The organism is Comamonas sp. MYb396, from assembly GCF_037479555.1.
In the GTDB taxonomy this organism is placed as follows: Bacteria; Pseudomonadota; Gammaproteobacteria; order Burkholderiales; family Burkholderiaceae_C; genus Comamonas.
The window spans coordinates 786,734-844,404 of sequence record NZ_JBBGYU010000001.1 but is presented as its reverse complement, the minus strand read 5'-3'; the positions used below and the strand labels follow the sequence as shown (position 1 = coordinate 844,404).

The following is a 57,671-nucleotide window of genomic DNA, read 5'->3' as shown; positions in this document are numbered from 1 at the left end:
CAAGGTAGGCAGCGAGACGGTGAGCTCGGCCACCTTCTACGACAGCTTCTTTGACCTGATCAAGTCCTACCTGCGCCAGGACGATGAACTGCGCCAGCAAAGCCTGACCGGCGACGAAGAATTCGTCGAGTAATACGGCGCTGTGGCCTGGTCACCAGGTCGCTCAAGCCGCAACAGAAAAGCCCGCCATCGTGAAGATGACGGGCTTGTTTTTTGTCCGTGGCCCGTAGACTGGCCACGCAGGCTCTTGCAACTTAGGGCATCGCGGACAGCAGACCCATCATGCCGTTCTGGTCCAGCGGCTTGCCATTGGCTTGCAGCTTGCCGTCAGTCCATTGCAGCTCGCTGGCCACACGGTCCTTGTTGTCCACCAACAGGCCCGCTTGCACGAGGCCCGCCAGGCGCGCATCCACATCCTGCTGCACGGCGCTGTCGATCTGCTTGGCATCGATGTCGTCCGCGCCTTCGTTCTCCAGCAGATAGGCTTCGCGCACCTTGCTGGCGTAGAGCGACTGCAGCACGGGCTTGGGCATGTCCAGGCGCAGCAGCGCCTTGAAGTCGGTCATGGGATTGAGCGGCTTGCCGGCATCACCCTGGTAGGCCAGCGATGCTGCCACCTCGGCCGTGCCTTCGGCGGTGCGCCAGCTGATGCGCTTGACTTCCAGCTCGGGCTTGCGTGCCAGCAGCTGCTGCATGCCCTGCATCAGCAGCATCTGCATGGCCTGCGGATCGCCCTGGATCTTCTGCGACTCCTTGGTGAACTGGTTCAGCCAGCCGGCATCGAGGTTGTGCAGGCCCAGGTCCATCACCATGTCGTCGATCTTGTGGTCCTTTTGCACAAAGGATTTGATCGACGCGTTGATCGTGGTGTTGACCACTTCGCCTTGCAACTGGGTGTCGGCCACCATTTTCAGGTCGGCGAGCTCAGCGGGGCTGTCACCGTTTTTGGGGCTGACCTTGAGGCTGGCAAGCGCCCACTCGATGCTGCCCACCATGAACTCCTGGCCCGTGGGCTGGTGCATGTCAAAGCGCATGGTGTTGCCACTCATCAGCATCTCGGAGGCCTGGCCGTCGTCTTCTTCACCGGGCTTGCTTTGCACCAGCAGGCTGGGCATCGATGCATCGCCCTTGATGCGGCTGAAATCGGAAGACATCTCGAAGTCCGACTTGAAGCCGCCAAAGGCGAGCTTGTCCGCGCCAAATTCGCCATTGAACGCCGGCGATGTCACCTCGTTCTGGGTGCTCTTGGACCAGCCCACCTTGCTCTTCCAGACCAGAGGCGCCTTGTCCTTGAAGGCCACCACCCACTCGGGCGGTGCATCGGGGTTGATCGCAAAGGTGGAGACGATTTCTGCCAGGTGCGCAATCGGCAGCGGGCCGTGGCTGATGGCGTGCTGGGCGGTGAACTGCAGCTTTTCTTCACCGGTGTCCACCGTCCACAGCGTTTGCGCGGTCGACGAGAAAATGCCCTTCTGGTAGTCCTGCACCTGCACCAGCAGCGGCGGCTTGCTCCACTCCTTGGCGGCGGTCGCAAAACCTTGCTCGATGTTGTTGCCTACCAGGTAGCCTGTGGTGGCGCCGCCTGCGGCCAGCACGGCCACGGCTGCGGCAATGCCGATGCCTAGTTTTTTCATGTGTTTTCCCCTCTGTGGTTTGAAACCGGATGGACGCAGCTTGTGGTGTGCTTGGGTGCCGCGCCTTGCGTGGAGCCCGCATTGTAGAGGGCGGGCTGCAAAATCAGCAATGCGGTGCCCAGGCGCTATGTGACCAGGTGTAGCAGGCTTTTTAGGGTTGGCTGCGGACAGCCTGTACATGGCAGGCAGGCATAAAAACGGGCCGCAAGCGGCCCGTGGGTTGGCAAGCAGCGGGGGCGCTTACTGGCCCATGACAATGCCTTCGCGGCGCGGATCGGCACCGCCAAACCACCAGGATTTTCCATGCGCCTCGCCGCGCGAGATCGCCTGCAGGCCGCTGGTCAGGTTTTGCTCTTTCACCTCGGCGCCACGGGCCTGCAAGGCCTGCACGGTGGCGGCGGGGAAGCGCTTTTCTTCCAGCACGGTGGGGCCGTTGAGGCTGCCAAAATTGGGCAGGTTGATGGCCTGCTGCGGCATCAGGCCCCAGTTGAGCATGCCGTACAAGGTCTTGGTGGTGTAGTGGATGATCCAGGCGCCGCCGGGGCTGCCGGCGCTGATCACCAGGCGGTCGGTGGCCTTGTCGAACACCAGGGTGGGCGCCATCGACGAGCGCGGGCGCTTGCCGGGCTCGACCCGGTTGGCGATGGGCTGGCCCTGTGCATCACGCGGCGCGAGGCTGAAATCGGTCAGCTCGTTGTTCAGCAAAAAGCCGCCAGCCAGGCCGCGACCGGTGTTGACCATCTGGCGCGAGCCAAACTGGTCTTCGATCGTTGTGGTCATCGCAATCGCATTGCCGTAGCGGTCCACGATGCTGATATGGCTGGTGCCGTATTCCTGCTGGTAGGGCTGGCTGGCGTAAGCCATCTGCACGCTGCCTGGCCGCCCGGGTTGGGCTTGCTGCAGGCTGCGCGCGCCAATCAGGCGGGCGCGCTGGGCCAGGTAATCGGGCCTAAGCATGCTCGACCAATCCCCTGCCGGCGCGCCGACAAAGGCCGGGTCGGCCACATACTGGTTGCGGTCGGCAAAGGCCAGGCGCGAGGCCTCGGCATAGAGGTGCAGCCAGTCGGCGCTGGGCAGGCCGTCGGCACCCAGACCCATTTGCCCCGCCGGGGTGTTGGCCAGGATGCCCAGGATTTGCGCCACCGCAATGCCGCCCGAGCTGGGCGGTGGAAAGCCGCACAGGCGGTAGCTGCGGGTGGAAGCCGGTTGGCTGGCAGGGGCACCCGCAGCGCTGGGCGAATAATCGCTGCACAGCGCCTGGCGCTTGAGCGGCTGGTAGGCGGCCAGATCAGCCAGGCTGAGCTTGCCGGGGTTGCTGGCATGGCCTTGCACCTTGCGCACGATGGCCTCGGCCACAGGGCCTTCGAGCAGGGCCTTGGAGCCGTGCTGGGCGATGCCCTGCAACACGGCGGCGTATTCGGGGTTCTTCAGCAGATGGCCCACGGGCCAGGGCTTGCCATGGGCATCGAGAAAGTAGCCGCTGGCGACCGGATCCTGGCCCAGGAATTTCTCCTGGGCAGTGAGCGCGTTCAGACGCGCACTGACCTTGAAGCCATCGGTGGCCAGGCGGATGGCCGGCTCGAACAAGCTGGCCCAGGGCAGTTTGCCGTGCTCCTTGTGCGCCATCTCCAGCATGCGGATGGCGCCGGGCACGCCCACCGAGCGGCCGCCCACCACCGCATCATGAAAGGCCATGGGCTTGCCGTCACGCATGAACAGGTTCTCGTCAGCGGCCATCGGCGCCACCTCGCGGCCGTCATAGGCCTCGACCTGGCTGCCTTGGGCATGCAGCAAAAAGGCGCCACCACCGATGCCGCTCGATTGCGGCTCGACCAGGCCCAGCACCAGTTGCACGGCAATGGCCGCATCGATGGCCGAGCCGCCCGCTTGCAGCACCTGGTAGCCGGCATCGGTGGCCAAAGGGTTGGCAGCGGCTACCGCGTATTGCTCGGTGGCCCAGCCGGGTTTGTCGGTCCAGCCGGAGCTGCCTTCGGGCTGGTCAGACGCAGCGGGGGGCTGGTACTGCAGCTTGGGCTGGCTGCTGCAGGCGGCCAGCAAGGCCGCCGTAGCGACTGCTGCCAGAGACAGCGACCAGCGGCTGGCCGTGGCGCGGGAAGGCGGCAGATGCGGGCGGCGGGTGCGGGACCCCGGGGACAGTCGTGGCATGGCGATCTCCTTGTTGTGGCGGCAATGTCTGGCATGCTAACCGCTTTGCCGCGACAGGCGTAGCGGACAGTGCCGCAAGGGCGTTGCAGAATGTTGGGCGCTCGGATTAAGAGATCGCAGCCAGGATCAAGCCCATTGCGGCCCCGCCACCTGGTCCTCCACCACAAAGCGGGCCAAGGTGTGGGCGGCACTGTCCGCATACTGCGGCTGGTTGACCACGCGCAGCTGGGTGGTCCAAAGCTTGGGGGTGATGTCGCACAGCCCATAGCCGCGCTCATCGCAGCGGGCGAGCAGCACATGGGGGTTGCGGGCCACGATGGCATCGACCCGGGCCTGGGTGGTGCCGGAGTGCGAGCTGATCGAGGTGCCACAGAATTCGCTGGCCAGCACGCGTTCTGGAGTAGCGCTCTCCGGAGCCTGGATGCGGCAGACATAGTTCTGGTGGATGTCGCCGCCCAGCAGCACGGTGTTGCGCAGCTGCGCTTGCTCCATAGCGCGCAGCAGCCGCTGGCGGGCGGCGGGGTAGCCATCCCAGGTATCGGCGCTGGTGCGGCCGTTGGGAAAGTGGCGAGGCGCAAACAGGGTTTGCTGGCAGATGATGCTCCAGCGCCGGCTCCCGGGCATAGCCGCGCTGTTGCCAGCCAGCTGCGCTGCCAGCCAGCGCTCCTGGCTCCAGCCCAGAAAGCTGCGGCTGTTGCGCGCCAGGTCGGGGCATTCTGCCCCCTTGACGGAGGCCGGGCTTTTTTCGGTGACTGCGCGGCAGGCCTGGGCATCGCGGTACTGGCGTGCATCCAGCACCCACATCGCGGCCAAGGCGCCCCAGCTTTGTTGGCGGTAGAGCGGCGTGTGGATCGGGGGCAGGGCCAGGCCACCCTGTTTGCAGGCGACTGAGGCGCGCAGCGGCATGTTCTCGTAAAACGCCTGGTAGGCGGCCATGCGCTTGGCGACAAAGGCCTGGACCTGGCCCACGCCATCGTCGCCGACATAGTTGTCTTCAACCTCATGGTCGTCCCAGGTCACCAGCCAGGGGCAGTGCGCATGCATGGCCTGCAGGTCCGGGTCGCTCTTGTGCAGCGCATAGCGGTCGCGGTAGTCCTGTAGGGTGACCGCGTGGGCCAGCGGATGCAGGCGCGCGAGCTGGCTGCGCTGTTGCTTGGCAGCGGATGCGGGCGTGGCGTACTCGTAGATGTAGTCGCCCAGAAAGACCACCAGGTCAGGATCGTCCTCGCGTGCATGGCGCCATGCGGCGTAGTAGCCATGCTCCCAGCGCTGGCAGGAGGCATAGACCAGGCGCAGCCGGGCCACCGCCGCACCGGCGGCCGGCGCGGTGCGGGTGCGGCCTATGGCACTGGTCTGGCCCTGGCAGTGAAAGCGGTAGTAGTACCAGCGGTCGGCCTCCAGGCCCTGGGCCAGCACATGCACGCTGTGGCCGCCCTCTGGGCTGGCCATGGCCTCGCCCTGGCGCAGGATCTGGTGGAACTGCGCATCCTGGGCCAGCTCCCAGTGCACTTCCACGGGGCGCAGCAAGGGCGTGCTGGCGCTGGGCAGCAGCCGCGTCCACAGCACCACGCTGCTGGCATCGGGCTCGCCACTGGCAACGCCCAGGCCAAACAGCTGCTCCGAGACCGGCCAGGGGGCCATGGCCAGAGGCGAATCGCTGCCTGCCTGCGCGATGGCTGGCAACTGGGCGGCCAGGCCCAGGGCGCCCAGACCTTGCAGCCATTGGCGCCGGTTGGGGTGCTGGGCCAGGGTTGGGGCCAGATCCTGGTTCAGATTTTGAAGCAGGTCTTGGTCCAGGGGGCCGGGTAGGGGGTGTTGCGGCATGGTGCGACGGGGTGAATCGCTCAGCATAGCGCTGGTGCAGATCCGCAGTGTGCCGCACAGCTACCTCTGCGACAGCGGGCAACGTGGGGAACGTGGGCCATGGCAGGGCATAAAAAAACGCCCCACAGGGAGCGTTCGTTGGGCTGGCTGCCAACTGCCAGCGGCAGATGGGCCATCCGGGTGGTTCAGCCGGCGCTTTATTCGTCGTTGTTCTTGGGGCTGGCGGTCGAGGTCAGGATGTTGCTGGGGTCGTCCACCGATTCGCGCAAGGCCTTGCCTGGCTTGAAGTGGGTGACGCGCTTGGCGGGCACCTGCACGGCTTCGCCGCTGCGTGGGTTGCGGCCCAGGCGGGGTTGGCGGTGGGTGATGGTGAAGCTGCCAAAGCCACGGATCTCGATGCGTTGTCCGCGTACCAGCGAGTCTTCGATGGCCTCCAGAATCGTTTTGACGGCCTGCTCCGCATCCCGCTGCGTCAGCTGGTGGAATCGAGCGGCAAGCTCTTCAATCAGATCGGATCGGGTCATACGAATGTGGAATCTTCGTGAATCAAATAGTCAAAGCGTTGGTGGGCGCACTGGGCGCCCACCTTGTCTGCAAGCTACCGACTATACCAAGACGGGCAAGGCATGGGTCGGTAGCGGAGCCGTCAATTACTTGTCGGCGTCCAGCTTGGCGCGCAACAGTGCGCCCAGGCTGGTGGTACCAGCATTTTCCTTGGACGATTGCTGCGACAGCGAAGCCATGGTTTCTTGCTGTTCAGCGTGGTCCTTCTGCTTGATAGACAGGGAGATGCTGCGGCTCTTGCGATCCACATTGGTCACCACGGCGGTAACTTCATCACCTTCCTTGAGCACCGAACGTGCGTCTTCCACGCGGTCCACCGAGATTTCGGAAGCACGCAGGTAGCCGACGATGTCGTCGCCCAGGTCGATTTCAGCGCCCTTGGCATCCACAGACTTGACCTTGCCGGTCACGATCTGGCCCTTGTCGTTCACGGTAGCGAACGTGGTGAATGCATCGCTGTCGAGCTGCTTGATGCCCAACGAGATACGCTCACGGTCCACGTCCACGGCCAGCACGATGGCTTCCACTTCCTGGCCCTTCTTGTAGTTACGAACCGCGGCTTCGCCGGTTTCGTTCCACGACAGGTCAGACAGGTGAACCAGACCGTCGATGCCCGAGGCCAGGCCCACGAACACGCCGAAGTCGGTGATCGACTTGATCGGGCCCTTCACGCGGTCACCACGCTTGGTGTTCTGCGCGAATTCTTGCCATGGGTTGGCCTTGCACTGCTTCATGCCCAGGGAGATACGACGCTTGTCTTCGTCGATTTCCAGAACCATGACTTCGACTTCGTCGCCCAGGGTCACGAGCTTGGAAGGAGCAACGTTCTTGTTGGTCCAGTCCATTTCGGACACGTGCACCAGACCTTCGATGCCTGGTTCCAGTTCCACGAACGCGCCGTAGTCGGCAATGTTGGTGACCTTGCCGAACAGGCGGGTGCTCGATGGATAACGGCGCGACACGCCCATCCATGGATCGTCGCCCATTTGCTTCAGACCCAGCGAGACACGGTTCTTTTCGGTGTCGAACTTCAGGATCTTGGCGGTGATTTCCTGGCCAGCGGTCACCACTTCGGATGGGTGACGCACGCGGCGCCATGCCATGTCGGTGATGTGCAGCAGGCCGTCGATACCGCCCAGGTCCACGAACGCACCGTATTCGGTGATGTTCTTGACCACGCCTTGAACGATGGAGCCTTCCTTGAGGGTTTCCATCAGCTTGGCGCGCTCTTCGCCCATCGAGGCTTCCACCACAGCGCGGCGGCTCAGGACCACGTTGTTGCGCTTGCGGTCGAGCTTGATGACCTTGAATTCCAGGGTCTTGTTTTCGTAAGGGGTCAGGTCCTTGATCGGACGGGTGTCGATCAGCGAGCCTGGCAGGAAGGCACGGATGCCGTTGACCAGAACGGTCAGGCCGCCCTTGACCTTGCCGGAGGTGGTGCCGGTCACGAATTCGCCCGATTCCAGCGCCTTTTCCAGGGCCAGCCAGGAAGCCAGACGCTTGGCGGTGTCGCGCGACAGAATGGTGTCGCCGTAGCCGTTTTCGATGGAACCGATGGCCACGGACACGAAGTCACCCACTTGGACTTCGATTTCGCCCTGGTCGTTCTTGAATTCGTCGATTGGCACATAGGCTTCGGACTTCAGGCCGGCGTTCACCACCACGAAGTTGTGCTCAACGCGCACGACTTCAGCAGTGATCACTTCGCCAGGACGCATTTCGGTGCGTGTCAACGACTCTTCAAAAAGGGCGGCAAAAGATTCAGACATGTATTTCCTTAGACACGGGCAGGTTTCCGGCAGCACTATTGCTGACGTTTTTATGGCTGGCCGTGCAGGTTGTGTGGTTGTGACACCACGGGGTTCAAAGTTAAACAACCCGGCAACCCATGGCGGTTAGATCCACCAGTAGAAGGTTGCAGGGGCGGGTAACACCGCCGCCAAAGGCAGGAGAAGGGGCGCGCTGGGCGCCTCAGGCCTGTTCTTTGCCAAACGGCTGTCGCTTTTCCCACCAGGACAGCACCTGAGCGACCGCGTTGTCCACGCTCATCTCGGAGTTGTCCAGCAAGAATGCATCCTGCGCTGCATGCAAGGGGGCGGTGGCGCGGTTCATGTCGCGCGCGTCCCGCGCCTCAAGGTCAGCACGAAGGTCGGCTATTGTAGCCGGTATTCCTTTTTCAATCAACTGTTTATGGCGGCGCTCGGCGCGCTTGGCGGCGCTGGCCGTCAGATAGACCTTCAGAGGGGCGAGCGGGAAAATCACCGTGCCCATGTCGCGGCCATCAGCGACCAGGCCGGGCAGCTGGCGAAAATCATGCTGGGCCTGCACCAGCGCCTGGCGCACGGCGGGCAGCGCCGAGACCAGGGAGGCGTTCATGCCCGCTTCTTCGCTGCGGATGGCCAGGCTGATGTCCTCGCCATCGAGCCGCACGCCATGGTCCGCGCCGAACTGGATGTCCATCTGCGCAATCAGCGCGGCAATCTGGCTGGCATGCTCGGCATCGATCGGGATGCCGGCGCGGGTGGCGGCCAGGCCGGTGATGCGGTAGAGCGCGCCCGAGTCGAGCAGGTGGTAGCCCAACTGCTCGGCCACGGCCGAGGCCACGGTGCCCTTGCCCGAGGCGGTGGGTCCATCAATGCAGATCACCGGAATCGAGCCGGGCACGGCGCGCACGGCCGAGAACATGGCCTCGAAGTAGCCGGGGAAGGTCTTGGCCACGCACTTGGGGTCTTCAATGCGCACCGGCAGGCCGGCGGGGTTGAAGGCGGCCAGCGAGAAGCACATCGCTACGCGGTGGTCGTCATAGGTGTGGATGCTGGCGGGCCTCCAGGCCTCGCGGTTCGCGGGCGGGGTGATGGTCAGGTAGTCCGCGCCTTCCACCACCACAGCGCCGAGCTTGCGCAGCTCGATGGCCATCGCGGTCAGGCGGTCGGTTTCCTTGACGCGCCAGCTGGCGATATTGCGCAAGGTGGTGGTGCCATTGGCGTAGAGCGCCATCGCGGCCAGGGTCATCGCTGCGTCGGGGATGTGGTTGCAGTCCATGTCGATGGCCTGCAGCGGCCAGGCGCCCCGGCGGATCTCCAGCCAGTTGGGGCCGCTGGTGATGGCCGCGCCCATCGCGCGTGCGGCATCGACAAAGCGGATATCGCCCTGGATCGACTGCGCGCCCACGCCCACAACCTTGACGACCCGGTCCACGCTGGAGGTGCCGCCTTGCGCATTGGGCCGGCTGCCCTTGCTGGCGGCAATGGCGCCCAGCGCGATGAAGTAGCTGGCCGACGAGGCATCGGCCTCGACATGGATCTCGTGCGGCGACTGGTAGCGGCTGCCGGCCAGCACGGTAAAGCGTTGCCACTGCTCGTTCTTGATGGCAATGCCAAAGCGCTTGAGCAGCTCCAGCGTGATATGGATATAGGGCTTGGAGATCAGCTCGCCCGCCACTTCGATGACGATGTCCTGGCGCGTGGCGACCAAGGGCAGGGCCATCAGCAGGGCGGTCAGGAACTGGCTGGAGACATCGCCGCGCACGGTGATGGGCGTGTTCAGCTGCAGCTGCGCGACCGTCACGGGCTGGATGCGCAGCGGCGGAAAGCCCTCGTTGCCCAGGTAGTCGATCTGGCAGCCCAGCTGGCGCAGCGCATCGACCAGGTCACCGATGGGGCGCTCGTGCATGCGCGGCACACCGCTCATCTCGAACTGGCCGCCGAGCAAAGCCAGCGCAGCGGTCAGCGGCCGCATGGCCGTGCCGGCATTGCCCAGGAACAGCGCGGTGCTGCGGGCGGCCAGCGCGGGCGCCAACTGGCCGGCAATGCCGGTGATGTGGTAGCTGTTGAGGTGGGCCGGGTCGGTGCTGCGCACCACGGCGCAGCCCAGTTGCTCCAGCGCACGCAGCATCACCTGGGTGTCGTCGGAGTCGAGCAGGTCATGGATGGTGGTGGTGCCCGCGCTCAGCGCGGCCAGCAGTAGCACGCGGTTGGAGATGCTCTTGGAGCCGGGCAGCTGCACTTCACCATGGGCGCTTTGCAAGGCGGGGATATCGAGAAATGCAGTGGAGAACATGGCGGGGCTCTGCTGTGGGGTGGTTGCGCCAGGCCTGCTGCGCAGGCGGCGCGGTGGTCGCAAACGAAGGTGGCGCTGCCCGTTATCAGGTAGCGCCACTGGCTATTATCGGTCCACCGGCTGGGCCAGTGCTGGCACTGCGCCGATCAAGCGGTGGTTTTGTGCTTGGACAGCGACTCTGGCGTGTAGAGCTTGCCCTGCTTCCACTGCGCGCGGGTGCCGCTGGCCTCGCGCAGCAGCTGCTCGAGCGCGGGCTGGTCGTCGCTCAGCAACGCGGCCTCGTAGCTGCCCAGCATGTGCTGCAGCGACTGGATCTGCTTGAGGATCTCGCTGCGGTTGGCCAGGAAGATATCGCGCCACATCTGCGGCTCGGCCGCGGCAATGCGGGTGAAATCGCGAAAGCCGGGGCCGGCGAGCGACAGCATGCGGTGTGCGCCGTCTTGCGACAGCAGCGAGTTCATATAGGCCATGGCCACCAGGTGCGGCGCGTGGCTGCTGGCGGCCAATGCGGCATCGTGCTGCTCGGGCGCCATGCTGGTCACATGGGTGCCAATGGCCTTCCAGATGGCCTCGGCCTGGCGCAGCTGGGCGACCTTGGTCAGCTCAGTCGGGGTGAGCACCACCTGGGCATCGCGGTAGAGGTTGACGTCGGCGTGGTCCACACCAAAGACTTCCTTGCCGGTGATCGGGTGGGCCGGCACAAAGCAGCCAAAGCGGTCGCGCAGCGCGCGGCGCGCGGCAGCCACCACATCCATCTTGGTCGAGCCCACATCCATCACCAGGGTGTCGGGGTTGATCAGGTGCTTGATGTTGGCCAGGGTCGACTCGGTCGAGGCGACGGGGATAGCCAGCAGCACCAGATCGGCGCCCGAGACGGCCTGCAGGGCCGAGCTGGCTTCTTCGTCGATGACGCCCATCTGGCGCGCGCGGCTGGTGGTGGATGGCGACTTGCTGTAGCCGACAATGCGTTTGACCAGCCCCGCCCGTTTGGCTGCAAGGGCAAATGAGCCGCCCATCAGCCCGCAGCCGATCAGCGCCATATGTTCAAACTTTTTCACCGATTCAACTCCCGACAGGGTAGGCGCCGAGCACCTTGTAGAACGCACACAGCGCACGCAGCTCATCCAGGGCCTTGGCCACATGGGGCTGCGACGGGTGGCCGTCCAGGTCAATATAGAAATAGTATTCCCACTGGCCGGTGCGGGCCGGGCGGGATTCGAAGCGCGTCATCGACACGCCATGCTTGCTCAGCGGCATCAGCAGCTCATGCACGGCACCGGGCCGGTTGGGCACCGAGACGACCAGGCTGGTGCAGTCCTTGCCACTGGGCTCGGGCGTGGCCAGCGTGTGGGGCAGGCAGATGATCGCAAAGCGCGTGCGGTTGTAGGCGTCATCCTGGATGGCATGGCTGATGATGTGCAGGCCGTACTGCTGGGCCGCACGCTCGCCGGCGATGCCGGCCATGTTCGGGTGCAGGGCCGCCAGGCGCGCGCCTTCGGCATTGCTCTCGACCGGGCGGCGCTCGGCATGGGGCAGGTGCTTGGACAGCCAGCCCTGGCACTGCGCCAGCGCCTGGGGATGCGCGGCCACGACCTCGATGCCTTCGAGCGAGTTGGTCGTGCGCATCAGGTTGTGGCGGATCAGCAGGCTCACCTCGCCCACCACATGGCAGGGCGTGTGCAGGAACATGTCCAGCGAGCGCGTGACCACGCCTTCGTTCGAGTTCTCCACGCCGACGACGCCAAACTGGGCGCTGCCCGCAGCGGTGGAATGGAAGACCTCTTCAAAACTGTTGCAGTACTTGATGTCGGCAGCGCCGCCAAAGTACTGGATGGCCGCTTCTTCGCAGAAGGTGCCGGCCGGGCCCAGGATGGCTACGCGCTGGGGCGATTCCAGCGCCAGGCAGGCGGACATGATCTCGCGCCAGATGGCCGAGACATGGGCGGCCTTCAAGGGGCCAGGGTTGGCGTTTTCAATCTTCTGGATGACCTGGGCGACCCGGTCTGGGCGGAAGAAGGGCGTGCCTTCGCGCTTTTTCAGCTCGCCCACCCGTTCGGCAACCAGGGCGCGCTGGTTCAGCAAGGTCAGCAGCTGCGTGTCGAGATTGTCAATCTGGACACGCAGTGCGGCGAGTTCGGGGGACGCTTGGGGTGAAGTGCTCATGGTGGCCTGGGTGTGCGATGCGGGCAGCTCCCGGGGAGACTGCCAGCCAGTAAGAATAACGTAAGAGTGTTTCCCGGGCAAAACCGGGGCGTTGCTGATCAGCCCTGTTTTTCAAAACTTTGCATATAGTCCACCAGCGCCTGCACGCCTGCCAGCGGCATGGCGTTGTAGATGCTGGCGCGCATGCCGCCGACCGACTTGTGGCCCTTGAGCTGCAGCAGACCACGCGCCTTGGCGCCATCCAGAAATGCCTGGTTGCGTGACTCATCCTTGAGGAAGAAGGGCACATTCATGCGCGAGCGGCAGTCGCGCGCCACGCGGTTCTCGTAGAGCTGCGAGCCATCGATGGCCTGGTAGAGCAGCTCGGCCTTGGCGCTGTTGCGCGCTTCCAGCGCGGCAACGCCGCTTGCCGCACCTTCTTGCTGGCGCAAGATCCATTCAAAGGTCAGGCCGGCAATGTAGATGCCCCAGGTGGGAGGCGTGTTGTACATCGACTGGTTGTCGGCCACCAGGCGGTAGTTGAAGGCGCTGGGGCACATGGCCATTGCGTGGCCGAGCAGGTCGTCGCGCACGACGACCAGGGTCAGGCCGGCGGGGCCCAGGTTCTTCTGCGCGCCGCCAAAGGCCAGGCCCACGCGGCTCCAGTCCACCTTGCGCGATGCCACATGCGACGAGAAATCGATCACCAGCGGCGCCTGGCAGCCCAGGCTGGCCAGGTCGGGCAGCTGCTGGAACTCCACGCCATTGATGGTCTCGTTGCTGCAGATGTGCACATAGCGCGCATCGGCACGCAGCTTCCAACTGGCAGGATCGGGGATATGGGTAAAGCCCTGGGCTTCGTCGGTGGCGGCAACTGCGGCGTTGCAGAACTTGGCCGCTTCCTTGGTGGACTTCTGGCTCCAGCTGCCGGTCACGACGAAATCGACCGCGCCGCCTTGCGACAGGTTCAGCGGCACGATGGCGTTCTCCGCCAGGCCGCCGCCTTGCATGAACAGGATGTGGAAGTTGGCGGGTACGGCCAGCAGTTGGCGGAAGTCGGCTTCGGCCTTCTCGCAGATCGAGATGAACTCCTTGCCGCGGTGGCTCATCTCCATCACGCTCATGCCGCTGCCGCGCCAGTCCAGCATCTCGCTGGCTGCTTGCTGCAGCACGTCTTCAGGGATGGCGGCCGGACCGGCCGAGAAGTTATAGGGGCGTTGCATGGAAGGCCTTGTTGGCTCGCACAGCGAGCGGTGATAGCTATGGAAAAAGGAGCATAAAGGGCAGGAAAAAGCCATGTCGCAACATGGCTTTTTCTGTGCGGGCTTAGGAGCCGTCTGCCGGGCTTGCGGCGTCGTTGCCGTCCGCCCCCTGGGCGTTATCGGCGCCATCGGCACCGTCAGCCTCGGCGTTCTCGTCCGCCTGCGCATCGTTCTCGACAATGCGCTGCAGCCCGCTCAGCTTGGCGCCTGCATCGAGGCTGATCAGGGTCACGCCCTGTGTGGCGCGGCCCATCTCGCGGATCTCGGCCACCCGGGTGCGCACCAGCACGCCGGTGTCGGTGATCAGCATGATCTGGTCATCCGGGCTCACCAGGGTGGCGGCCACGACCTTGCCGTTGCGTTCCGACTGCTGGATCGCGATCATGCCCTTGGTGCCACGGCCGTGGCGGGTGTACTCGACGATCGAGGTGCGCTTGCCGTAGCCGTTTTCGGTGGCGGTCAGCACGCTGTGCAAGGTCTCGCGCGGCAGCTCGCCCAGCGCCGCAATGGCGGCCAGGTCGGCCGCTTCCAGCGCAGCGCGGGCCTCGTCGATCTGCTTGCGCACCGCGTCAATGTCAGCCGCTGGTGCCTGGGCGTCCTGCAATTCCTTGTCGCGGATCTGCAGGTTGTCCAGCGCGTCCTTGGCCTTGCGCGCTTCGACTTCGGACGGGTGCTGCTCGGCCACCAGCATCGCGATCAGGTTCTGGCTGTCGTCGATGTTCATGCCGCGCACGCCGCGCGCATTGCGGCCCATGGGGCGCACATCGTTTTCATCAAAGCGCACGGCCTTGCCGCCATCGCTGAACAGCATCACATCGTGGCGGCCTTCGGTCAGCGCCGCGCCAATCAGCACGTCGCCATCGTCCAGGCCCACGGCGATGATGCCGGCCTTGCGCGGGTTGCTGAACTCGTCCAGCGAGGTCTTCTTGACGGTGCCCATGCGGGTGGCCATGAACACATAGTGGTCGGCCGGGAAGCTGCGGTATTCACCGGTCAGCGGCAATACCACGTTGATCTTCTCGTCGTCCTGCAGCGGGAACATGTTGACGATGGGGCGGCCACGCGAGCCGCGCGAGCCGGCAGGCACTTCCCAGACCTTGAGCCAGTACAGGCGGCCCCGGTTGGAGAAGCACAGCAAGTAGTCGTGCGTGTTGGCGATAAAGAGCTGGTCGATCCAGTCGTCTTCCTTGGTAGCTGTCGCCTGCTTGCCGCGCCCGCCGCGCTTTTGCGAGCGGTACTCGCTCAGCGGCTGGCTCTTGATATAGCCGGTGTGCGACAGGGTCACCACCATGTCGGTCGGGGTGATCAGGTCTTCGGTGGACAGGTCTTGCGCGCTGTACTCGACCAGGCTGCGGCGTGCGCCCAGCTTGGTCTGGCCGAACTCGGTCTTGAGGGCCACCAGCTCTTCGCCGATGATGGTCGAGACACGCTCGGGCTTGGCCAGGATGTCCAGCAGGTCTTCGATGACCGCCATGATGTCCTTGTACTCGGCAACGATCTTGTCCTGCTCCAGACCGGTCAGGCGCTGCAGACGCATCTGCAGGATTTCCTGCGCCTGCGTCTCGGACAGGCGGTAGAGGCCGTCCTGCTGCATGCCGAATTCCACTTCCAGGCCTTCGGGGCGGTAGTCGTCGGCATTGATGACGCCCCCATCGGTACGCGTGCGGGTGAGCATCTCGCGCACCAGCTTGCTGTCCCAGCTCTTGGTCATCAGCTCGGCCTTGGCCACCGGGGGTGTGGGCGCATTGCGGATGATGGCGATGAAGTCATCGATATTGGCCAGCGCCACGGCCAGACCTTCGAGCACATGGCCGCGATCGCGTGCCTTGCGCAGCTCATACACGGTGCGGCGCGTCACCACTTCACGGCGGTGCTCCAGGAAGACCTTGATCAGGTCCTTCAGGTTGCACAGCTTGGGCTGGCCGTTGACCAGCGCCACCATGTTCATGCCAAAGGTGTCCTGCAGCTGGGTCTGCTTGTACAGGTTGTTGAGCACCACCTCGGGCACTTCGCCGCGCTTGAGCTCGATCACCAGGCGCATGCCGGACTTGTCCGACTCGTCCTGGATGTGGCTGATGCCTTCGATCTTCTTCTCGTGCACCAGCTCGGCCATGCGCTCCTGCAAGGTCTTCTTGTTGACCTGGTAGGGCAGCTCGTCGACGATGATCGACTGGCGCTGGCCCTTGTCGATATCTTCAAAGTGCACCTTGGCGCGCATCACGATCTTGCCACGGCCGGTGCGGTAGCCTTCCTTGACGCCATTGATGCCGTAGATGATGCCGGCGGTGGGGAAGTCGGGCGCGGGCACGATCTCCATCAGGTCATCGACCGAGGCGTCGGGGTGGTGCAGCAGGTGCAGGCAGGCATCCACCACTTCATTCAAGTTGTGCGGAGGAATATTGGTGGCCATACCCACCGCAATACCGGCCGATCCATTGATCAGCAGATTGGGGACGCGCGCGGGCAGCACCAGCGGCTCGCTTTCGGAGCCGTCATAGTTGGGGCCGAAGTCCACGGTTTCCTTGTCGATATCGGCCAGCATTTCATGGGCGATCTTGGACAGGCGGATTTCGGTATACCGCATGGCCGCAGCACTGTCGCCGTCCACCGAGCCGAAGTTACCCTGGCCATCGACCAGCATATGGCGCAGTGAAAAATCCTGGGCCATGCGCACGATGGTGTCGTAGACGGCGCTGTCACCGTGCGGGTGGTACTTACCAATCACGTCACCCACAATACGCGCGCTCTTCTTATAAGGGCGGTTCCAATCGTTGTTCAGCTCATGCATCGCATACAGAACCCGGCGGTGCACCGGTTTCATGCCGTCACGGGCATCTGGGAGAGCGCGGCCAACGATCACGCTCATCGCGTAATCGAGGTAGCTGCGGCGCATTTCCTCTTCCAGGCTGATCGGCAATGTTTCTTTAGCAAACTGGGTCATAGTGCGTGCATAGGTGGCGAAGTACAAGAGGCATTTTAGGCGCAAGCTGATGTTGCATGTGGGCAACATTCTAGGCCCAATGCGCTTTTGTCTTACCGTTGGCGCTACAGATAACTATGGCGATCCGGTACGCCTATGGCACAATAAGTAAGAACGTTTTTGGTGATGGTCACTGACGACGTCTTGATTCGCAGCGCGGCTGCGGCTTTTTCCCCAAGAGGAGAACCATGAAGAAACTGAACAAAGTGGCGATGTTGTTTGCCTCTGCAGCGCTTGCAACCGCCGCTGGAGCACAAATTAAGGCTGCTGATGGCGGCAAAGTAGTTGACAACTGGCAAAACGGCAGCGGTGAGTTGGTCTGGAAGAACGGTACCAACGAACTGTGCTGGCGCGATGCTAACTGGACCCCTGCTACCGCTGCTGAAGGCTGCGACGGTGCCCTGGTGAAGGCTGCTGAAGCACCCGCACCAGCACCTGCTGCTACCCCAGCTGCTCCTGCACCAGCTCCAGTGGCTCCTCCAGTTGCCCAGACCCAAAAGGTCACCTACGCTGCTGACGCATTCTTCGACTTCGACAAGTCGGTGCTGAAGCCAGAAGGCAAGGCTAAGCTGGACGATGTGGCTTCCAAGGTGAAGAACATCAACCTGGAAGTGATCATCGCTGTGGGTCACACCGACTCCATCGGCTCCGATGCTTACAACCAAAAGCTGTCCGTGCGTCGCGCTGAAGCTGTGAAGGCTTACCTGGTGTCCAAGGGCATCGACAAGAGCCGCGTGTACACCGAAGGCAAGGGCGAAAAGCAACCAGTGGCAGACAACAAGACTGCAGCTGGCCGCGCCAAGAACCGTCGCGTGGAAATCGAAGTGGTGGGCACCCAGAAGTAATTCTTCTGCCCCTGCGCAAAAAAGCCCCATTCGTGGGGCTTTTTTTATGCCTGAATGCGCCTGCAGATGGTGGACAATCAGGCCATGAACCAGACTGTGAATGCCGATCCGGCCGAATTGGCCAAGTTTTCCGAGCTCGCCATGCACTGGTGGGATCCGGACAGTGACTTCAAACCCTTGCACCAGATCAATCCACTGCGATTGGAGTGGATCAATACCTTCAGTCCCTTGAATGGCCAGAAGGTGCTGGATGTGGGCTGCGGCGGCGGCATTTTGAGCGACTCGATGGCGCGCAAGGGCGCCACCGTGACCGGCATCGACCTGGCCACCAAGGCGCTGCGCGTGGCCCAGCTCCATGCGCTGGAGGCGCAAACCCCCAGTATCACCTACCAAGAAATCGCCGTCGAGACGCTGGCACAGCTGCAGCCCGAGAGCTTTGATACCGTCACCTGCATGGAGATGCTCGAGCACGTGCCCGACCCCGCATCGGTGGTCCAGGCCTGCCATGACCTGGTCAAGCCCGGCGGCTGGGTGTTTTTCTCGACCATCAACCGCAATGCCAAGGCCTTTGCGCTGGCGATTGTAGGTGCGGAATACATCTTGCAGATGCTGCCCAAGGGCACGCATGAGTTTGCCAAGTTCATCCGCCCCTCGGAGCTGGCCCACTACTGCCGCAGCGCCGGCCTGGTGCATGCGCACAGCAAGGGCCTGCAGTTCAATCCCTTGACGCAGCGCTACTGGCTCAATGAAGACACCAGCGTCAACTACATGATCGCAACCCGAAAACCCGGCTGATGCAAAGATCGATACGCGCCATTCTGTTCGACCTGGACGGAACCCTGATTGACAGCGCCCCGGATCTGGGTGCCGCTGCAGACCAGATGCGGGTGGCAAGGGGTATGCCATCCTTGCCGATGGCCGACTACCGGCCGTTTGCCGGATCGGGCGCGCGCGGTATGCTGCGCGTGGCCTTTGGCATGCAGCCCGAGGATGCCGAGTTTCCCACGATGCGCGAGGAGTTCTTCCAGAACTACGAACGCCGCATGACGCAAGACACCACCGTGTTCGATGGCGTTTCCGACATGCTGGCCAGCATTGTGGCGCGCCAGTTGCACTGGGGCGTGGTGACCAACAAGTCCAAGCGCTTTACCGAGCCGCTGTCGCGCCAGATGGCCTTGTTTGCCAGCGCCGGTGCTGTCGTGAGTGGCGACACCACACCGCATTCCAAGCCCCATCCCGAGCCGCTCTTTGAAGCAGCACGCCGCATCGGCGTGGATCCGCAGGACTGCGTTTATGTGGGCGACGACGAGCGCGACATCATCGCGGGCAAGGCTGCCGGCATGCATACCGTTGCCGCTGTGTACGGCTACCTGGGCGAAAGGCAGTCGGTCGCGCACTGGGAGGCCGATGATGTCATCAATTCTCCACACGAGCTCTTGAAACGTCTGAATCTGGCCTAAAATAGATGCCATGGGGCTGTCCTGGTTTCGACGTGGGTTCGGGATCGGTGTGGTGCATGTCGAGCTTGAATGACGCTCGTAAATCTCCGTTCAAAAAACTAACTGCAAACGACGAACGTTTCGCACTCGCCGCTTAAATCCGGTGAGCCTTGCAACAGTATGTTGATGGGCTGGGCAAGGGGGTAGCAATACCTCCCGGCTGCAAGGGAATTTACATCAGCTGGCCGTCTACCGGGTACCTTGGTAGATGGCAAGATCTAAGGGTACTGGCTTGCAATGCAGCGTGTGTCTGCGCGGCTTTGCAGGCGAGATTCAAACCAGAACACTAAACATGTAGATCTGCTCGACGAAGGCTGACGGACGCGGGTTCAATTCCCGCCAGCTCCACCATACAAGCCAAAAAGGCGCTCACTGGTTTTTCAGTGGGCGCTTTTTCTTTTGGGCATCGGTATTGCTGCGAACACCGGTGCAGCAGCAGAGGCTTGAGCCCCATGGCCGCGTTCCCATTCTCTGTCTGTTGGGCCGTCATCCAAGCCGAGACTGCCGGACAAATGCGCCAGGGGCTGCCTTGGTCAACGGATGATAAAAGTACCAAAGTCTCCTCAGTACTCGTAGCGCCTCAAACCCTCAATATCTTTCAACCGCACCGTACGGTAGCCCACCTCCAGCAGATCTTGCTTTTCCAGCTCCAGCAGTGCCTCGTTGAAGCGGGCACGCGAGACCTGGCAGAAATCAGCCAGCTCGCTTTGGGTGATGTTGAGCAAGCCGGCATCGGGGAAGGGAAAGTTCAGCGGCGTGATGAGGGAGCCCAGGCTTTGCGCGACCCGGCCGGTGACGCTCAGGCATTGCTTGGCGGTCAGCAGGCGCATCAATTGGTGGCTGCGCTCGGCCATCAGCTCCAGCAAAAACTGGCTAAACGTGGCAGATTGCTGGCGCAGCGCGTGGAAGGCGTGGGCAGGCAATGTAAGCATGGTCAGGTCATGCAAGGCCATGGCATCGCAGTCCATGGCCATGTGCGGGCGTAGCAAATAGGTTTCGCCAAACCAGCTGCCGGCGTAGCCGCACAAGGTGATGGAGCGGCCATCGGGCGTGGGCACGCAGATTTTGGCTGCGCCGCGCGTGACACCGGTCCAGCCCGTGGGGACGTCGCCCGCCTTCCACAGGTACTGGCCCGCATGCACATGGCGCAGCTGCAGCTGAGGGTGCACGAGTTCCTGCGCCTGTGTTTCGCTCACCGTATGCGCCCACATGCAGTGCTGCCACTGGCTGAGCACCTGGTCCTTGCTGAGAAATGCGGCCTTGGGTTTCATTTAAATGAGAATTGTTCTCAAGAGAAAAGACTTCCCATTCTCTTCCAATTAAGCTTTTCCGCTGTCGTTGTAAGAGAACAAAAGGCGTAGCTATGCAAAATCAGGGGCGGTCGGTCGCAGCTCAGCGGAACAAATGGGGTGGTGGATGGGCGATGGCGCCCATCAGCCTAGCCATCGGGGTATTGGCCAGCAGCGCGCAGGCACAGACGGCGGCTGCGGCCGCAGAGCCTGATGGCGCCGAGGCGGACACCCACTTGGCAGTGCAGCATGTGGTGGCATCGGCCGCGCCCAGCATCCGCAGCGAGCTGGCGCAGACCACCCAGGTCATCGACAGCGAACAACTGCAGCAGCAGGTGACGGCCGGCAAAAGTGTGGCCGAGGCCCTGGGGCAGCTGGTGCCGGGGATTGACCTGGGCGGTCAGTCGCGCAGCAATTTTGGTCAGAACCTGCGTGGGCGCACCATGCTGGTCATGGTCGATGGTGTGTCGCTCAACAGCTCGCGCGGCACGGCCCGGCAGCTCGATGCGATTGACCCGTTCAATATCGACCGCATCGAGGTGCTGTCGGGTGCCAGCGCCTTGTACGGGGGCGGTGCCACCGGCGGCATCGTCAACATCATCACCAAAAAAGGCAGCGCCGCTGGCCTGCAGCTGGGCAGCGAAGTGGGGGTCACTTCCGGCTTGCAGGGCTCGCGCGACCACCAGTACCGGCTGGCCCAATCCATTGCCGGCGGCAATGAGCAGGTGCAGGCGCGCCTGGGCATTGCGCTGCAAAACAATGGCAGTTTTTATGACGGCAAGGGCAATCCGGTGCGCACCGATATTGCCCAGACCGATGCCCAGAACACCAAGGGTGTGGACGTGCACGGCAATGTGCAGATCAAGATCAGCCCCGAGCAAAGCCTGGGCCTGACCGCGCAGTACTACCGCAACCGCTTTGATGGCTCCTCTTACCTGTATGGCGGCCCCAACCTGGCAGGCATCATGGGTGGCAAGCCGGAGCTCTTGGAGCAGCGCAGCGGCTTTGTCAGCGATGTGATGCCGCAGACCGAGCGGGCCATGTTCAATGCCGACTACCATGCCGCCAAGGTCTGGGGCGACCAGGACCTGTATTTGCAGGCGTTTTGGCGGCAAGAGAAGCTGGACTTTGCGCCTTTCCCCAGCTCCGTTGTGACCGCCTCCCACCAAAACACCGACACCTGGGGCCTGAAGGCTGCGCTGGCCAAGTCCTGGGGCGACCTGAGTGTGCGCTATGGCCTGGATTGGGACCGCGAGAGCTTTGATGGCAGTGCCACCGTGTTCGATACCGCGCAGGCGCTGGCCAGCGGCGGCATGGTCAACCGGCAAATCGGCAGCACCGGCCGCTACCCGGGCTACCGCGTCAATACCGCTGCGGCCTTTGCCCAGGCTGAGTGGAAGCTGAACCCGCAGTGGACTTTGAACGGCGGCCTGCGCTACCAAAGCACCGACTTGCAGGTGGACGATTTTGTGGGCTACACCCAGCAGCTCTACATGCTGCTGGGCCGTGGCACCTCAGCCGATGCGATCCCTGGCGGCAAGAACAGCTACAACGTGAGCCTGTTCAACCTGGGGGCGCGCTACCAGATCGATGCTGCGCGCAGCACCTGGCTCAACTACGCCGAAGGCTTTGAGTTGCCGGACCCCGGCAAGTACTATGGCCAGGGCAACTACCAGGCCAATGGCACGCATTGGCAACTGGTCAGCGGCATTGATCCGAAAAGCTCTCCGCTGCAAGGCATCAAGACGAGGCAGGTGGAGTGGGGTTTCAAGCAGGCCGGCGGTGCCGTCAAGCTGCAGTCCGCGCTGTTCTATGCCTGGTCTGACCAGACCTTGCAGCTCAACAACGCCAACAACAATGTGACCATCAATGTGCTCGATGAAAAGCGGCGCAACTACGGCTGGGAAGGCAGCCTGGACGTTGCCGTTGCCAAGAACTGGGCGCTGGGTGGCAATGCACTGTGGATCCGCTCGGAGACGCGGCAAAACGGCAGCTGGGCCAAGCAGTCCATCATGACGGCGAGCCCCTCCAAGCTGTCGACCTATGTGCAGTGGAGCCCGAACCCCTGGCAACTGCGCCTGCAGGCCTCCCACATGTTCAGGCTCAAGGATGACAGCGCGGGCAAGATCGATGGCTTCACGGTGCTGGACCTGATGGGTGGCGTCAAGCTGCCGGTCGGCCGCCTCAACGTCGGTATCCAGAACCTGCTGGACAAGCAGTACCTGACGACCTGGTCGCAGCGCGCGATGGCCTTGTACGGCGTGGGTGTGGTGTCACCGCAAACCTTTGCGTTCTATGGCCGCGGGCGCACCTTCTCGCTGAACTACAGCGTTGAATACTGATGGCGGCAGGTGTGCAAACCCAGGGCGCAAGCTTGAACGCGGCGCAGCGCCCCTGGCAGTTTTGGGCGGTGCTGGTGGCGCTCTATATTGCGCAGGGCGTGCCGTCGTATCTGATGATCATGACGGTGCCCGCCGCACTGCGCGCTGCCGGCATGCCTTTGCAGCAGGTGGGCATGCTGTCCATCCTGATGCTGCCGCTGGTGCTGAAGTTTTTGTGGGCGCCCTGGGTGGACCGCTTGCGCCCACTGCGCTGGGGCCACCGGCGGGGCTGGGTTGTCTGCACCCAGCTGGCATCGGTGCTGGCGATTGGCGCACTGGCCTGGGTGGGGCCGCAGGCGTCCATCACCACGATTGTCTGCATCGGCATGTGCCTGGCGCTCAGCATCGCCACGCAGGATATCGCCACCGACGGCTATGCCACGCAGCAGCTGCGCAGCGATGAGCTGGGCCGGGGCAATGCGATCCAGGCCGCATCGGTGGCCGGTGGTGTGCTGCTGGGCGGCACCTTGGCGATGGCGCTGGTCGATCAATGGGGCTGGCAAGCCACCATGCTGTTGATGGCCGCGCTGTCTTTGCTGCCTTTGCTGGCGCTGCCGTGGATGGACGAAGGCATGCCTGCTGCCGCCGCGGAGGATGCGCAAGACGGCGCTGCCACAGTGCCTGTGCGCCCCAGCATCAGCCAATTTTTTGCGCGCCCCGGTGTCTGGGCAATTCTGGGCCTGGCCGCCGTTTATCGGCTGAGTGAAGGCATGTTGCGCTCGATGGAAAGCAGCTACCTGCTGCACAGCGGCCTGAGCTTGAGCGAAGTGGGGGTGATTGCCGGCAGTGGCGCTGCGCTGGCCGGCTTGCTGGGCAGTTGGCTGGCGGCCCAGTGGTTGCGGCAGCGCAGCCGCAGCCAGGTGCTGCTGGGCTTGAGTGCCTTGCGTGCGCTGGCCTTTGCGTTGTTCCTGGCGCATTCGTTGCACTGGCTGGGCGGCACCACATCGTTGGCAGTCCTCGCCGTGGGTTTGAGCGTGCATCGTTATATGGAAATGGTGGCGCTGTATGCGCTGTTCATGGCCTCGTCCAGTCGCCAGCAGCCGGGCACGGATTTTTCGATCTTTGTCTGCGCCGAGTTGCTGAGCTATATGCTGAGCGCGATGGCGGGTGGCTTCATTGCCAAGCACTTCGAGTTCTCTGGCCTGTTTGCGATGGCGACGGCGATTGCGGTGGGCTGCTGGCTGGCCACCGCTGCGTTGCTGCGGCGCCATGCGCAAGTGGTTGTCGATACCGGGAGACGCATATGACGGTGCCGCAGACGCTCGCACGCAAGGCCCATATCCATCTGCCGCAAGCCGGCGCGTTTGTGGACTGGTTGCTGCAGCATTGGCGCGATGAGGGCATCGACGTGAGCCAGCCCCAAGCGGGCACCTTGTTGCTGGCCTTGGCCGATGTGGGCACGGCCAGGCTGCAGCAAACCAGCGCCAGCGGCATCGATTGCCTGCTGCAGCCGGTGGCGCCGCGCATGGGGGAATTGATGCAGCTGTCTTTGGCCGAGCACTTGGCCGAGTTCGCCGACCAGATGGCCTGGGTGGAGGGCAGTTGGGAGCTGGTCTGGGAAGGCGATGCCCCGCCTGCGACCTCCAGGCTGCAGATGATGCGTGTCCTCAGCAACCAGGCGCTGTCGCCGCGCATGCGCCGCATCCGCCTGGCGGCGGGCGATATCAGCGCCTTTGCCCCCGGTGGCTTGCATGTACGCATGCTCTTGCCCGAGCCCGGCCAGGCACCGGCATGGCCGACCCTGGTCGATGGCAACCGCCTGCATTGGCCTGCCGGCAAACCGGCATTGGCACGCCGCACCTACACGATCAGCGCGATGGATCCTGAAGAGGGCTGGCTCGAAGTCGATGCCTTGCTCCACCATGGCACGGGCCATTCCGATCCGCACATGGCCGGGCCTGGTGCCGTCTGGGCTGCCAGCGCCGAGCCGGACTCCGAGGTGGGCGTGCTGAGCCCGGCCGGCGGCATGGTGCCGCAAGCACAGCATTGCGTGCTGGTGGCAGATGCTTGCGCCTTGCCAGCAGCGGCACGCATTGCACAGGCGCGGCGAGCGTACCCGTCCACCACCGTGCTGCTGTGGGTGTCGGATGCCCAAGAGCAGGCCGCCTTGTCGCCCGCATTTTCCGGCATGGACGTCACCTGGCTGCGTGGCGGTGTGCCCGGTGCGTCGCAGCTGGAGATTGCGCAAGTGCTGCAATGGCTGGCGCAGCAGGATTGGCACCAGCACGATACGGTGCTGTGGGTTGCAGGCGGCCTGCCGTTGACGCAGGCGGTGCGCCGCAGTGTGGCGCGGCCACCGTCCTTGGTGCAGATCAAGTCGCTGGTGCATACCTATTGGCGCTAAGCTTCGGGCGAGAACGGGGCGCCTTCTCTCCCCAGCTGGCTACTGATTGAATATCAGCAGGTACAGCTCGGACGAGTTGCGCTTGTATTCCTGTTTCCAGGGGTCACGTCCCATGAGCTTGTTGACCTCGTCGTACTGGAAAATGTCGTCCACACGCCAGCCGTCATCCTCGCGGGATAGCACATAGCGGTATTCGGCACCGACGGTTCCACCTTCTGCGTAATTGCCCGCTATCGACTGTCCTTCTTTAGGGCGGGTAATGTTCTTGATCGTGGCGACAACCAAGGCTCTGGATTCCGTTTCCATATCTACGCGATCGATTCTGCGATCGTAGGTATACAACGTGCAGTTGGGGTCTTGTTGCAGATAGCTCTTGACTGCTCCAGTGCTCAAGCGCAACTGGGCTTGCCGCAGCGCTGCTTGCTCGGCATTAGGGGCTTGTGTGCACTCTTGGTGTTTAAAGCTGGCCCTTGCATCCACCAAGGCCCACCAGCTTTTCACCGCCTTGTCGGGGGTTGCTATATCCACGCTTGGCGCCGTAAATGTGGGTTTGGTGGCTGCCTGCGTTGTGGCTTTGGGCTTCTCTTGCTGGCAGGCAATGAGTGCCAAGGCTAAGGGCAGGCAGGCAAATAGATAAGGTGTCCGCATCAAAGCATGTCCTGATTTATCGGTAGTGGGCCAGTTTAGTGGCTCGCCAAGCCTGGCGATGTGAAAAATGGGCTGCGCCGTTTGGGGGGCCAAAGCTGCAGACGTCTGCAGCGGCGAAATCGCCCATAAAAAAACCGCCTAAGGGCGGTTTGGTGGTGTTTGCTCGCAGCGTACTGCCGCTTATTCCACTTGCGCTGCCACGCTTTCGATTGCCTGGCGCAGTTGCTCTGGGCTCACCTCCGGGGCCGCGCTGTCGTCATTCGCTTCCGTTTTGAGGACAATACCCGTTCCCGTATCTGCGCGATTGGCCAAGCGGTGCATGGTCGCGATGGAAGCGCGCACGCCAGCGCTATTGAGGTAATAGCCTTCACCCTCGTTCACGCTGTAGGTGAACTGGTAGCCACCGAGCAACCTGCCAGCCGAACTCACCTTTGCACAAATCACCGTTCCGGCAGCGCTTCCAGATACTTGGTATTCGCAGCCAAAAGTGCCTGCAGCGGTAGTGATCACGCCATTGCCATCGGCCGTTGGGGCCTGCACTTTTTCAAGTCTGAAAAAGTCCGAGGTGGGCGTCAGCGAATTGAGTGGGCTGAAAATCCAGATTCCTTTGAGGCCTTCTGGATTATTGCCATAGGCGAAATTGAAGCGGGAGATCTCTTTCTCGGTCTCGCCAGGCAGGGTGATGTACCCCTTGGTGCCCGACTCAAAGCGGATCGAGACGTTGCCAGCACTGCCGTCTTCTTTGCCCGACAGGTCTCCGCTGCCCAGATAACGGCCGCCACGGTATTTGTTCAGGGGCGCAGAATAGCGGTCATTCGCCAAGGTGCCGCTGGTCATGTAGAACGTAGCGTTACCACTTGCATCATACGCGTACATTTGCATGACCAAGGTATTGTCCTGCACATCAATCGCCAAGCCACGGCCTGGCTTGCCATTGACTTCGCTGGTCACAATCCAGGTGCCTGTTTGCGGCGCAAAGGCCTGTGCCAAACCAGTGCCGAGCAAGGCGCCAACCAATGCAATCTTCTTGAAAATCATCATATCCCCGTTGTTAATCTTTACATTCTATCAACTTATCCTTACATATTGCTTGCCTGAATGTCAGGGAGTGTCTTGAGGCACCCTTGGAGGTTTACTCGCAGGCAGGGCTGGGTAAAGGACCAGTGCAGATGGCTGGATATCCGGGGAAAAGGAACCGCCCTATATCAGGATGCGCGGCGGCGATACAGCAAGGCCCATGCGGCCAATAGCATGCTGAGTCCGGCCAGGCCCCATGGGTTCAGCGTCGGAACGCTGGTGGGTGCAGCAGGTGGAGCGATATAGGGTATCCCAACGAGCTGGCCACTGAAGAACGCGCGCAATCCGGGGCCATTGGTGGAGCAGGCTGCATTGCCGCAGGTGGTGGACATGCCAAACACCAGCTCGACCGTACCCGGCGTATTGGTGAGCGGTGCCGACGGTTCAATATCGAGGTAGGGCACATTGGTCAGGTCGCTCTGGTTGCTGGAGGCGACAAAGATGAGCTCCGGCAAGGCGTTGATGCAGTGGGGCGTGACACATTTGCTGCGAAATTCCGAAGCTCCTCCGACACTGCCTGCCGTGGTGCTCAGCTGCACATTGCTGTAGGTGTCGCTGTCGGCGTCATACACAAAAGAGCCGGTGGCCGTGCCGCCATCGTCAAAGGTCACGTCCTTCAAGGTCCACTGCAGCGGCGCGGCTTGGGCGGCGGCAGTGAACGCCAGACCACTGAGCGCCAGCGCGGCGGATGCCAAAAGTTTGTTCATGGTGTCTCCCTCGGTGTAAAAGGAGACGAAGTTAACAAAATGTAACTTAAATAGCAATCCTTATATTTGCTGGTTTTCAAGAAAAATATGTGTTTCGTTGTCTAAATCTCAGTTTATTGAGAAAAAGGCCATTTCCTAGCTGTCATCTCCCCCCAAGCACCTCCGCGCTCGTCCTTGTGACGTGGTAGGCACTCTCTCTGAAAATAAATGGATATGCGGCTAATTGTTGTCATGATCCATCAGATAGATAAATAAAGCCGCCCGAAGGCGGCCTTGGATCGGATCAGCCTGTACGGCGGCGCAGGCGCTGCCTGCCCAGCAGGGCAAGCAACGCTCCCAAGCCGATGGTGGTCCAGGGCGCCAGCGCTGGCACAGCCTGCGGCGTGGTGGGCGGCGGCGGTGGCGGAGGGGGCGGCACGACCACCGCTTGCACGGTAAAGCTGCCCACGCTCGATTGCACGCCTGGCTGGTCGCTGAGGAGGGCAATGACCTCGTAGTTGCCGGGCGCCAGGCCAGCCGGCCAGGTCAGTGAATACGCGCCACCACTGCCGATGACGGTGGTGGTCTGGCTGGCGCTAAATCCATCGGGGCCGGAGAGTTGCAAGGTGATGGTGGTGCCCGGGGGCAAGGGCGTGGATGCGCCGCCGCCCGGTGCCGCCGACGTTGCGATGCCACTCAGCTCCTGCGTCTGCGCGGTGGTGATGAGCGGCGCCTGCACGGCCAGCGTCACGGCAAGGGTTTGCGGAATGTAGGCAGACGCGGTGGCACTGCCCACGACCTGTATTGGATCTCCTCAGCCAGGGGCTCCCTGTAAATCGCCCTGCCCTCGTCTAAACACCGACTCGGGGAGTCCTCCGTGACTGCGCTCTGATATGGAAGAAATGCGGTAGCGCCGCTTGCCATGCGCCGCACAAAAAAGGGAGCCTGGCTCCCTTTTGGCGGCGGTGGTCTGGATGGCCGATGCCTAGCTCTGATGGCGCTTGCGTGCAAAGAGCGCGCCTGCCATTGCCAGCAGCATGCCCATCAATGCCAGTGCCCATGCATCCAAAGTAGGGACACGCTTGGCATCGCCCACATTGATAGGCAGGTCGTCGTCGTTGACTTGCACGCTGGCCTGGCTGTCGGGCCCGAGCGTATAACCGGGCCCGGCCAACAGCTGCAACAACGCGCTGACGCTGCCATCGCCTGCGACGGTGTTGGGCGTCGCGGTGATCGTGCAGCTGCTCTGCGTGGCCCCTGCCGCGAAGAGCACCGGAGAGGTGCAACTGCTGGTGTAGCGGCTGCTGCCCGGTGGCGGGCTGAGGCTGATGCTGCTACCTCCGGCGGGTGCGGGCGCATTCAGGCTGATGATGCAGGTAGAAACCTGGCCTGCAGCGTCCACCAAGCTGCTGGGTGTACAGCTGAGGTTGGCTACGGGCGTAATGGCGATGTCGACGTCGTCGTTGCGGATGCGGACCTCGGCTGCCGAAGGACTACCCAGCACATAGTCATCTGTTGCGGCAGGTGTGGCCAACGCCAGCGCTGCGGTCACATCGCCATCACCGGGCGTGGTGTTGGGTATGGCGGTAATTGCGCAACTGGCCGTTTTCTGCCCGGCTGCTACCACGATGGAGCTGCCGCAGCTGCTGGTGTAGCGTGGGTTGGCCGCTGGTGGGGTCAGGGCAATGGCCATGCCGCCCGCTGGCGCAGCCTGGTCCAAGGTGACTGTGCAGTTGGAGACATTGCCCGCCGCATCGACCAGCGCATCGGGGGTGCAGACCAGGGTCGCTGTCAGCTTGGGCAGGCAGGCGGCGGCATCGCCACTGGTGGCACCTGCGGTGCTCTGGTTAGTGCCGACCGTGCCGGAAGGGATACTCATGATGCGCGTGCCCAGGCCATAGAAGGCTAGTTTGTCTGTGGCATTGGGCAGCCGTGCTGCTGCGCCATAAGGGCTGTTGAAAGGGGCTGGTGATACGGGTGCCAACGTCTCAACGGCACCGGAAGACAGGTTGAATCGATAACTCACCGATGTTCCCGTGATCACATTCCCCGTCGTTGCGATGCCATAGGCCCATTGCCCACTGGCGTCAATGGCAAAGTCGCCCGACTGCGCGCCGGGAATATTGCTGGACAGGTTCAAGGTGCCCACATAGAGCGGCGGGGTCTGCGTCACATCGATCTTGAAAACCCGGTTGAGCGTGCCGCCGGTCTGGAAGGCCGCCAGGTACATGATGCCAGTGACGGGATCGATATCGGCCGCATTGAAATTGGGCCCCAGGCGCAGGTCAATCGCACCGCTGACCAAGGTGCTGGGATCGGTGGGGTCCGTCTGGTAGGTGCCCAGTCCGCTCACGATGCCCAGGTTGTCCACGCCAGTGCGGCCATAGCGCAGCATCTCGTAATAGCGGGTATGGCTGCGCCATCCGCCAGCGGTCCATCCAGTCGCTGGGCTGTTGTCCCAGCTGTTGTCGCCGTCTACGGCGCGCATCGTATAGATGTAGCCATCCTTGCCCATGCCGCCGGCGACGGAGGCGCCTGCAGGCAAGGGGGGATTGGGCGGCGTCAGTCCTATTTCTCGCGCAGACACGGTGGGCGCTGCGGCACCACTCCAGACCGGAGCAATGGCAACTGCGCCGGTCGCTGGGGCGGTCGCCAGATCCAGCACCGCCGTGGGCGGTGTTCCGGTGGCGGCCGGGCCGGTGTAGCGGGTCAGATAGAACGATTGCCCGGCGGCATCGCAGCGCGGAAGCGGAGCGCCCGATGCGGCCATAGCCACCGGGCCCAGAGAGGCCGCAGCTATTATGGCTAATCCAGTTTTGAATATTTTTATTTTGTTATTTAATAACATGGACAATCTCCTTTTTCAAGGATTACATCCTAAACAGCCTTTCTGCAAATGCCGGTGGCGTATTGTCAATGAATGTTTAAACACCCTTGTTGGTGATTTTTATTGATATCAAATTAATCTATTCTGATAGATGTTTGGTAAATCTATGAATGGTGTTTGTGGGATATCTTTTGATTTGTATGGCTGCGATGCTATGTTTTTTATGGCTTTAGATGTCAAATACAATCTATAAATAATAAACATTTGCTCAAAACTATTGAATTTATTTGCAATTGTTTAAATTGTGAGCATGACGCACCGGAAAAATGCTTACCCTTGCAGGAAAATAAACACTGGAAATTACTAGATACTTACATGGTCATAAACCCTGGGCAGAAATGAAACGACCCGATGGACCAGATCGTATCCATCGGGTTGGTGGCTCTAGTTGGGCTAAGTGGCGGGCTCAGGACTTGACCAGCGGACACTTACCCTCGGACAGCGGCCGGAAGGCCTGGTCGCCCGGGATGGTGGCGATGATCTTGTAGTAGTCCCAAGGCGCCTTGGACTCCTCGGGCTTTTTGACCTGCACCAGGTACATGTCATGCACCATGCGGCCGTCCTCGCGGATCTTGCCGTCGTCGCTGAAAAAGTCTTTGATAGGCATCTTCTTCATCGCGGTCATTACCGCAGCGGTCTCGTCGGTGCCCGCCGCTTCGACCGCCTTGAGGTAGTGCATCACCGCCGAGTAGGTGCCGGCCTGGGCCATGGTCGGCATCCTGTTCATGGCCTTGAAGTACTTTTGCGACCAGGCGCGGCTCTCGGGCGTGCGGTCCCAGTAGAAGGCGGTCGTCGCATACATGCCTTGGGCGGTCTTCAGGCCCAGCGCATGCACGTCCGAGATGAACATCAGCGCAGCGGCCACCTTTTGCTTGTCGGTGATGCCGAACTGGCGGGCGCTCTTGATGGAGTTGATGGTGTCGTTCACGCCATTGGCCAGCGCAATCACATCGGACTTGGAGGCCTGCGCCGTCAGCATGTAGGACGAGAAATCGGGCGCATTGAGTGGGTGCTTGACCGTGCCGATCACCTTGCCGCCGTTCTTGTCGACGGCGGCCGTGATGTCGTTGGACAGTGCCTGGCCAAAGGCATAGTCCACCGCCACGATGTACCAGCTCTTGGCGCCGCCCTCGGTCACCGCTTTGACGGTGCTGTTGGCCGTGGCATAGGTGTCGTAGGTGTAGTGCACGATGTTGGCCGCGCAGTTCTCGCCGGTGATCGAGCTCGAGCCCGCCTCGGTGTTGATCAGCACCTTGTTCTTTTCCTTGGCCACGGTGGCGACTGCGTTGTGCACCGCCGTGTTGCCCAGGCCGATGACCATGTCCACGTTCTCGCGGTCAAACCACTCGCGGGCGCGGGTGGCGCCAATGTCGGCCTTGTTCTGGTGGTCCACCGACAGCAGCTCGATGGGCTTGCCCAGCACCGTGCCGCCAAAATCCTTGATCGCCATCGTGGCCGCCGCGACCGTGCCCTTGCCGCCAATATCGGCGTAGGCGCTGGAGGTGTCGCTGATCACCCCTATGCGCACGGCGTTGTCGGATATGCCCTGCGCCCATGCGCCAGAGGCCAGGCCAACAGATGCAAGCAGGGTCGTCAAACAAGTGGTTCTGAACTTCATGGAAATGGTCTCCTGGTATTTTTATCGTTGGCCACGGCCAGGTGGGTTTGCCCCGCTGTCAAAGGGTTCAGGGCAAGGGGTTGGGCCTGGTGGGCACGGCGTAGCGGATCACACAAAGGGTTTGGCACAAAGCCAGCTGGGGCAGGGCGGAGGTGTCAGGTCATGCGGCGCTCCTTGGTGGGTGGCGTGGCCGCTGTCTCGTTGGCAGGCTGGCCCTGCAGCTCGGCCAGGATCATCGCCTTGAGCTTGAACTTCTCGATCTTTTGCGTCAGCGTGCGCGGGAACTGCTCGACCACGCGGATATGGCGCGGCCGCATGAACTTGGGCATCTTGCTGTCGCACCAGGCGTGCAGCGCCTGGCGGTCGATCAGCTGCTGCTCGCGCGCCACAACATAGACGACGACATCGTCCTCATCGCCCTCGTGCGCAGGGATGGCAAAGGCGGCCGTCATCTCGACGGCCGGGTACTGGTTGACCATGTCCTCGATATGGAAGGACGAGATGTTCTCGCCCCGCACGCGGATGCGGTCGCCCATGCGGTCGACAAAGCTCAGGCTGCCATCGGCATGGCGCAGCGCCGAGTCGCCGGTGTGGAACCAGAGATTGCGAAAGGCCTTGGCGGTGGCCTGGGGCTTGCCCAGGTATTCGACCAGCAGGTAATAGGGCAGCTTCGACCGAAAAGCCAGCTGCCCCGCCACGCCCACGGCGCACTCGCCATCGCGCTCGTCCAGCACCGCTGCCTCTACGAAGAGGCTCGGATGGCCCAGGTAGCCCTTGCCCACCTGGTCCGCTTGCGCGGGGCCCAGCAGCTCCAAGCCCAGGGCTGCCGCCTGCGCGCGGATGGCCTCGCGCGTCTGGCCGCGCCGGTAGGCGGGCGGGGATTCGCAGCTGGCGTCCGTCTCTTCGATGACCGTGAAGCAGGACATGCCCGACTCCGTCTGGCCAAAGCCGGCGGTCACAAAGTCAAAGCCAAAGCGGCGCGCAATCTCCGCATGGCGCTGGGGCAGCGGCTGCATATAGACCTTGTTGAGGCTGTTGTGGTGGTCGGTGGCCGCTGGCGGCGCCTTGGCCAGCCAGGAGATCATCGTGTCCACCAGCACCGCGCTGGTGGCGCCGCTCAGCGCAATGCGGCGCCAGAAGTCATTGGGGCTGAAGCGGTCCCAGCAGGCCAGGCCACTGCCGGCCCACACCGCCCGCACCACGTTGAACACCGCGCCACCCACGTGGTACATCGGCAAGTCGTTGTAGACCACGTCATGGCCGTTGAGCATCTGGCGAAACAAATAGGTGTACTGGTTCATCCAGCGGTGGCTTTGCACCACGCCTTTCGATGGCCCGGTGGTGCCCGAGGTGTAGATGATGTTGCACAGGTCGTCATAGGCCAGGGCCACATCCGGTTTGGCTGCGGGCTGCAGCAGCGCGGCCCAGTCCAGCGCTGCGTGCGGACCGCTGTAAGCCACACCATCGGCCACTGCATCGTGGCTGCCAGCGGGTGGGTCGTAGACCACGACATGGGCCAAAGGCGCGACCTGGCTGAGCTCTTCGCCGATCGCATTGAGCGCCGGCACCAGTGCGCGCTCGGCCAACAGCATCACCGGCTGGGTGTCGCCAATCTGGTAGACCAGCAGGCGCTCGGTCAGCCCAAAATTGATCGGCGCAAACACGGCGCCGGCCTTCCAGATGCCAAACATCGCCAGGGCGCTGATGAGCTGGTTGCGCATGAACACCGACACCGGCATGCCCCGGCCGATACCGGCAGCTGCCAGGTTGCCAGCGATGGCATCGGTGATGCGGTCAAACTCGGCATAGCTCAGGCGCACATCGTCTTCGCCATACAGGTAGAAGAGCTGGTCACCCTTGGTACGCGCCCAGTGCGCCAGGCGCTCGGTGACCAGTTCGCCATCGCGCTGCAAGAGTTCCAAAAGCGCCTGGTTGTCCAGCGCCGCAACGGGGTGGGCTTGCGCGTTCATGCGGCGCTCGCCTTCTGCGGATCCTTCAACAGGCGCCGCAGCACCTTGCCGGTGCCCGTCGTCGGCAGCGCATCCCGAAACTCGATCTCGCGCGGTGCCTTGTAGACCGACATCTGCTCGCGGCACCAGTCGATCAGCTGCTGCGCGCTCACCGCTGGTGCGCCCTTGCGCGCAATGACGACCGCCTTGACCGCCTGGCCCTTGAGCGCATCGTCGATGCCGATCACCGCCACCTGCGCCACCGAAGGGTGCTTGATCATGATGGACTCGACCTCCTCGGGGAAGACGCTGTAGCCCGAGACCTTGATCATCTCCTTGAAGCGGCCGGCAAAGGTCAGGTAGCCATCGCTGTCGATCTTGGCCATGTCGCCCGTGTACACCCAGCCGTCCTTCAAGGTACTGGCCGTCGCCTCGGGCTTGTTCCAGTAGCCCTTGAAGTTGCCCGGGCTGCGCAAGACCAGCTCGCCCACCTGGCCGGCGGGCAGGTCCTGGCCGGTGGCTGCATCGATCACGCGGCATTCCACCCCTTCGATCGGAATGCCGTGCGCGCCCCATTTGATGGCATCGACGGGCATCGAGGTGTCCCAGGTGTGGGTTTCGGACATGCCATAGGTCACCTCAAACAGCTGGCAGTTGGGCGCAAAGCCGCGCCACTGCTCGGCCAGCGCCTGGTTGATGGTGATGCCAAAGCTGGTGCTGGGGTTGATGCGCAGCGCGCTGAGGTCGTAGCTGTGCGCAGCGTCAACCTGCATCACCGCTGCATTCATGCTCGCCACGCTGTACCACCAGGTCACCCGGTAGCGCGCCAGCGCCTGCAGCACCTGCACGGGGTCAAAGCGGTACAGCAGCACGCAGCGGATGCCGGTGTAGAGCGTGACATTGAGGCCGATCAGCATGCCCGCAATGTGGTTGAGCGGCGCGACGGCCAGCATGGTGTCGTCATCGCGGATCGGGTTGTTGTCGGCCGCGGCATGCGCCTTGAACAGCGCGTTGCGGTAGCTCAGCATCGCCCCCTTGGGCAGGCCGGTCGTCCCTGAGGTATAGGTCATCAGCGCCACATCGTCCATGTCCAGCGGGCCCACATCGGGCGCGGGCAGGGGCGCGCGCAGGCAGTCCACAAAGTCTGTCGTGCCATCGATATGGCGCTTGGGCGTGCCGATCTCGGCGGGCAGGTCGATCGTCGGCTGGGCCGGCAGCAGGTCGGCGTAGTGGGTCAGGAACACATGTTCAATCGCCGTCTTGGGGCGCGCCGCCTGCACGATCTCATAGAGCACATCGGCTGCGACGATCACCTTGGCACCCAGGTCAGAGAGCTGGTACTCCAGCTCATGGCCCTTGAACAGCGGGCTGCAGGGCGCCACCACCGCGCCCAGCTTCTGGATGCCGATATGCGCAATCACATACTGCGGGCAGTTCTGCATGAAGAGGGCCACCCGGTCCCCCTTGGCCACGCCGCGCTGCTGCAGCTGGCAAGCAAAGGTATCGCTCATCTGGTCCAGCTGGGCCCAGCTGATGGCGGTTCCGTACCAGATAAAGGCCGGCTTGTCGGGCTGGGTGCGCGCATGCTGGCGCAGGTACTCATGCAAGGGCTTTTCTTGTTGCCGGTATGCGATGGGGCTCATGGTGTCTCCTACGGTCCTGGTGTTTTTGGGGATCTCGGTCGCAGTGTTTGGCTGAGGCGGGGGCGGGTTGCCTACCAGGGCGATACCCCCGAGGCCGCCCGCCCTGGGCTGGCTGCTGGCAGGCTGGCGAGCATGCTGGCCAGCCAGTTGCGTGTCTGCGCCGGGTCGATCACATCGTCGATCTCGTTGTAGCTGGCCACGTTCAGCGCCTTGCCCTGGGCATAGATCTCATCGGTCTTGGCCTGGAAGTAGGCGGCCTTCTCGGCAGCGTCCTCCAGCGCCTCCAACTCGCGCCGGTAGGCCAGGCGCACCGAGCCTTCAATGCCCATGGGCCCCAGCTCGCCGGTGGGCCAGGCCACGGTGGCCACCGGCACAAACAGGTTGCCGCCCAGCATGGCCTGCGCGCCCAGGCCATAGGCCTTGCGCAGCACAATGGCCAGCACGGGTACCTTGATATGGCTGGCCGTCACAAAGATGCGGGCAAAGTGCCGCACGGCTGCAGCCTTCTCGCTCTCGGGCCCCACCATGAAGCCCGGCGTATCGCACAGCGACACGACCGGCAGGCCGTAGTTGTCGCACAGCTCCAGAAAGCGCGATATCTTGTCTGCGCTGTTGGCATCGAGCGCGCCGCCCAGGTGGCTGCCATCGTTGGCCAGCACGCCCACGGCCTGGCCTTCCAGCCGGGCAAAGCCGGTGACGACGCTGCGGCCAAAGTGCTCGCGCAGTTCCAGAAAACTGCCGCTGTCAAACAAGGTCTGCACCACCGCGCGGATGTCGTAGCCCTTGACCCGGTTCTCGGGCACCAGCGCGCGCAGCAGGCGCTGGTCGGCTTGTTCGCCAGGCGGCAGCTTGCCCTGCACAAAGCCCAGGTAGGTCTGGGCCAGCGTCACCGCCTCGGTCTCGTCGCGGGCCAGCAGGTCGATCACGCCATTGCGTGTCTGCACGCCCACGGGCCCAACGTCATCGGCCGCCACCACGCCCAGACCGCCGCCTTCGATCATCGCCGGGCCGGCCATGCCGATGCTGGCATCCTGCGTCGCAATGATCACATCGCAGCAGCCCAGCAAGGCGGCATTGCCGGCAAAGCAGCGGCCCGAGACCACGCCGATGGTGGGCACCTTGCCCGACAGCCGTGCCATGTGCGTGAAGGTCGTGAACTCCAGCCCCGACACGCCCACATAGTCGGTGTCGCCGGGCCTCCCGCCGCCGCCTTCGGCAAACAGCACAAAGGGCAGACCCAGGCGTTCGCTGGTATGCACGATGCGGTCCATCTTGCGGTGGGCCATAAAGCCCTGGGTGCCGGCAAACACCGTGTAGTCATAGGCCATCACCGCGCAGCGCGACTGCTCGGGCCCAAACTGCTGGCCGTTGATGCGGCCCAGGCCGGTGATGGTGCCGTCCGCGGGGCTGAGGCGAATCAGCTCTTCCTCGCTGCGGCGCCCGCGCTGCATGGCCAGGGTCAGGCCGCCGTATTCCACCAGGCTGCCGGCATCGAGCAACTGCTCCAGGTTCTCGCGTGCGGTGTTCTTGCCGTGGCGCCGGCGCTTGGCCACCGCTTCGGGGCGGGCCGCATCCATCAGGCCCTGCTGGCGCTGCAGCACCTTGGCCAGGTCGGGGCGGATGGCATCGAGGTCGGCCTGTTGCTGCTCTGCGGCCAGCGCATCGGCCGATGCATCGGGCAGCACCCAGCCGAGCAGGGTGCCCGCCGCCACCACCTCGCCCAGCAGCGCCGCGCGCGCCACAAAGCGGCCGCCCTGGGCCAGGTCCACGCTGTGCTCGAGCTTCATGGCCTCCAGCACCGCCACCGAGGCACCCTTGGCCTGCACCGTATCGGCATCCCGCTCCAGCGCAATCAGCCGCCCGCGCATCGCAGCGCGCACCGCATGGGCACCTACGGGCAACGCGGGCTCGTCGCTGGTGCCGGTCTGTGCGGCGTTCTGGCTGGTGCTCTGTGGGTCAGCCTGGCGCTGTGCTGCCAGCGCGGTGGCCGCTGCATGCAGCGCCGGGCCTTGGCGTTCCACATAGGTGGTGTCGATATCTCCACGCAGCACCTGCGCATCGCGCAGCAGCGCACGCAGGTAGTCCAGGTTGGTCTCCAGGCCCTGGATATGGAACTCGGCCAGCGCACGCTCGGCCTTGGCGCAGAGCACGCCAAACTGGCTGGGGCCGCTGACGATGACCTTGGCGAGCAGGGAGTCATAGTTGCCCGAGGTCTCGTAGCCGGTATAGCCAAAGCTGTCCACGCGCACGCCCGGGCCGGTGGGCGGCTCAAAGCGCGCCAAGGTGCCGCCGGTGGGCAGGGCCTGGGCATCGGGCTGCATGCTCTCCATGTTCATACGCGCCTGCAGCGCAAACTGGCGGGGCAGCGGCATTGCCTGGTCCAGGCCCAGGTCCTGCAGGCTGGCGCCATCGGCCAGCGCAAACTGCAGCGCCACCAGGTCCAGCCCGGTGATGGCCTCGGTGATGGTGTGCTCCACCTGCAGGCGCGGATTGCATTCGATAAAGATGTACTGGCCGCTGCGGCTGTCGACGAGGAACTCCACCGTGCCCAGGCCCTGGTAATGCATCGCGGCGCCCAGGCGGCAGGCGTGCTGCACGAGCTGCGCGCGCAGCGCTTCGCTGATAAAGGGGCTGGGTGCAATCTCCAGCAGCTTTTGGTGGCGGCGCTGCAAAGTGCAATCGCGCTCAAACAGGTGCTGCACCGCGCCGCTGCCGTCGCCCACGATCTGCACCTCAATATGGCGGGCGCCGCCGATGAGCTGCTCCACATACAGATCGCTGCGGCCAAAGGCACTGAGCGCTTCGGAGCTGCAGCGGTCAAAGGCTGCGCCCAGGTCTTCCACGGCCATCACCGCGCGCATGCCCCGCCCGCCGCCGCCTGCCAGCGCCTTGAGCATCACCGGCCCGCCCAGCTGCTGCATGAAGGCCTGGGCCTGCGCCAGGCTGGTGGCGCTGTGCGTGCCTTGCGCCACCGGCACCTGTTCGCGCTCTGCCAGCGCGCGCGCCTGGGCCTTGTCACCAAAGGTCTCCAGCGCCTGGACCGAGGGGCCGATAAAGCGCAGACCCGCTGCCCTGCAGGCCTGCGCAAAGGCCGCGTTCTCGCTCAAAAAGCCGTAGCCGGGGTGGATGGCGTCGCAGCCCTCCTGGCGGGCGATCTCGATCAGGTGCGCGCCGTTCAGATAGGCGGCTGCGCCCTGGGCGCCCAGCGCGCGGGCGTGGTCGGCCGCGCGCCGGTGCAGGCTGGCTGCATCGTCGCTGGCGTAGACCGCAACGCTTGCGATGCCCCGGTCTGCGGCCGTGCGCGCAATGCGCACCGCAATCTCCCCCCGGTTGGCGATCAATACCTTGTGCATGGAACTCCCTTGTCTCTTCAATCGCGGTGCGCCGCGCAAGGGGCCCGCAGGCTGCGGGCCCGCGCGCTCAGATGGTCTGGCTGACAAACTTGCTGCTGAGGTAGAAGGCCAGCGCATCGGCGCCGCCTTCGCTGGCATAGCCCGAATCCTTGACGCCGCCAAACGGCTGCTCGGGGTAGCCCATCGCGATCGAGTTGATGCCGACCAGGCCGCTTTCGATCTCGTTCTTGAACCACTCGCCGCGCGTAGCCGAGCCGGTGAACACATAGGCGGCCAGGCCCCACGGCAGGCGGTTGGCCTCTTGCAGCGCCTGGGCATCGCTGTCAAAGCGGGCAAAGGCGGCAATCGGGCCAAAGGGCTCTTCGTTGAAGATGCGCGCGTGCTGCGGCACATCGGCCAGCACCGTGGGCGCAAAAAAGTAGCCTTGGCCATCCGGCGCCTTGCCGCCCGTCACCAAGCGGGCGCCCTTGGCCACCGCGTCATCGACTAGGGCCTGCATGGCGGCCACACGGCGCGGGTTGGCCAGCGGGCCCATGCGGGTGGCCTTGTCCAGGCCATTGCCCATCACATAGCCTTCGGCAATGCGCTGAAAGCCGGCGACGGCCTCGTCATACAGGGGCGCCTGCACCAGAAAGCGCGAGGGCGAGATGCAGGCCTGGCCGGCGTTCCAGAACTTCTGCACGCCCAGGAGCTTGAGGCTGCGCGCCAGGTCGGCATCGTCGCAAATGATGGCGGGCGCATGGCCGCCCAGCTCCATCGACACGCGCTTCATCGCCGCGCCCGCTTGCGCGCTCAAGAGTTTGCCCACCGAGGTGGAGCCGGTGAACGAGATCTTGCGCACCACGGGCGAGGCAATCAGGTGCTCGGAGATATCACCTGGCACGCCATAGACCAGGCCCAGCACGCCTGCGGGCAGGCCGGCTTGCTCCAGCACCTGGACAAAGCGGGCGAGGGCCACCGGCGTCTCTTCCGAGCCCTTGACGATGATCGAGCAGCCGGCAGCCAGCGCGGCGGCAATCTTGCGCACGGCCTGGTTGATCGGGAAGTTCCAGGGCGTGAACGCCGCCACCGGGCCCACCGGCTCATGCTGTACATACTGGCGCAGCTCGGGCGAGCGCGGCGGGATCATGCTGCCGTAGCAGCGGCGTGCCTCTTCGGCAAACCATTCCAGCACCTCGCTGGCGCCCGAGAGCTCAATGCGCGCCTCGGTCAGGCGCTTGCCTTGCTCATGCACCAGCATCAGCGCCATCTCTTCGGCATGCTCGCGCACCAGCGCGGCGGCCTTGCGCAGATAGGTCGAGCGCTCCATCACCGAGGTTTTGCGCCAGGCGGCAAAGCCGGTCTGGGCGGCGGCCAGCGCGGCATCCAGGTCGGCGCTGCTGGCCTTGGTCACGCGGCCAATCGTGCTTTCATCGGCGGGGTTGGTGATGTCCAGCCATTCCTGGCTGCTGCTGTCGCGCCACTGGCCGTCGATCAGCAATTGGACTTGGTAGTTCATGCGGTGCTCCTGGTTCTTTCTAGCTTCAGCTTTGCAAAATGGCGCGGCCGGTGACCTTGCCGGCACGCAGCTCGTCCAGCACGGTCTGTACATCGCCCAGCGGGCGGCTGCTGAGCGGCAGGGACGGCAGCACCCCTTGCTGGGCCAGTGCCACCAGCTCGCGCAGCTCGGCGAGCGAGCCCACATAGGAGCCGCCGATGGAGATGGCGCGCATGGGGATCAGCGGCAGCTGGATGCTGGCGCTGCCGCCAAAGAGGCCCACGATAAGAATCTTGCCGCCCTTGCCGACGACGGCATTGGCAAACTCGAACGTGCGTGTGGAGCCGACAAAATCGAGCACGGCCGACACGCCTTCGGCGCTGGAGCGCGCCAGGGTCTTGGCGGCATCGGCTTCTGCCGGGTCCACCACACGGCTCGCGCCGGCATCCAGCGCAGCCTGGCGCTTGGCCGGGTCGATATCGACAACGATGGGCCCCAGGCCATGCAAGGCCTTGGCCAGCGCCACGGCCGCCAGGCCCACGCCGCCAGCGCCGATGATGACCAGCGGCGCTTGCTCGGTCGCTGGTGCCACTTTTTTCAGGGCCGAGTAGGCCGTCAGCCCCGAGCAGGCCAAGGTGGCGGCAAAGGCCGCATCAATGCCGGCATGGTCGATCAGGTAGCGCGGGTGGGGCACGCGCACATGGGTGCTGAAGCCCCCATCGCGCGTGGTGCCCAGGCTCTCGGGGCGGGCGCACATGTGTTCATCGCCCCGGGCGCAGAGCGCACACTGACCGCAGCCAATCCAGGGGAAGACGATCACCGAGCGGCCCAGCGCGCCTTGGGCATCGGGCCCGTTGGCGGCCACGCTGCCGACGATTTCATGGCCCAGGGTGCGCGGCGGCTTGAGCACTTTTTCCAGGCCGAAGTGGCGGCCGTCGCCCAGGTCAAAAAAGCCCTCGGCCATGTGCAGATCGCTGTGGCAGACGCCGCAGGCGCTGATGCGCACCAGCACCTCGCTGCCTTGGGGCGCAGCGATGGCGCGGCGCGCCAGTTGCAGCGGTTGGCCAAAATCGACGACCTGGTAACTCAGCTGTTCGCCAGGGCTGGCGGTTGCGTTCGACATGCGCTTGTCTCCTGTAATCAACGGGGCTCTGTGGCTGCTGGCGCGGCGCGTCGGCATGGGCCTGGAGCGGCTGTTCAGCGTTGGAAAAGCCCAAAGATACTGATCAGTATCGATTGGTACTATTGGGGATTTCACGCATGGATGCTGCTTGGCATCTTGTGCAAAACCACCCGCCTTTCCACTATGCTGGGGCCATGCGTACAGCGTGCCGGCGCGCGCCACCGCCGCAGCCCCCACGCCCACCAGGAGATATTCAGCAGTGCAGCTTCAACCCACCGACACCAACGCAGGCGATGCCAAAAACCAGATCCAGGAATACAAGGACACCTTGATCATCAATGCCGCCGCCGAGTTGTTCTACAAGCGCGGCTTCAAGAGCGCGACGCTCGACGAGATTGCGGCCTCGATCGGCGTGACCAAGCCCTTTATCTACAAGCGCTTCAAGTCCAAGCACGAGCTGCTCGAGCGCCTGTTTGACAAGGTGTTTGCCGGCCTTTACGAGGCGGTGAGCCAGTGCGAACAGTTGGAGGACAAGGACCCGGTGCGGCGCTTCGAGTTTTTTATCGACACCTACACGCGCCGCAAGATTGAGCTGAGCACCTTCTCGGTGATCCTGCTCGAAGAGGAAAAAAGCCTGAGCCCGGAAAAAATCAGCGATATCCGCAGCAAGTACCACGGCTTTGATGCGCTGGTGACGCGGCTCATCGTCAACGGCGTGGAGGCCGGCGTTTTCCAGGTCGGCAACCCCAAGGTGACCGCCTTTGCGATCAGCGGCATGGTGCAGTGGACGCACCGCTGGTACCAGCCCAATGGCAAGCTGTCCATCGAGGCGCTGTGCCAGGAGATGACGCAGATGGCGCTGCGCCTGGTCGGCTGGACGGGGCAGTATGTGCTGCCGGTGCCGGCAGCGCCGCAGCGCTGATCTACCCGCGCCACTGGCGCGCCAGGCAGCCGCCAATGTCCTGCGTAAAGACGGTCTTTACATTTGAATATAATTGAGATTCATTCTCAACTATTCACTGTGGCACCAGGGCGCGGACATCGCATGGCATCTCCCGGATACTCGGCTTCGCCCATCGAAGCGCTCTACAAAAACCACCATGCCTGGCTGCAGGCCTGGCTGCGGCGCCGTCTGGGCAATGCAGGCGACGCGGCCGACCTGGCCCATGACACCTTCATTCGGCTCATGGTATCGCCCCGCAACGTGGACGCTGCCGACGAGCCGCGCGCCTTCCTGACCCATGTGGCCAAGGGCCTGGTCGTCGATCTGTGGCGCCGGCGCGAGATCGAGCGCGCCTACCTGGAAACCTTGCAGGCCTTGCCCGAGCCGCATGCGCCATCGCCCGAGACCCAGCTGCAGGTCATCGAAGCCTTGGTGCAGATCGACCGGCTGCTGGCAGGCCTGGCGCCCAAGACGCGCCAGGTGTTTTTACTGGCGCAGCTCGAGGGCCTGAGCCTGCAGCAGATCTCCGACCAGGTCGCGATGCCGGTGATCACCGTGCGCCGCCATATCCACAAGGCCTTGCTGCTGTGCCTGGAGGCCGCGTGATGGCGGGCGTGGCTGCGCAAAACACCTTGCTGAGCGAAGCGGCCGATTGGCTCATCGTGCTGCGCTACGAAACGCCCACTGCCAAGGAGCAGGCCCGTTTTGAGCAATGGCGCAGCCAAAGCCCCGCGCATGAGGCCGCCTGGCACAAGGCCGAAGCCATGCTGGGTGTGTTTGCCCAAGTGCCAGCCGAGGTCTGCCAGCAAACCTTGACTGCCGTGCAGCGGCCCGACCGGCGCAAAAGCCTGGCCTGGCTGGGTGGCCTGCTGGTGGCGGCCCCCGCCGGCTGGCTGGCGTGGCGAGAGCTGTCCTGGCGCGACTGGATGGCCGACCAGGCCACCGCCGTGGGGCAATCGCGCTCCATGCTGCTGCCCGATGGCTCCACCTTGACGCTCAACACCGCCAGCGCGGTGGCCATCCATTTCAACGCGAAGGAGCGCCGGGTGCGGCTGCTCGGCGGCGAGATTTTGGTGACCACGCAGGCCGACCCATCGCCCAGCTACCGCCCCTTTGTCGTGGAGACACGGCAAGGCACCGTGCAGGCGCTGGGCACACGCTTTAGCGTGCGCCGTGTGGATGCGGGCACCAGCCGCGTGGCGGTCTTTAGCCACGCCGTCGCCATCACCAACCAGCAGGGCGCCACCCAAGTGCTGCAAGAAGGCCACACCGCTGATTTCAGCACCAGCCATATCGGCCCGCAAGCCGATGTGCAAGCCAGCGCCGCGCTGTGGGAGCAGGGCATGCTGCTGGCTAAGAACATGCCGTTGGCCGACGTTGTGGACGAGATCGCCCGCTACCGTGCGGGCCCGCTGCAGTGTGATCCTGCGGTTGCCCAGCTGCGGCTATCGGGCGCCCTGTCGCTCAAGGACACGGACGCCAGCCTGGCGCTGCTGGCGCAGTCGCTGCCGGTGCGGATCGAGCGATTGGCGCATGGGGTGGTGAGGGTGGTGAGGCGTTAATCGGGGTGCTGGGTGCGCCATCCATCGCTTTGAATCGGCGCACCCACCAGGGCCGCCAAACGTCGGTATCGCTTATCTGCAACCGGCGATTTGTGCTGGTGTTTGTGTGCTTGCGAAGGCATCAGCGCTGTTTGATGGGGTCCTGAATCACGGGATTTTGCAGTGGCTCATAACCATTGCCTTTACCACTGAGCCAGCTCAGTTCAGTTTTACCTGCCTGCCTTAAATAGGCCTGTGCTTCCAGGAAAAGTGGTGCGCCTAAATCCTTGGTCGTCAATGGTCGTGATCGACCGGCTTTTTCCGCATTGAGAAAGTGGGCCCCATGGGGCTCATCGGTATAGCTGCGCGCAAAAAAGCTTTCTTCGCCTTCAGAGAATTGGAAGATGTAATACTCATAATGGTATTCATGGAATCCAGCTTCGTCCGCATCGCTGGCATCCAGGTGATAAGTACAAATGACATGCATCTGAAAATGATTCAATCCAGGGAGATAAAGTGGCACACCAAACGCGCATTCCAACGCTGGCATCCATTCTCGCAGTATCTGCACTGGGTCTGTCCCTATCTCCCAGCTGGGCAGCACGCAGTTTTACGCCACAGGCCGGCACCTGGGTCATCAGCGATGAAGTCGACGGCAAACCAGGCCGAGGTTTTGCCATCGATGTGCAGGGCAATACTTTCTTTATGCAGGTATTTGGCTACGAGAAAAATGGCGATGCCACGTTCTACGCCGCCTCGGGCCAGATGGAAGGCGACACCGTCAAAGCCCCGCTGCTGCGCTACCAAGGTGGCCGCAGTTTTGGCAGTGAGCCGCGCGATGCACTAGAAGATAAAAGCGTAGGCGATGTGACGCTCAGCTTTCGCAATGGCTTGCAGGGAACCATACAGCTGCCTGGCGAGCCAGCAAAGGACATAGAGCGCTTTATTTTTACCGCGCCAGATGCCGCCTACTACCAGACTGAGCAGTGGAAGACTTCTTCAAGGATGGCGCGTTGGTTTGGATTGAATGCGCAGGGCCAGGTCGAGAAGAGCTGGTTCGCGATGCTCAAGACCAGTCCCACCGAACCCATGCTTCTGACGCTGTCCGATGACCAGACGAGCGAGACGCTGGAGTGCAGCCTTACTACGCCAAGCGACAGCATCCGCTGCGTAGCTGCGAATGCTGCAGATGCTGCGCAAGCACCCGTGGTGAAAGAGGCACAGTTCCGCCTCTTGGGCGCTCAAGTTGCTGGCGCCGTCAGCCTGCAAGCCGAAGGTGCTGCGCCATTGCAGTTATTGGGCATCAATACGCGCGCGGATTATCCGTACCGCGGAGGAACCATCACCGGCTGCTGCGCCAACGGGCTTGAATCGTTTATGCCAGGCACTTTTGGCTATGCGCAGCGGCCTGCCTACCAGCCCAGCAATGGCACCTGGGTGATGGACGATGAGCTGACGGGCAAGCCTGGGCGTGGCGTGAGCCTGGATGTGCAGGGCGGAAAAATGGTCATGCAGGTATTCGCTTATCGGGCCGATGGACAGCCGACTTTCGCTATGGGGGTGGGCGACTTCGCACCCGATCCAGAATTGAGAGATGTCAGCAGCGCCCGATTTAGCTTGCAACAGTACCGGGGTGGCCGCAGCGTAGGCGGTGCCGCGTCCAGTGGCCAGCTGGAGCGGGACGAAGGCGAGGTCATGGTACAGGTTTCCGGCCGCACGGGTGGGTATGGCATGCCGGCTGGCAGCTTGGCAGAGGCGATGGTGCAGTTCCCGGGCGAGTCCGCCAAACGGATGCGCCGTCTGTCCCTGCAGCCCTGGCAGTCGCTGGAAGACCAATTCTTTGGTGAGTGGTATTTCCCGGGCTTGTCGTATGCCGGACGGCCTTTGACCGTCACCCTCAATCGCAGAGAGGGTGAGTTTGTGACCAATGACGATGGCTCCGTGCGGTGCCAGTTCAACACGCAGATGCTGCGAGGCGAATGCCAGTGGCCCACTGCCACGGGTACATCGGGTTCCTCGGGTCCGATCGAGCTGCAAGATGCGTTTGCCCTTTCCAACTCTTACGTCCGTTTGCGTGACCGCCATGGCAATCTGACCGGTCTGGGAGATGTACCACTTAACTAGTGCCCAGCGACTTCAGGAGACATGAAGGCTGCGCCGTCGAAACCACCGACACGCAGCTTCCGCTGGTGGCGATGAACCATTCGCGAACATCGGAAAGTGCCGCAGCCGATGTCAGCAAACCTGGCATGGCCTGCTCCCGCGAGAGCAGGCCGCCCGCTGCAATTTCATAGACGATGCCGCCTTTGAATTGCCCGCCGCACCAGTAGGCGCTGTGGTTGCCTTCATCGGCCTCCAGCAGCGCTTCGTAATGTGGGAACGAAATGTGCAGCGTGACGGTGTCGTCCAGCAGACTTTTCACGATGATTTCCAGCGATGCGGCCTGGCGACGGATGTCAAAAACATCGGTTTCGCCAGCTGGAAGTTGAATGTCCGGAAATACCTTTCGCGCTACCACCTTCATCGCAGATCCAAGCACTCATTGAAATCGGCCATTCTACGGAGGCCCTGTATGGGCTTATGCGTCCGCCGCCCCAAACCGAACCACCGTGCGCCCACTTGTTGCCCCCTCCAGCTGCCGCGCCGCATGCCCCAGCAACTCGTCCAGCCCGATAAAGCGCACATCGGGCAGCAGCGCGGCAAAGTCCGGCTTCCAGTCGCCCGCGAGCTTGTCCCACAGCCTGCGCCGTTGCGGCCAAGGGGCGTTGGCAACGATGCCGAACATCTGGGCGCGGCGCATGATGAAGGGCAGCACGCTGCCGTCAAAGCTATTGCCCGAGGCATTGCCCACGCTGGCCAGCAGGCCGCCATCGGCCAGAGACCGCAGCATCCATGACAGCACCGCGCCGCCCACGTTGTCGATGCCGGCAGCGAACTGCGGCTTTTCGATGGGGCGCTTGGAATCCACCACCTGGCTGATGTCGATCACCTCGCTGGCGCCCAGCGCGCGCAGTGCCGCTTCGTTGCTGGGGTTGCGGGTCAGCGCCGCGCTGCGGTAGCCGGCCCGGTGCAGCATATGGAGGGCCAGCCGGCCCACGGCGCCGCCAGCGCCGGAGACGGCGACCAGGCCGCTGTCGGGCTGGAGGCCCAGTTCTTCAAAGCGCTCCAGCGCCATTGCCGCAGTAAAGCCGGGCACACCAAGGATGGCGACCTGCTCGGCGCTCAGGCCTGCGGGCAGGGCTTGCAGGTGCTCGGCGGGCGCCTGCACCAGTTCGGCAAAGCCACCATCGACATCAATGCCGCGCCCGAAACCATGGCTGAGCACCATGTCCCCGGGCCGGAACTGTTCGCTGCGCGATTCAAGCACTTCGCCCACCATCTCGATCCCCGCCACCCGGGGGAACTGCGTGATGATCCTGGCGGCGCCGTGCAGCGACAAACAGTCCTTGTAGTTGACGCCCGCATAGTGGGCCTGCACCAGCACTTCGCCGGGCGCGAGTTCGCCGCGCTGCAGGGTCTCTATCTGTGAGTGGATGGCTTTGTCCGCGCTGCGCGTGACCATGGCCTGGTAGCGGTTCATGCAGTTCTCCTGAAGAGTCGCTAACACAACCCTTGATACGTCGTTGCCGAACCTTGTCGTACTACTGTACTGCCTGCGGCTCGACGCCTAGTCGGCGACGCCTAGTCTCAATCGCAAACCTTCGGTTTGCTGGGCCGTGTTAGCGACCTATTGAGGAATACGGTCAAACCACGCCCTGCGCGCGCAGCTGGGCCAGTTCATCGGCCGAGATGCCGAAGGCCGCATAGACCTCGGCGTTGTGCTCGCCCAGCGCCGGGCCGGTGCGGGGCACCGGCATATCGCGGCCGATGATGCGCGGAACAATGCAGGGCGCAGGCAGGCTGCCATGGTCGGCATCGGGCAGGCGGATGATGGCTTCGCGCGCCTGGAAGTGCGGGTCCGCCTCGATGTCGGCGATGTCATAAACCTTGCTGAACGGAATCTCGCAGGCCTCCAGCTTCTGGCAGATCAGCGCAAAACCATGCTCGGCAAACCAGCCGCTGACGATGGCATCAAGTGCATGCACATGGGCCACGCGCTGGGGCAGGCTGCCAAAGCGCGGGTCGTCTGCCAGCTGGGGCTTGTCCATCGCCTTGCACAGCCGCAGCCAGACGGCCTGCGATGACGCCACCATCGAGAAGAACACGCCATCGGCGCTGCGGTACATATTGGACGGCGCCGTGTAGGTGGCCAGATTGCCTTCGCCGCGCCGGGCCAGGCCCAGCTGTTCATGCTCGACGGGCAGCGGGTCCAGAATGCGGAACAGCGCCTCGGTAGCAGACAGGTCCACCTCCACGCCCAGCGCCTCGGGGTCGGCACGCAGGCGGGCCATTTCTGCAGCGATCGAGAACGCGCAAAAGATGCCGGCGACCGAGTCGCCGATCGGGTAGTTGCTGTGCATCGGCGCGCCGCCGACGGGGGCGGTCAGGTTGGTGAAACCGCTCATCGCCTCAAACACCCGCGCAAAGCCGGCGCGGGCGCTGTAGGGGCCCGTCTGGCCAAAGCCGGTCAGCCGCACCACGATAAGGCGCGGGTTGGCGCGGTGCAGGGTGCCAATGTCCAGGCCCCAGCGGTCCAGGCTGCCGGTGCGAAAGTTCTCCACCAGCACATCGAACTGCGCCAGCATGGCCAGCAGCAGCGCGCGCCCCTGCGGCTTGCGCACATCCAGGGTGATGCCGCGCTTGCCCCGGTTGGCCACCTTCCACCACAGCGGCGATCCGTCTTTGATGGGCTGCATGTGGCGCAGCGCATCGTTGCCATCGGGCAGCTCCAGCTTGACAACATCGGCGCCATGGTCGGCGCACATGGTCGCGCCACTGGGCGCAGCCAGCACCGTGGCCATGTCCAGGATGCGTACGCCGGCCAGCGAGCCTGGGTTGGTCTTGGTCTTGTGGTGGGTCATGAAAACTCTTCGTGCAGTAAGCGCAATAGCCGCTTTGTCCCACAGCGGAATTGCGGCTGCAATAGCATGTTTCGCTTAGCGAAACACTCGGCTCAAACGATTGACCTGGAAAGGCTGCCGCCCAATCATGACCACACGAACCACCGCCAAACCTGCCGTGCACACCATCCCTCTGCCTGGGCTTGTCAGCCCCCATGACCTCACGCAAGACCGCCAGTTCTCGATGAACCTGGCGCGCGGTCTGGAGGTGCTGCGCGCGTTTACGCGGGCCAGCCCGGTGCTGGGCAACCGCGAGATTGCCGACCGCACCGGCCTGCCCAAGCCCACCGTTTCAAGGCTGACCTATACGCTCACCTTGCTGGGCTATCTAAGCCGCGACGGCCAGCTGCAAAAGTACCGGCTGGGCCCGGGCGTGCTATCGCTGGGCCATCCGCTGCTGGCCAGCATGGCCGTGCGCCAGGCGGCCAAGCCGCTGATGGAGACGCTGGCCCGCAGCACCGGCTGCACCGTCAACATGGGCGTACGCGACCGCGACCAGGTGGTCTATATCGACTCGGTGCGGGCCGATTCCACCAACCAGCACTTGCCCGATATCGGCTCCACCCGCCCGCTGCTGTCCAGCGCCATAGGCCGGGCGCTGATCCTGGCTTGTCCGGCGGCCGAGCAGCGCGCCATCCTCAATTACCTCCGGGTCAAGGACCGTGCCGAGTATGACGCCCAACTGCCCCACTGGCAGGCCGATGTAGTGCGCTTCCAAGAAGAGGGCTACTGCCACTCCAAGGGCGACTGGCGCAAGGAGATCCATGCGATTGCCGTGCCGGTGCGCACCCACCTGGGCGGCTTGCCCGTCGCGCTGAACTGCACCTTGTCCACCCACCGGGCGTCCAGGAACCTGCTTAGCCGCGAGGTGGCACCGCTGCTGAAAGATGCCGTTTTTCAACTGGAACTGGCGCTGGGCATGCGCTAGGGCCCAGCGCCCAAGCCTTGCAGCCAGCGCCGGTTCCACCCCTCCCCAAGAAAGAAGTGTGATGATCCGAGACCCCCAGACGTTTGAAGCCATGCTGGCCGAGCTGCGCAGCTTTCTGCGCAACGAATGCCAGCCGATCGAGGAACAGGTGGATGCGCAGGACCTGATCCCCGAGCCGGTGGTGCAGCGCATGCGCGAGCTGGGCCTGTTTGGCCACAGCATCCCCGAGGCCTATGGCGGCGCGGGCCTGACGACCGAGGAGCTGGCGCTGGTCAATATCGAGGTCTCGCAGGTAGCGACCACGTTCCGCGCGCGCTTTGGCGGCAATACCGGTATTGCATCGGAGTCGCTGGTGGTCGATGGCACCGAGGCGCAGAAGCGCCAGTACCTGCCGCTGCTGGCCAGCGGCGAAGTGACGGGCTGCTTTGCGCTGACCGAGCCCGAGGCCGGCTCGGATGCCACCGCGCTGCGGACCACGGCCGTGCGCGATGGGGAGCATTTTGTGATCAGCGGGCGCAAGTGCTTTATCACCAATGCGCCGATTGCCAACCTGTTCACCGTGTTTGCCCGCTCCGAACCCGGCAGCAAGGGCGCCAACGGCATCAGCGCCTTTCTGATCGAGCGCGGCACGCCCGGGCTGTCCACACCACCGGCCATGCGCAAGATGGGCCAGCATGGCTCGCCCGTCGGCGAGGTGGTGCTGGACCAGGTGCGCGTGCATGAAAGCGCCATCGTCGGCGGCCTGGAGGGCAAGGGCTTTCGCACAGCGATGCGCGCGCTCAACAAGCAGCGCATCAACCTGGCCGGTCTCTGCGTGGGCCCCGCCACCCGCCTGGTGCAGGAGATGGCCCTGCAAGCGCAGCGCCGCCAGCAGTTTGGCCAGCCGATTGGCGAGTTCCAGCTGGTGCAGCAGCTGATTGCCGAGAGCAATACCGAGGTGCATGCCGCCCGCGCGCTGGTGCTGGAGACCGCGCGCAAGCGCGACGATGGCCAGGACGTGACCATGGAGGCCTCTATGTGCAAGCTCTTTGCCTCCGAGACCTGCGGCCGTGTAGCAGACCGGGCCGTGCAGATCTTTGGTGGCAGCGGCTATGTGGCCGGCAATGTGGCCGAGCGCTTCTACCGCGATGTGCGCCTGTTCCGCCTCTATGAAGGCACGAGCCAGGTCCACATCAGCAATATTGCCAAACGCACGATGGCAGCGCTGACTTCGTAACCGCCAACCATCACCGCGCCGAGACTAGAACAAGAGCAGACCTACAAAAGCCGAATCCACCCTTCTCAGGAGACAAAGCCATGCAGACCATCCCATCCCTCGCCCCTGCGGCGCGCGCCTTGCTGGCGTGCAGTCTGGCCGTCACTGCGCTTGCGCAGGCGCAGCCCCAGGCGGAAGGCTATCCAACGAAACCGGTCAAGGTCATCGTGCCGTTCTCGGCGGGCGGGGTGGTCGATTCGGTTGCGCGCATCATCAGCGACAAGCTCTCAACCCAGTACGGCAAGCCCTTTATCGTCGAGAACAAGACAGGCGCCGGAGGCTCCATTGGCACCGACTATGTCGCCAAATCCGCGCCTGACGGCTACACCCTGCTGGCGGTCAGCCCCAGCCATGCGGTGGCGCCCGCGCTGCAAAAGAGCATCAGCTGGAGCCCCGTGCGCGACTTCAAGGCCATTGCCGGTTTTGGCTATGTGCCCAACATCATCGTCGTGCACCCCAGCCTGCCGGCCAAGACCATGGCCGAGTTCGTCGCGCTGGCCAAGAAGAGCGATCCGCCTTTGACCTATGCCACTGCCGGCCTGGGCACCTCCAACCACCTGTCGGGCGAGCTGCTGGCGCAAGAGGCCCAAATCTCGCTCGCGCATGTGCCCTACAAAGGCCAGTCGGAGGCCTTGAACGATTTGCTGTCCGGCAGGGTCAACATGATGCCGCTGACCTCGGCGCTCGCGATCCCGCATGTCAAAAGCGGCAAGCTGCGCGCGCTGGCCGTCACCACCGCCAAGCGCTCCAGCGCTTCGCCCGATCTGCCGACCGTGGCCGAAGCGGCGCAACTGCCCCACTACAACGTGGGCACCTGGTTTGGCTTTGTGGCCCCGGCCAAGACGCCGGCGCCTGTGCTGCACAAGCTGTCGGTGGATATTGCGCAGATCCTCGCGCAGCCCGATGTCAGAACCAAGCTCGAGTCGCTGGGCATGGAGCTGGCACCACAGAGCGCCGAGCAGTTCGATAGCTTTATCGCGCAGGAGAGCGAGAAGTGGGGCAACGTCATCAAGCAGGCCGGCATTGAGCCCAACTGAACATGCCGCAGTTTCAAACACCTCTTTGCCAGCGCCTGGGCATCCAGCATCCCATCTTTGGCTTCTCGCACGAGCCCGATGTCGTGGTCGCCATTGCCCAGGCCGGCGGCTTTCCCGTGCTGGGGCTGGCACGCGATGCGCCGCAGGATATTCCGGCGATCGTGCGCGATGTGGAGCAGCGCCTGGCGGGGCTGCCCTATGGCATTGACCTGATGCTGCCGGCGCATGTGCCAGAGCAGGCCGATCCGCAAAGCCTGCAGGCGGCGCTGCCGCCCGCGCATGTCGCGTTTGTGGCGGGGCTGCGGCAGCGCTTTGCCATCCAGCCACCCAGCCAGCCGAGCTTTTTTACCGCCCATGCGCGCTCGGAGGCCATGTTTCAGGCGCAGATCGATGCGGTGCTGAACTCCCAGGCTTGCGCGGTGGCAACGGCCATCGGCCTGCGTGCCGAGCTGATTGCCGAGGCCAAGCGCAGAGGCAAGCTCACGTTCTCGCTGATTGGCTCCGTGCGCCATGCGCGCAAGGCGCTGGACATGGGCGTGGATGTGCTCGTCGCCCAGGGATATGACGCGGGCGGCCATACCGGCACGGTGGGCACGATGTCGCTGCTGCCGCAGGTGGTGGAGCTGGCACAGAACACGCCGGTGCTGGCCGCTGGCGGCATCGCCACCGGTGCGCAGGTGCTGGGCAGCATCTGCAGCGGTGCGCAGGGCGCCTGGCTGGGCACCTTGTGGATGGCCGCGCAAGAGAACCACACGCCGCCCGCGTTGCTGGACCGGCTGATCGCCAGCAGCAGCGAGGACACCGTCATCTCGCGCGCCCATAGCGGCAAGCCTTGCCGCGTGGTACGCAGTGCCTGGATCGATGCCTGGGACGAGGCCGATGCCCCCGCTCCCCTGGGCATGCCCCAGCAGCAGGCGCTGACCGGTGATGTGTTCGCCTCGATCCACGAACACAACCATGCCCAGCTGATCTACGAAGCAGCCGGGCAAAGCGTGTTTGGCATCAAGGCGCGCACGACGGTCGCCGCGCAGATGACCCAGCTGGTGGCAGAGATGCACCAGGCCTGGGGGCGGGTGAGCGGGTTTGTGCAGTAGCTGAAAGTAGCTGACCCGGCCGAGGAGACTCGGTCGCGCAGACCGGATCTCCCCGACCAGGTCTCCCCGACCGGGTCATGCTGGCGTATCAGGCAGCAGCCAGCCGCTCCTTGGCCAGCTGGGTGCCCGCTGCCAGCGCCTTGAGCTTGCCCCAGGCCACATCGCGCGACATCGGTGCCAGGCCGCAGTTGGTGCAGGGGAAGAGGCGGTCCGCGGGCACAAACTCCAGTGCGCGGGCAATGGTGTCGGCTACTTCCTCGGGCGTCTCGATGGTGTCGCTCGCCACATCGATCACACCGACCATGACATCCTTGCCCGCCAGCAGTTTCATCAGGTCGGGCGGCACATGGGAGTGGATGCACTCCAGGCTCACCTGGTCGATGCTGCTGCGCGCGAGTGCAGGGAACACCGTCTCGTACTGGCGCCATTCGTCGCCCAGGGTGCTCTTCCAGTCGGTATTGGCCTTGATGCCGTAGCCGTAGCAGATGTGCACCGCCGTTGTGCAGCTGAGGCCCTGCGCTGCGCGCTCGAGCGCCTGCACGCCCCAATCGGCCGCGTCCTTCATGTAGACGTTGAAGGCGGGTTCATCAAACTGGATGATGTCCACGCCATCGGCCTGCAGGGCCAGCGCTTCCTGGTTCAGCAGCTCGGCAAAGGCCATGGCCATCTTCACCTTGTCGCCATAGAAGCGGTCCGCCACGGTGTCCACAATCGTCATCGGGCCGGGCAGGGTGAACTTGAGCTTTTTTTGGGTGTGGGCGCGTGCCAGCTGTGCTTCAAACGCATGCACGCGGCCCTTGAGGCGCAAGGCCGACACCACCTGCGGCACCATCGCGTCGTAGCGGTTGTCGCGGATGCCCATCTTCACCTTGTTGTCGAAGTCGATGCCCTCCACCTGCTCCAGAAAGCCGTGCACAAAGTGCTGGCGTGCCTGCTCGCCGTCGCCGACGATGTCCAGACCGGCATCTTCCTGGGCCTTGATCCACAGCAAGGTGGCATCGGCCTTGGCTTGGCGCAGTGCATCGCCTTCTGCCATCCACTGGGGCCAGAGCTTGTTGGTTTCGGCCAGCCAGGCGGGTTTGGGCAGACTGCCGGCAATGGAGGTTTCAAACATCAGAAATTTCCTTTTTCAAAAATGAGGGGCAGGTTGGCGTGCAAGGCATTGTGCGCAGGCCGCTGCACAAAGGGGTTGCCTAGGTGACATCGGCAGCATGGCGCCGCAGCGCCAAGGCTTTGGAACAGGTTCTTAAACGCTGGCCTGGGCTGCCCAGGCTTGCAGAACACCCTGGTAGGGCTTGATGAAGTGCTCTTCGGCAAACTTGCCTTGCTTGACGGCCAGCTGGCTGCGCTCTTCGCGGTCATAGACGATCTGCGTCAGCGAGTAATCCTCGTGCTTCAGGCTTGGCTGGTAGCGCGCACCGGCGGCGGCATTGGCGTTGTAGATCTCCGGGCGGTAGATCTTCTGGAAGGTCTCCATCGTGCTGATGGTGGCAATCAGCGCCAGGCTGCTGTAGTCGCCCAGCAGGTCGCCATCAAAGTAAAAGGCCAGCGGCGCAACGCTGTTGGCGGGCATGAAAAAGCGCACCTGCATCCCCATCTTGGCAAAGTACTGGTCCGTCGACGACAGCTCGTTTTGCTGGTACTCGAGGCCCAGCACCGGGTGCTGGTTGCCCGTGCGCTGGTAGACCTTGCTGGTCGATGCGCTGATGCAGATCACCGGCGGCTTGCTGAAGTTGTCCCGGTAGGTGCTGGAGCCAGCAAAGGCCTTGAACAGCTTGCCATGCAGATCGCCAAAATGCGCCGGGGTGCTGAAGCCGGCCCGGTCCAGGTTGTGCGCTGGCAGCAGCACGCTGAAGTCATAGTCGCGCACATAGGACGAGAAGTTGTTACCCACAATGCCGGCCGTGCGCTGGCCAGTCTGCTTGTCGAAGATATGGGTCTGCAGCATCTCGATCAGCGGAAAGGCCTCCTGGTTGCGCTGCGCGCCCAGTTGCATTTCCACCGTGACGATGTCCAGCTCCACCGCATAGCGGTCAGCGCTGGGGTTGTCCCAATGGGCCAGCTCGTTGAAGCGGTTGTCGATCATCCGCAAGGTGTTGCGCAGGTTCTGCTGCCGGCTCTGGCCCCGGGCCAGGTTGGCAAAGTTGGTGGTGATACGCGTGCTGTCGGAGGGCTGGTAGTGCTCGTCAAAACGCAGGCGCTGGAGGGTGAAGCGGATGTCGCTGCTCATGGGGGTCCGATGGTTGAATGCAGGGGAGCTGAGCTGCCTTGGGCACAGCACGCGGCTCAGGTCGATGGGCCGGATGTTAGAGCGGGTTACTCATGAAGTAAAATGGTTTTATCTCATAAATCCATGAATTTGGTTCATCTGAATGTTGGAACGTATCCACCTCAGCATCGTGCAGCAGGTCGAAAAGCAGGGCTCGCTCACCGCCGCTGCCGGCGTGCTCCACCTCACCCAATCGGCCCTGAGCCACAGCATGAAAAAGCTGGAGCAGCAGCTGGGCACGGAGGTATGGCTGCGCGAAGGCCGCAGCCTGCGGCTGACGCAGGCCGGCCAGTACCTGCTGGCGGTGGCCAACCGCGTGCTGCCGCAGCTGGACCTGGCCGAGGAGCGCCTGGGCCAGTTTGCCCAGGGTGAGCGCGGCGCGCTGCGCATTGGCATGGAATGCCACCCCTGCTACCAGTGGCTGCTCAAGGTCGTCTCGCCCTACCTGGCCGCCTGGCCCGATGTGGAGGTGGACGTGAAGCAGAAATTCCAGTTCGGCGGCATTGGCGCGTTGTTTGGCTATGAGATCGACCTGCTGGTCACGCCCGATCCGCTGTTCAAACCCGGGCTGCAGTTTGAGCCGGTGTTTGACTATGAGCAGGTGCTGGTCGTGCCCCGGGGCCATGCGCTGGCCTCTGCCGCCTATGTGAAGCCCCAGCAGCTCGCGCAGGAGGTGCTGATCAGCTACCCGGTCGATATCGAACGGCTCGACATCTACAACCAGTTCCTGCTGCCCGCCGGCATCACGCCCCGGCGCCACAAGGCCATCGAGACCACCGACATCATGGTGCAGATGGTCGCCAGCGGCCGGGGTGTGGCGGCGCTGCCGCGCTGGCTGGTGGAGGAGTACGCCGCCAAGATGGATGTGGTGCCGGTGCGGCTGGGCCCACGCGGCATTGCCAAGCAGATCTTTCTGGGGGCGCGCGAATCGGAGACGGCCATCGACTATGTGCGCGCCTTTATCGAACTGGCGCGCCAGCCGCGTGCGCTCACAGCCGCTGCTACCGCCAACAAAGCCTAGCCGGGGCCGGCCACGCGCACAAAACGCACGCTGATGCGCAGGCCCGGGCCAAAGGGTGGCGTGTAGCGCTGCTGGGCATCGGCCAGTTGCAGGCTGGCGCCGGTTGCGCGTGCTACCTCCTGCACAATCGCCAGCCCCAGGCCGGTGCCGGGCGTGTCATTGGCCAGGCGGTAAAAGCGCTCCAGCACCCGATCGCGGCTTTGCGCCGGTATGCCCGGGCCATTGTCCTGCACCCACAACAGCAGGCTGTCGGCGCTGGCCGCTAGGCCCAAGGTGACCTGGCCTTGCGGCGGTGTGTAGCGGATCGCGTTGTCCACCAGGTTGGCAATCAGCTCGGGCAGCAGACGGCTGCTGGTGTAGAGCGAAAACGCATGCGCATCGGCTGAGGGCATTGCGCCATCGGCGGGTGCTGCAGCTGGCGCTGCGCGTTCTTCCCAGCCCAGGTCGATCTGCTTGAGGTCGGCCGCTGGCGCCAGGGCTTCCAGGCACTGCAGGCACAGTGCGCGCAGGTCCAGCCACTGCGGCGTTTGGGCGGCATGCGCGGCGCTGCCGGCCTCGGCCTGCGCCAGGGTCAGCAGCTGGTTGGCCACATTGAGCAACTGCTGGTTGCTGCGCTGCAGCCGCTGCAGCACAGCCAGGCGCTGCGCGACCGACAGGGCGGCCAACTCGGCAGGGGTCTGGCCCAGCGCCTGCTCCAAGGTATGGGCCTGGATGGCCAGCGGCGTGCGCAGCTGGTGCGCGGCATCCGAGATGAACTGGCGCTGGCGCGCGACCTGGGCGCGGATGGTGCGGGCAAACTGGTTGACGGTATCGGTCAGCGGCCGCAGCTCCTGGTGGATCTGGCGCGAGTCGAGGTGGAAATCCAGATCCCGGGCCGGGCGCTCGGCCAGCTGGCGCGCCATGCGCAGCAGCGCGCGCAGCTCCAAGGTCAAGGCGGTGGCGCTTACCAGCACGGCCACGGCCAGCGCCCAGAGCAGGTATTCCATCGTCGGCCACCACAAGGTCTGCACCATGTTGTCGCGGCTGTGCGTGGTTTTGCCAACCAGGATGGTGATCTCGCGCGCGCCCGCCACGTCATACATCGCCCGGCGCGTGATGACGGCGCGGATCGGCTGGCCTTGCCAGACGGCGTC

At 63.7% G+C, this 57,671-nt stretch carries 45 protein-coding genes and 1 other RNA gene (2 of these 46 running past the window's edge); 17 read left to right on the top strand and 29 right to left on the bottom strand.

What is annotated here, in order from left to right; genetic code table 11:
- A protein-coding gene (locus tag WH265_RS03890; RefSeq protein ID WP_312986736.1) for a DUF2242 domain-containing protein crosses the window boundary here: on the top strand, nt 1-133 show its 3' end. The gene continues 425 nt to the left of window position 1, outside the view; the window shows 133 of its 558 coding nt (coding positions 426-558); its start codon lies beyond the left edge, outside the window; the stop codon is at nt 131-133.
- 121 nt (nt 134-254) lie between these two features.
- Here WH265_RS03890 and WH265_RS03885 read toward each other — a convergent pair whose 3' ends face one another.
- From WH265_RS03885 to gyrA, 10 genes are all read right to left on the bottom strand, one after another.
- Nucleotides 255-1,634 carry a YdgA family protein gene (locus WH265_RS03885; protein ID WP_339557383.1) on the bottom strand — a complete coding sequence of 460 codons (1,380 nt, stop codon included), beginning with the start codon at nt 1,632-1,634 and terminating at the stop codon, nt 255-257.
- 240 nt (nt 1,635-1,874) lie between these two features.
- Nucleotides 1,875-3,800, bottom strand: a complete 1,926-nt coding sequence (locus WH265_RS03880; RefSeq protein ID WP_339557382.1) for a gamma-glutamyltransferase family protein — start codon at nt 3,798-3,800, stop codon at nt 1,875-1,877.
- A gap of 126 nt (nt 3,801-3,926) precedes the next feature.
- A complete protein-coding gene (locus WH265_RS03875) occupies nt 3,927-5,624 on the bottom strand; it encodes an alkaline phosphatase D family protein (protein WP_445228479.1) in 1,698 nt (565 codons plus the stop codon).
- 197 nt (nt 5,625-5,821) lie between these two features.
- On the bottom strand, nt 5,822-6,148 hold the full coding sequence (locus WH265_RS03870) for an integration host factor subunit beta (RefSeq protein ID WP_021027333.1): 327 nt from the start codon (nt 6,146-6,148) through the stop codon (nt 5,822-5,824).
- A gap of 126 nt (nt 6,149-6,274) precedes the next feature.
- The gene (rpsA, locus tag WH265_RS03865; RefSeq protein ID WP_021027334.1) at nt 6,275-7,957 is read right to left on the bottom strand and encodes a 30S ribosomal protein S1; all 1,683 of its coding nucleotides are present in this window, start codon (nt 7,955-7,957) and stop codon (nt 6,275-6,277) included.
- 202 nt (nt 7,958-8,159) lie between these two features.
- A complete protein-coding gene (locus WH265_RS03860) occupies nt 8,160-10,247 on the bottom strand; it encodes a bifunctional 3-phosphoshikimate 1-carboxyvinyltransferase/cytidylate kinase (RefSeq protein WP_339557381.1) in 2,088 nt (695 codons plus the stop codon).
- A gap of 146 nt (nt 10,248-10,393) precedes the next feature.
- Nucleotides 10,394-11,287, bottom strand: coding sequence for a prephenate dehydrogenase (locus WH265_RS03855; protein ID WP_043340473.1), 894 nt, complete (start codon nt 11,285-11,287; stop codon nt 10,394-10,396).
- 22 nt (nt 11,288-11,309) lie between these two features.
- On the bottom strand, nt 11,310-12,410 hold the full coding sequence (pheA, locus tag WH265_RS03850; protein WP_021027337.1) for a prephenate dehydratase: 1,101 nt from the start codon (nt 12,408-12,410) through the stop codon (nt 11,310-11,312).
- A gap of 98 nt (nt 12,411-12,508) precedes the next feature.
- The gene (gene serC / locus WH265_RS03845) at nt 12,509-13,612 is read right to left on the bottom strand and encodes a 3-phosphoserine/phosphohydroxythreonine transaminase (protein ID WP_339557380.1); all 1,104 of its coding nucleotides are present in this window, start codon (nt 13,610-13,612) and stop codon (nt 12,509-12,511) included.
- Between the two features lie 103 nt (nt 13,613-13,715).
- Nucleotides 13,716-16,592 (bottom strand): DNA gyrase subunit A, encoded by a 2,877-nt coding sequence (gyrA, locus tag WH265_RS03840; RefSeq protein ID WP_339557379.1) that lies wholly within the window; start codon nt 16,590-16,592, stop codon nt 13,716-13,718.
- Nucleotides 16,593-16,819: 227 nt separating this feature from the next.
- Here gyrA and ompA point away from each other — a divergent pair, with 227 nt between their 5' ends.
- From ompA to ssrA, 4 genes are all read left to right on the top strand, one after another.
- A complete protein-coding gene (ompA, locus tag WH265_RS03835) occupies nt 16,820-17,476 on the top strand; it encodes an outer membrane protein OmpA (protein WP_021027340.1) in 657 nt (218 codons plus the stop codon).
- A gap of 84 nt (nt 17,477-17,560) precedes the next feature.
- Nucleotides 17,561-18,271, top strand: coding sequence for a bifunctional 2-polyprenyl-6-hydroxyphenol methylase/3-demethylubiquinol 3-O-methyltransferase UbiG (gene ubiG / locus WH265_RS03830; RefSeq protein WP_339557378.1), 711 nt, complete (start codon nt 17,561-17,563; stop codon nt 18,269-18,271).
- Complete coding sequence (locus WH265_RS03825; RefSeq protein ID WP_339557377.1) at nt 18,271-18,936, top strand: HAD-IA family hydrolase; 666 nt, start codon at nt 18,271-18,273, stop codon at nt 18,934-18,936. Before ubiG ends, WH265_RS03825 begins: the two co-directional genes overlap by 1 nt.
- A gap of 12 nt (nt 18,937-18,948) precedes the next feature.
- Nucleotides 18,949-19,326: a transfer-messenger RNA gene (gene ssrA, locus WH265_RS03820) on the top strand.
- 212 nt (nt 19,327-19,538) lie between these two features.
- Here the strand turns inward: ssrA and WH265_RS03815 are convergent.
- Complete coding sequence (locus WH265_RS03815; protein ID WP_312986690.1) at nt 19,539-20,246, bottom strand: Crp/Fnr family transcriptional regulator; 708 nt, start codon at nt 20,244-20,246, stop codon at nt 19,539-19,541.
- Between the two features lie 152 nt (nt 20,247-20,398).
- On the opposite strand from WH265_RS03815, the gene WH265_RS03810 reads away from it, so the two are divergent.
- From WH265_RS03810 to WH265_RS03800, 3 genes are read left to right on the top strand one after another with little or no spacing between them, the layout of a single operon-like run.
- A complete protein-coding gene (locus tag WH265_RS03810; RefSeq protein ID WP_339557376.1) occupies nt 20,399-22,606 on the top strand; it encodes a TonB-dependent receptor in 2,208 nt (735 codons plus the stop codon).
- A 32-nt stretch (nt 22,607-22,638) separates the two neighbouring features.
- Nucleotides 22,639-23,892: an MFS transporter gene (locus tag WH265_RS03805; RefSeq protein WP_339557375.1), complete on the top strand. Its 1,254-nt coding sequence runs from the start codon at nt 22,639-22,641 to the stop codon at nt 23,890-23,892.
- A complete protein-coding gene (locus WH265_RS03800) occupies nt 23,889-24,989 on the top strand; it encodes a siderophore-interacting protein (protein WP_339557374.1) in 1,101 nt (366 codons plus the stop codon). The genes WH265_RS03805 and WH265_RS03800 overlap by 4 nt, the downstream gene beginning before the upstream one ends.
- A gap of 39 nt (nt 24,990-25,028) precedes the next feature.
- Here WH265_RS03800 and WH265_RS03795 read toward each other — a convergent pair whose 3' ends face one another.
- The 11 genes from WH265_RS03795 to WH265_RS03745 all read right to left on the bottom strand — a co-directional run bounded on the left by WH265_RS03795 (nt 25,029) and on the right by WH265_RS03745 (nt 41,450).
- Nucleotides 25,029-25,637 (bottom strand): hypothetical protein, encoded by a 609-nt coding sequence (locus WH265_RS03795; RefSeq protein ID WP_339536853.1) that lies wholly within the window; start codon nt 25,635-25,637, stop codon nt 25,029-25,031.
- A gap of 180 nt (nt 25,638-25,817) precedes the next feature.
- Nucleotides 25,818-26,678, bottom strand: coding sequence for a hypothetical protein (locus WH265_RS03790; RefSeq protein ID WP_339519224.1), 861 nt, complete (start codon nt 26,676-26,678; stop codon nt 25,818-25,820).
- Nucleotides 26,679-26,842: 164 nt separating this feature from the next.
- Nucleotides 26,843-27,421 carry an IPTL-CTERM sorting domain-containing protein gene (locus WH265_RS03785; protein ID WP_021027349.1) on the bottom strand — a complete coding sequence of 193 codons (579 nt, stop codon included), beginning with the start codon at nt 27,419-27,421 and terminating at the stop codon, nt 26,843-26,845.
- Between the two features lie 283 nt (nt 27,422-27,704).
- The gene (locus WH265_RS03780; RefSeq protein ID WP_339557373.1) at nt 27,705-28,196 is read right to left on the bottom strand and encodes a hypothetical protein; all 492 of its coding nucleotides are present in this window, start codon (nt 28,194-28,196) and stop codon (nt 27,705-27,707) included.
- A gap of 189 nt (nt 28,197-28,385) precedes the next feature.
- Complete coding sequence (locus tag WH265_RS03775) at nt 28,386-30,170, bottom strand: hypothetical protein (RefSeq protein WP_339557415.1); 1,785 nt, start codon at nt 30,168-30,170, stop codon at nt 28,386-28,388.
- A gap of 523 nt (nt 30,171-30,693) precedes the next feature.
- The gene (locus WH265_RS03770; RefSeq protein ID WP_339536848.1) at nt 30,694-31,905 is read right to left on the bottom strand and encodes an ABC transporter substrate-binding protein; all 1,212 of its coding nucleotides are present in this window, start codon (nt 31,903-31,905) and stop codon (nt 30,694-30,696) included.
- Between the two features lie 155 nt (nt 31,906-32,060).
- Nucleotides 32,061-33,875, bottom strand: coding sequence for a class I adenylate-forming enzyme family protein (locus tag WH265_RS03765; RefSeq protein WP_339557372.1), 1,815 nt, complete (start codon nt 33,873-33,875; stop codon nt 32,061-32,063).
- Nucleotides 33,872-35,497: an AMP-binding protein gene (locus WH265_RS03760; protein ID WP_339557371.1), complete on the bottom strand. Its 1,626-nt coding sequence runs from the start codon at nt 35,495-35,497 to the stop codon at nt 33,872-33,874. Before WH265_RS03760 ends, WH265_RS03765 begins: the two co-directional genes overlap by 4 nt.
- 71 nt (nt 35,498-35,568) lie before the next feature.
- Nucleotides 35,569-38,850, bottom strand: a complete 3,282-nt coding sequence (locus WH265_RS03755; protein WP_339557370.1) for a carboxyl transferase domain-containing protein — start codon at nt 38,848-38,850, stop codon at nt 35,569-35,571.
- 67 nt (nt 38,851-38,917) lie between these two features.
- Nucleotides 38,918-40,348, bottom strand: a complete 1,431-nt coding sequence (locus tag WH265_RS03750; RefSeq protein WP_339557369.1) for an NAD-dependent succinate-semialdehyde dehydrogenase — start codon at nt 40,346-40,348, stop codon at nt 38,918-38,920.
- A 25-nt stretch (nt 40,349-40,373) separates the two neighbouring features.
- Complete coding sequence (locus WH265_RS03745; protein WP_021025559.1) at nt 40,374-41,450, bottom strand: alcohol dehydrogenase; 1,077 nt, start codon at nt 41,448-41,450, stop codon at nt 40,374-40,376.
- A 259-nt stretch (nt 41,451-41,709) separates the two neighbouring features.
- Between WH265_RS03745 and WH265_RS03740 the strand changes: the two genes are divergently transcribed.
- The 3 genes from WH265_RS03740 (at nt 41,710) to WH265_RS03730 (ending at nt 43,955) form a co-directional block, all read left to right on the top strand.
- Complete coding sequence (locus WH265_RS03740; RefSeq protein ID WP_021025560.1) at nt 41,710-42,372, top strand: TetR/AcrR family transcriptional regulator; 663 nt, start codon at nt 41,710-41,712, stop codon at nt 42,370-42,372.
- A gap of 123 nt (nt 42,373-42,495) precedes the next feature.
- Complete coding sequence (locus WH265_RS03735; RefSeq protein ID WP_339557368.1) at nt 42,496-42,999, top strand: sigma-70 family RNA polymerase sigma factor; 504 nt, start codon at nt 42,496-42,498, stop codon at nt 42,997-42,999.
- Nucleotides 42,981-43,955, top strand: a complete 975-nt coding sequence (locus tag WH265_RS03730) for a FecR family protein (RefSeq protein WP_339557367.1) — start codon at nt 42,981-42,983, stop codon at nt 43,953-43,955. Before WH265_RS03735 ends, WH265_RS03730 begins: the two co-directional genes overlap by 19 nt.
- Before the next feature lie 121 nt (nt 43,956-44,076).
- On the opposite strand, the gene WH265_RS03725 is transcribed toward WH265_RS03730, so the two are convergent.
- Complete coding sequence (locus WH265_RS03725) at nt 44,077-44,436, bottom strand: hypothetical protein (protein WP_339557366.1); 360 nt, start codon at nt 44,434-44,436, stop codon at nt 44,077-44,079.
- Between the two features lie 14 nt (nt 44,437-44,450).
- On the opposite strand from WH265_RS03725, the gene WH265_RS03720 reads away from it, so the two are divergent.
- Nucleotides 44,451-46,058 carry a hypothetical protein gene (locus tag WH265_RS03720; RefSeq protein WP_339557365.1) on the top strand — a complete coding sequence of 536 codons (1,608 nt, stop codon included), beginning with the start codon at nt 44,451-44,453 and terminating at the stop codon, nt 46,056-46,058.
- Here WH265_RS03720 and WH265_RS03715 read toward each other — a convergent pair.
- The 3 genes from WH265_RS03715 to WH265_RS03705 all read right to left on the bottom strand — a co-directional run bounded on the left by WH265_RS03715 (nt 46,051) and on the right by WH265_RS03705 (nt 48,895).
- Complete coding sequence (locus tag WH265_RS03715) at nt 46,051-46,458, bottom strand: hypothetical protein (protein ID WP_339557364.1); 408 nt, start codon at nt 46,456-46,458, stop codon at nt 46,051-46,053. The two genes, WH265_RS03720 and WH265_RS03715, sit on opposite strands and share 8 nt — an antisense overlap.
- 54 nt (nt 46,459-46,512) lie before the next feature.
- The gene (locus WH265_RS03710; protein ID WP_339557363.1) at nt 46,513-47,514 is read right to left on the bottom strand and encodes a YhdH/YhfP family quinone oxidoreductase; all 1,002 of its coding nucleotides are present in this window, start codon (nt 47,512-47,514) and stop codon (nt 46,513-46,515) included.
- Nucleotides 47,515-47,677: 163 nt separating this feature from the next.
- Nucleotides 47,678-48,895 (bottom strand): CaiB/BaiF CoA transferase family protein, encoded by a 1,218-nt coding sequence (locus tag WH265_RS03705; RefSeq protein WP_339557362.1) that lies wholly within the window; start codon nt 48,893-48,895, stop codon nt 47,678-47,680.
- 127 nt (nt 48,896-49,022) lie between these two features.
- Between WH265_RS03705 and WH265_RS03700 the strand changes: the two genes are divergently transcribed.
- The 4 genes from WH265_RS03700 to WH265_RS03685 all read left to right on the top strand — a co-directional run bounded on the left by WH265_RS03700 (nt 49,023) and on the right by WH265_RS03685 (nt 53,248).
- The gene (locus WH265_RS03700) at nt 49,023-49,862 is read left to right on the top strand and encodes an IclR family transcriptional regulator (RefSeq protein ID WP_339557361.1); all 840 of its coding nucleotides are present in this window, start codon (nt 49,023-49,025) and stop codon (nt 49,860-49,862) included.
- Between the two features lie 61 nt (nt 49,863-49,923).
- Complete coding sequence (locus tag WH265_RS03695) at nt 49,924-51,078, top strand: acyl-CoA dehydrogenase family protein (RefSeq protein WP_339557360.1); 1,155 nt, start codon at nt 49,924-49,926, stop codon at nt 51,076-51,078.
- Between the two features lie 80 nt (nt 51,079-51,158).
- Complete coding sequence (locus tag WH265_RS03690) at nt 51,159-52,154, top strand: tripartite tricarboxylate transporter substrate binding protein (protein ID WP_339557359.1); 996 nt, start codon at nt 51,159-51,161, stop codon at nt 52,152-52,154.
- 2 nt (nt 52,155-52,156) lie between these two features.
- Nucleotides 52,157-53,248 (top strand): NAD(P)H-dependent flavin oxidoreductase, encoded by a 1,092-nt coding sequence (locus WH265_RS03685; RefSeq protein ID WP_339557358.1) that lies wholly within the window; start codon nt 52,157-52,159, stop codon nt 53,246-53,248.
- An 88-nt stretch (nt 53,249-53,336) separates the two neighbouring features.
- Here the strand turns inward: WH265_RS03685 and WH265_RS03680 are convergent, their stop codons facing one another.
- Entirely contained in the window at nt 53,337-54,362 is a 1,026-nt protein-coding gene (locus WH265_RS03680; RefSeq protein ID WP_021026365.1) for a methionine synthase, read from the bottom strand.
- Between the two features lie 132 nt (nt 54,363-54,494).
- Complete coding sequence (locus WH265_RS03675; RefSeq protein WP_339557357.1) at nt 54,495-55,478, bottom strand: DUF1852 domain-containing protein; 984 nt, start codon at nt 55,476-55,478, stop codon at nt 54,495-54,497.
- A gap of 142 nt (nt 55,479-55,620) precedes the next feature.
- On the opposite strand from WH265_RS03675, the gene WH265_RS03670 reads away from it, so the two are divergent.
- Nucleotides 55,621-56,538 carry a LysR family transcriptional regulator gene (locus WH265_RS03670; protein ID WP_339557356.1) on the top strand — a complete coding sequence of 306 codons (918 nt, stop codon included), beginning with the start codon at nt 55,621-55,623 and terminating at the stop codon, nt 56,536-56,538.
- On the opposite strand, the gene WH265_RS03665 is transcribed toward WH265_RS03670, so the two are convergent.
- On the bottom strand, nt 56,535-57,671 hold the 3' portion of the coding sequence (locus tag WH265_RS03665; RefSeq protein WP_339557355.1) for a sensor histidine kinase. Its footprint extends 351 nt past the window's final position; only the last 1,137 of its 1,488 coding nucleotides appear in the window; its start codon lies off the right edge, out of view; it ends in the stop codon at nt 56,535-56,537. The genes WH265_RS03670 and WH265_RS03665 overlap by 4 nt on opposite strands.

Bases quoted from the DNA above. Each gene is read 5' to 3' on its own strand.
- WH265_RS03705 (WP_339557362.1), bottom strand. From the start codon at position 48,895: ATGACCCACCACAAGACCAAGACCAACCCAGGCTCGCTGGCCGGCGTA.
- WH265_RS03760 (WP_339557371.1), bottom strand. From the start codon at position 35,497: ATGAGCCCCATCGCATACCGGCAACAAGAAAAGCCCTTGCATGAGTAC.
- WH265_RS03690 (WP_339557359.1), top strand. From the start codon at position 51,159: ATGCAGACCATCCCATCCCTCGCCCCTGCGGCGCGCGCCTTGCTGGCG.
- rpsA (WP_021027334.1), bottom strand. From the start codon at position 7,957: ATGTCTGAATCTTTTGCCGCCCTTTTTGAAGAGTCGTTGACACGCACC.
- WH265_RS03790 (WP_339519224.1), bottom strand. From the start codon at position 26,678: ATGATGATTTTCAAGAAGATTGCATTGGTTGGCGCCTTGCTCGGCACT.
- WH265_RS03735 (WP_339557368.1), top strand. From the start codon at position 42,496: ATGGCATCTCCCGGATACTCGGCTTCGCCCATCGAAGCGCTCTACAAA.
- WH265_RS03685 (WP_339557358.1), top strand. From the start codon at position 52,157: ATGCCGCAGTTTCAAACACCTCTTTGCCAGCGCCTGGGCATCCAGCAT.
- WH265_RS03815 (WP_312986690.1), bottom strand. From the start codon at position 20,246: ATGAAACCCAAGGCCGCATTTCTCAGCAAGGACCAGGTGCTCAGCCAG.
- WH265_RS03700 (WP_339557361.1), top strand. From the start codon at position 49,023: ATGACCACACGAACCACCGCCAAACCTGCCGTGCACACCATCCCTCTG.
- WH265_RS03765 (WP_339557372.1), bottom strand. From the start codon at position 33,875: ATGAACGCGCAAGCCCACCCCGTTGCGGCGCTGGACAACCAGGCGCTT.
- WH265_RS03755 (WP_339557370.1), bottom strand. From the start codon at position 38,850: ATGCACAAGGTATTGATCGCCAACCGGGGGGAGATTGCGGTGCGCATT.
- WH265_RS03860 (WP_339557381.1), bottom strand. From the start codon at position 10,247: ATGTTCTCCACTGCATTTCTCGATATCCCCGCCTTGCAAAGCGCCCAT.
- WH265_RS03670 (WP_339557356.1), top strand. From the start codon at position 55,621: ATGTTGGAACGTATCCACCTCAGCATCGTGCAGCAGGTCGAAAAGCAG.
- WH265_RS03855 (WP_043340473.1), bottom strand. From the start codon at position 11,287: ATGGCGCTGATCGGCTGCGGGCTGATGGGCGGCTCATTTGCCCTTGCA.
- WH265_RS03810 (WP_339557376.1), top strand. From the start codon at position 20,399: ATGGCGCCCATCAGCCTAGCCATCGGGGTATTGGCCAGCAGCGCGCAG.
- WH265_RS03800 (WP_339557374.1), top strand. From the start codon at position 23,889: ATGACGGTGCCGCAGACGCTCGCACGCAAGGCCCATATCCATCTGCCG.
- gyrA (WP_339557379.1), bottom strand. From the start codon at position 16,592: ATGACCCAGTTTGCTAAAGAAACATTGCCGATCAGCCTGGAAGAGGAA.
- WH265_RS03715 (WP_339557364.1), bottom strand. From the start codon at position 46,458: ATGAAGGTGGTAGCGCGAAAGGTATTTCCGGACATTCAACTTCCAGCT.
- WH265_RS03770 (WP_339536848.1), bottom strand. From the start codon at position 31,905: ATGAAGTTCAGAACCACTTGTTTGACGACCCTGCTTGCATCTGTTGGC.
- WH265_RS03875 (WP_445228479.1), bottom strand. From the start codon at position 5,624: ATGCCGCAACACCCCCTACCCGGCCCCCTGGACCAAGACCTGCTTCAA.
- WH265_RS03785 (WP_021027349.1), bottom strand. From the start codon at position 27,421: ATGAACAAACTTTTGGCATCCGCCGCGCTGGCGCTCAGTGGTCTGGCG.
- WH265_RS03775 (WP_339557415.1), bottom strand. From the start codon at position 30,170: ATGGCCGCATCGGGCGCTCCGCTTCCGCGCTGCGATGCCGCCGGGCAA.
- WH265_RS03750 (WP_339557369.1), bottom strand. From the start codon at position 40,348: ATGAACTACCAAGTCCAATTGCTGATCGACGGCCAGTGGCGCGACAGC.
- WH265_RS03825 (WP_339557377.1), top strand. From the start codon at position 18,271: ATGCAAAGATCGATACGCGCCATTCTGTTCGACCTGGACGGAACCCTG.
- WH265_RS03880 (WP_339557382.1), bottom strand. From the start codon at position 3,800: ATGCCACGACTGTCCCCGGGGTCCCGCACCCGCCGCCCGCATCTGCCG.
- WH265_RS03710 (WP_339557363.1), bottom strand. From the start codon at position 47,514: ATGAACCGCTACCAGGCCATGGTCACGCGCAGCGCGGACAAAGCCATC.
- WH265_RS03795 (WP_339536853.1), bottom strand. From the start codon at position 25,637: ATGCGGACACCTTATCTATTTGCCTGCCTGCCCTTAGCCTTGGCACTC.
- WH265_RS03745 (WP_021025559.1), bottom strand. From the start codon at position 41,450: ATGTCGAACGCAACCGCCAGCCCTGGCGAACAGCTGAGTTACCAGGTC.
- serC (WP_339557380.1), bottom strand. From the start codon at position 13,612: ATGCAACGCCCCTATAACTTCTCGGCCGGTCCGGCCGCCATCCCTGAA.
- pheA (WP_021027337.1), bottom strand. From the start codon at position 12,410: ATGAGCACTTCACCCCAAGCGTCCCCCGAACTCGCCGCACTGCGTGTC.
- WH265_RS03885 (WP_339557383.1), bottom strand. From the start codon at position 1,634: ATGAAAAAACTAGGCATCGGCATTGCCGCAGCCGTGGCCGTGCTGGCC.
- WH265_RS03680 (WP_021026365.1), bottom strand. From the start codon at position 54,362: ATGTTTGAAACCTCCATTGCCGGCAGTCTGCCCAAACCCGCCTGGCTG.
- ompA (WP_021027340.1), top strand. From the start codon at position 16,820: ATGAAGAAACTGAACAAAGTGGCGATGTTGTTTGCCTCTGCAGCGCTT.
- ubiG (WP_339557378.1), top strand. From the start codon at position 17,561: ATGAACCAGACTGTGAATGCCGATCCGGCCGAATTGGCCAAGTTTTCC.
- WH265_RS03870 (WP_021027333.1), bottom strand. From the start codon at position 6,148: ATGACCCGATCCGATCTGATTGAAGAGCTTGCCGCTCGATTCCACCAG.
- WH265_RS03695 (WP_339557360.1), top strand. From the start codon at position 49,924: ATGATCCGAGACCCCCAGACGTTTGAAGCCATGCTGGCCGAGCTGCGC.
- WH265_RS03675 (WP_339557357.1), bottom strand. From the start codon at position 55,478: ATGAGCAGCGACATCCGCTTCACCCTCCAGCGCCTGCGTTTTGACGAG.